The sequence below is a fragment of the Mesorhizobium sp. WSM4989 genome, from assembly GCF_029625795.1.
Taxonomy (GTDB): Bacteria; Pseudomonadota; Alphaproteobacteria; order Rhizobiales; family Rhizobiaceae; genus Mesorhizobium.
The window spans coordinates 1,183,160-1,238,637 of the sequence record NZ_JARTVN010000001.1; the positions used below are offsets into that span (position 1 = coordinate 1,183,160).

At 64.9% G+C, this 55,478-nt stretch carries 54 protein-coding genes and 2 pseudogenes (2 of these 56 running past the window's edge); 34 read left to right on the forward strand and 22 right to left on the reverse strand.

What is annotated here, in order from left to right; translation table 11 throughout:
* From P9217_RS05860 to P9217_RS05870, 3 genes and pseudogenes are all read right to left on the reverse strand, one after another.
* A protein-coding gene (locus tag P9217_RS05860; RefSeq protein ID WP_278088274.1) for an SWIM zinc finger family protein crosses the window boundary here: on the reverse strand, window positions 1-614 show its 5' portion. The gene continues 775 nt to the left of window position 1, outside the view; the window shows 614 of its 1,389 coding nt (coding positions 1-614); it begins with the start codon at window positions 612-614; the stop codon falls past the left edge of the window.
* 495 nt (window positions 615-1,109) lie between these two features.
* Window positions 1,110-1,604, reverse strand: coding sequence for a VOC family protein (locus P9217_RS05865; RefSeq protein ID WP_278086435.1), 495 nt, complete (start codon window positions 1,602-1,604; stop codon window positions 1,110-1,112).
* Between the two features lie 52 nt (window positions 1,605-1,656).
* Window positions 1,657-1,926: pseudogene (locus tag P9217_RS05870) on the reverse strand (aldehyde dehydrogenase family protein); the annotation flags it as partial.
* Between P9217_RS05870 and P9217_RS05875 the strand changes: the two are divergent.
* Complete coding sequence (locus P9217_RS05875; RefSeq protein WP_156751111.1) at window positions 1,910-2,065, forward strand: hypothetical protein; 156 nt, start codon at window positions 1,910-1,912, stop codon at window positions 2,063-2,065. The pseudogene P9217_RS05870 and the gene P9217_RS05875 overlap by 17 nt on opposite strands.
* On the opposite strand, the gene hpaR is transcribed toward P9217_RS05875, so the two are convergent.
* Window positions 2,051-2,455 carry a homoprotocatechuate degradation operon regulator HpaR gene (hpaR, locus tag P9217_RS05880; RefSeq protein WP_095800975.1) on the reverse strand — a complete coding sequence of 135 codons (405 nt, stop codon included), beginning with the start codon at window positions 2,453-2,455 and terminating at the stop codon, window positions 2,051-2,053. The genes P9217_RS05875 and hpaR overlap by 15 nt on opposite strands.
* 190 nt (window positions 2,456-2,645) lie before the next feature.
* On the opposite strand from hpaR, the gene P9217_RS05885 reads away from it, so the two are divergent.
* On the forward strand, window positions 2,646-3,449 hold the full coding sequence (locus P9217_RS05885) for a hypothetical protein (RefSeq protein ID WP_336618890.1): 804 nt from the start codon (window positions 2,646-2,648) through the stop codon (window positions 3,447-3,449).
* A 53-nt stretch (window positions 3,450-3,502) separates the two neighbouring features.
* On the opposite strand, the gene P9217_RS05890 is transcribed toward P9217_RS05885, so the two are convergent.
* A complete protein-coding gene (locus P9217_RS05890) occupies window positions 3,503-4,522 on the reverse strand; it encodes an isopenicillin N synthase family oxygenase (protein WP_127240750.1) in 1,020 nt (339 codons plus the stop codon).
* 57 nt (window positions 4,523-4,579) lie between these two features.
* Here P9217_RS05890 and P9217_RS05895 point away from each other — a divergent pair, with 57 nt between their 5' ends.
* Window positions 4,580-4,765: a hypothetical protein gene (locus tag P9217_RS05895; protein ID WP_127240749.1), complete on the forward strand. Its 186-nt coding sequence runs from the start codon at window positions 4,580-4,582 to the stop codon at window positions 4,763-4,765.
* Here P9217_RS05895 and P9217_RS05900 read toward each other — a convergent pair.
* Together P9217_RS05900 and P9217_RS05905 are read right to left on the reverse strand one after the other, a co-directional pair.
* Window positions 4,753-4,860 (reverse strand): annotated as a pseudogene (locus tag P9217_RS05900) (ABC transporter permease); the annotation flags it as partial. The gene P9217_RS05895 and the pseudogene P9217_RS05900 overlap by 13 nt on opposite strands.
* Before the next feature lie 34 nt (window positions 4,861-4,894).
* Complete coding sequence (locus P9217_RS05905) at window positions 4,895-5,584, reverse strand: SDR family NAD(P)-dependent oxidoreductase (RefSeq protein WP_127240748.1); 690 nt, start codon at window positions 5,582-5,584, stop codon at window positions 4,895-4,897.
* Between the two features lie 211 nt (window positions 5,585-5,795).
* On the opposite strand from P9217_RS05905, the gene P9217_RS05910 reads away from it, so the two are divergent.
* Window positions 5,796-6,911, forward strand: coding sequence for an anhydro-N-acetylmuramic acid kinase (locus tag P9217_RS05910; protein WP_278086433.1), 1,116 nt, complete (start codon window positions 5,796-5,798; stop codon window positions 6,909-6,911).
* Here P9217_RS05910 and P9217_RS05915 read toward each other — a convergent pair.
* The gene (locus P9217_RS05915) at window positions 6,908-7,330 is read right to left on the reverse strand and encodes a GNAT family N-acetyltransferase (protein WP_127246493.1); all 423 of its coding nucleotides are present in this window, start codon (window positions 7,328-7,330) and stop codon (window positions 6,908-6,910) included. The genes P9217_RS05910 and P9217_RS05915 overlap by 4 nt on opposite strands.
* 59 nt (window positions 7,331-7,389) lie before the next feature.
* Window positions 7,390-8,571 carry an MFS transporter gene (locus tag P9217_RS05920; protein ID WP_278086432.1) on the reverse strand — a complete coding sequence of 394 codons (1,182 nt, stop codon included), beginning with the start codon at window positions 8,569-8,571 and terminating at the stop codon, window positions 7,390-7,392.
* A gap of 48 nt (window positions 8,572-8,619) precedes the next feature.
* On the opposite strand from P9217_RS05920, the gene P9217_RS05925 reads away from it, so the two are divergent.
* Window positions 8,620-9,159, forward strand: coding sequence for an Lrp/AsnC family transcriptional regulator (locus P9217_RS05925; protein ID WP_278086431.1), 540 nt, complete (start codon window positions 8,620-8,622; stop codon window positions 9,157-9,159).
* Window positions 9,160-9,168: 9 nt separating this feature from the next.
* Here P9217_RS05925 and P9217_RS05930 read toward each other — a convergent pair whose 3' ends face one another.
* Together P9217_RS05930 and P9217_RS05935 are read right to left on the reverse strand one after the other, a co-directional pair.
* The gene (locus P9217_RS05930; protein WP_278086430.1) at window positions 9,169-10,455 is read right to left on the reverse strand and encodes a D-tagatose-bisphosphate aldolase, class II, non-catalytic subunit; all 1,287 of its coding nucleotides are present in this window, start codon (window positions 10,453-10,455) and stop codon (window positions 9,169-9,171) included.
* Window positions 10,452-11,399 (reverse strand): sugar kinase, encoded by a 948-nt coding sequence (locus P9217_RS05935; RefSeq protein ID WP_278086429.1) that lies wholly within the window; start codon window positions 11,397-11,399, stop codon window positions 10,452-10,454. The genes P9217_RS05930 and P9217_RS05935 overlap by 4 nt, the downstream gene beginning before the upstream one ends.
* A gap of 219 nt (window positions 11,400-11,618) precedes the next feature.
* Here P9217_RS05935 and P9217_RS05940 point away from each other — a divergent pair, with 219 nt between their 5' ends.
* Entirely contained in the window at window positions 11,619-12,641 is a 1,023-nt protein-coding gene (locus tag P9217_RS05940) for a LacI family DNA-binding transcriptional regulator (RefSeq protein ID WP_278086428.1), read from the forward strand.
* A 34-nt stretch (window positions 12,642-12,675) separates the two neighbouring features.
* Here P9217_RS05940 and P9217_RS05945 read toward each other — a convergent pair whose 3' ends face one another.
* On the reverse strand, window positions 12,676-13,824 hold the full coding sequence (locus P9217_RS05945; RefSeq protein WP_278086427.1) for a Gfo/Idh/MocA family oxidoreductase: 1,149 nt from the start codon (window positions 13,822-13,824) through the stop codon (window positions 12,676-12,678).
* Window positions 13,825-14,009: 185 nt separating this feature from the next.
* On the opposite strand from P9217_RS05945, the gene P9217_RS05950 reads away from it, so the two are divergent.
* From P9217_RS05950 to P9217_RS06005, 12 genes are all read left to right on the forward strand, one after another.
* Window positions 14,010-14,810, forward strand: a complete 801-nt coding sequence (locus tag P9217_RS05950) for a class I fructose-bisphosphate aldolase (RefSeq protein ID WP_095800983.1) — start codon at window positions 14,010-14,012, stop codon at window positions 14,808-14,810.
* Window positions 14,811-14,813: 3 nt separating this feature from the next.
* Window positions 14,814-15,761 (forward strand): PfkB family carbohydrate kinase, encoded by a 948-nt coding sequence (locus P9217_RS05955; RefSeq protein WP_278086426.1) that lies wholly within the window; start codon window positions 14,814-14,816, stop codon window positions 15,759-15,761.
* 87 nt (window positions 15,762-15,848) lie between these two features.
* Window positions 15,849-16,994 carry an ABC transporter ATP-binding protein gene (locus tag P9217_RS05960; protein WP_278086425.1) on the forward strand — a complete coding sequence of 382 codons (1,146 nt, stop codon included), beginning with the start codon at window positions 15,849-15,851 and terminating at the stop codon, window positions 16,992-16,994.
* A gap of 120 nt (window positions 16,995-17,114) precedes the next feature.
* Window positions 17,115-18,362: a sugar ABC transporter substrate-binding protein gene (locus tag P9217_RS05965; protein WP_095800986.1), complete on the forward strand. Its 1,248-nt coding sequence runs from the start codon at window positions 17,115-17,117 to the stop codon at window positions 18,360-18,362.
* A gap of 129 nt (window positions 18,363-18,491) precedes the next feature.
* Window positions 18,492-19,388, forward strand: coding sequence for a sugar ABC transporter permease (locus tag P9217_RS05970; RefSeq protein ID WP_095776286.1), 897 nt, complete (start codon window positions 18,492-18,494; stop codon window positions 19,386-19,388).
* 3 nt (window positions 19,389-19,391) lie between these two features.
* Window positions 19,392-20,234, forward strand: a complete 843-nt coding sequence (locus P9217_RS05975; RefSeq protein WP_278086424.1) for a carbohydrate ABC transporter permease — start codon at window positions 19,392-19,394, stop codon at window positions 20,232-20,234.
* Window positions 20,235-20,297: 63 nt separating this feature from the next.
* A complete protein-coding gene (locus P9217_RS05980; protein ID WP_095801123.1) occupies window positions 20,298-21,119 on the forward strand; it encodes a sugar phosphate isomerase/epimerase in 822 nt (273 codons plus the stop codon).
* 4 nt (window positions 21,120-21,123) lie between these two features.
* Window positions 21,124-22,200 carry a Gfo/Idh/MocA family oxidoreductase gene (locus P9217_RS05985; protein WP_278086423.1) on the forward strand — a complete coding sequence of 359 codons (1,077 nt, stop codon included), beginning with the start codon at window positions 21,124-21,126 and terminating at the stop codon, window positions 22,198-22,200.
* Window positions 22,200-23,018, forward strand: coding sequence for a sugar phosphate isomerase/epimerase (locus tag P9217_RS05990; RefSeq protein ID WP_278086422.1), 819 nt, complete (start codon window positions 22,200-22,202; stop codon window positions 23,016-23,018). The genes P9217_RS05985 and P9217_RS05990 overlap by 1 nt, the downstream gene beginning before the upstream one ends.
* A complete protein-coding gene (locus P9217_RS05995; RefSeq protein ID WP_278086421.1) occupies window positions 23,018-23,836 on the forward strand; it encodes an alpha/beta hydrolase in 819 nt (272 codons plus the stop codon). Before P9217_RS05990 ends, P9217_RS05995 begins: the two co-directional genes overlap by 1 nt.
* Window positions 23,833-24,555, forward strand: a complete 723-nt coding sequence (locus tag P9217_RS06000) for a ribulose-phosphate 3-epimerase (RefSeq protein WP_278086420.1) — start codon at window positions 23,833-23,835, stop codon at window positions 24,553-24,555. Before P9217_RS05995 ends, P9217_RS06000 begins: the two co-directional genes overlap by 4 nt.
* Entirely contained in the window at window positions 24,555-25,613 is a 1,059-nt protein-coding gene (locus P9217_RS06005) for an ROK family protein (RefSeq protein WP_278086419.1), read from the forward strand. The genes P9217_RS06000 and P9217_RS06005 overlap by 1 nt, the downstream gene beginning before the upstream one ends.
* Here the strand turns inward: P9217_RS06005 and P9217_RS06010 are convergent.
* On the reverse strand, window positions 25,579-26,136 hold the full coding sequence (locus tag P9217_RS06010; RefSeq protein WP_245307625.1) for a hypothetical protein: 558 nt from the start codon (window positions 26,134-26,136) through the stop codon (window positions 25,579-25,581). The two genes, P9217_RS06005 and P9217_RS06010, sit on opposite strands and share 35 nt — an antisense overlap.
* Window positions 26,137-26,357: 221 nt before the next feature.
* Here P9217_RS06010 and P9217_RS06015 point away from each other — a divergent pair, with 221 nt between their 5' ends.
* Window positions 26,358-27,314, forward strand: a complete 957-nt coding sequence (locus tag P9217_RS06015) for a LysR family transcriptional regulator (RefSeq protein WP_278086418.1) — start codon at window positions 26,358-26,360, stop codon at window positions 27,312-27,314.
* Window positions 27,315-27,503: 189 nt separating this feature from the next.
* On the opposite strand, the gene P9217_RS06020 is transcribed toward P9217_RS06015, so the two are convergent.
* The 9 genes from P9217_RS06020 to tssH all read right to left on the reverse strand — a co-directional run bounded on the left by P9217_RS06020 (window position 27,504) and on the right by tssH (window position 37,255).
* Complete coding sequence (locus tag P9217_RS06020; RefSeq protein ID WP_066989406.1) at window positions 27,504-28,211, reverse strand: GntR family transcriptional regulator; 708 nt, start codon at window positions 28,209-28,211, stop codon at window positions 27,504-27,506.
* A gap of 118 nt (window positions 28,212-28,329) precedes the next feature.
* On the reverse strand, window positions 28,330-29,076 hold the full coding sequence (locus P9217_RS06025) for an aspartate/glutamate racemase family protein (RefSeq protein ID WP_095823899.1): 747 nt from the start codon (window positions 29,074-29,076) through the stop codon (window positions 28,330-28,332).
* Window positions 29,077-29,087: 11 nt separating this feature from the next.
* The gene (locus P9217_RS06030; RefSeq protein WP_066989044.1) at window positions 29,088-29,810 is read right to left on the reverse strand and encodes an ABC transporter ATP-binding protein; all 723 of its coding nucleotides are present in this window, start codon (window positions 29,808-29,810) and stop codon (window positions 29,088-29,090) included.
* The gene (locus P9217_RS06035) at window positions 29,807-30,586 is read right to left on the reverse strand and encodes an ABC transporter ATP-binding protein (RefSeq protein ID WP_278086417.1); all 780 of its coding nucleotides are present in this window, start codon (window positions 30,584-30,586) and stop codon (window positions 29,807-29,809) included. Before P9217_RS06035 ends, P9217_RS06030 begins: the two co-directional genes overlap by 4 nt.
* 3 nt (window positions 30,587-30,589) lie before the next feature.
* Entirely contained in the window at window positions 30,590-31,570 is a 981-nt protein-coding gene (locus tag P9217_RS06040; protein ID WP_095776296.1) for a branched-chain amino acid ABC transporter permease, read from the reverse strand.
* Window positions 31,571-31,577: 7 nt separating this feature from the next.
* Window positions 31,578-32,444 (reverse strand): branched-chain amino acid ABC transporter permease, encoded by an 867-nt coding sequence (locus P9217_RS06045; RefSeq protein WP_095800998.1) that lies wholly within the window; start codon window positions 32,442-32,444, stop codon window positions 31,578-31,580.
* An 81-nt stretch (window positions 32,445-32,525) separates the two neighbouring features.
* Window positions 32,526-33,728, reverse strand: coding sequence for an ABC transporter substrate-binding protein (locus P9217_RS06050; RefSeq protein WP_095823900.1), 1,203 nt, complete (start codon window positions 33,726-33,728; stop codon window positions 32,526-32,528).
* Window positions 33,729-34,009: 281 nt separating this feature from the next.
* The gene (locus tag P9217_RS06055; RefSeq protein WP_278086416.1) at window positions 34,010-34,282 is read right to left on the reverse strand and encodes a hypothetical protein; all 273 of its coding nucleotides are present in this window, start codon (window positions 34,280-34,282) and stop codon (window positions 34,010-34,012) included.
* Window positions 34,283-34,414: 132 nt separating this feature from the next.
* Window positions 34,415-37,255: a type VI secretion system ATPase TssH gene (tssH, locus tag P9217_RS06060; RefSeq protein ID WP_278086415.1), complete on the reverse strand. Its 2,841-nt coding sequence runs from the start codon at window positions 37,253-37,255 to the stop codon at window positions 34,415-34,417.
* Between the two features lie 332 nt (window positions 37,256-37,587).
* On the opposite strand from tssH, the gene tssA reads away from it, so the two are divergent.
* The 15 genes in view from tssA to P9217_RS06135 are tightly spaced (at most 59 nt apart) and all read left to right on the forward strand, a layout consistent with a single transcriptional unit that may run on beyond the window.
* On the forward strand, window positions 37,588-38,787 hold the full coding sequence (gene tssA, locus P9217_RS06065) for a type VI secretion system protein TssA (RefSeq protein WP_067327623.1): 1,200 nt from the start codon (window positions 37,588-37,590) through the stop codon (window positions 38,785-38,787).
* 5 nt (window positions 38,788-38,792) lie between these two features.
* Window positions 38,793-39,329 (forward strand): type VI secretion system contractile sheath small subunit, encoded by a 537-nt coding sequence (tssB, locus tag P9217_RS06070; RefSeq protein ID WP_066989057.1) that lies wholly within the window; start codon window positions 38,793-38,795, stop codon window positions 39,327-39,329.
* 3 nt (window positions 39,330-39,332) lie between these two features.
* A complete protein-coding gene (gene tssC, locus P9217_RS06075) occupies window positions 39,333-40,838 on the forward strand; it encodes a type VI secretion system contractile sheath large subunit (protein ID WP_066989059.1) in 1,506 nt (501 codons plus the stop codon).
* Between the two features lie 59 nt (window positions 40,839-40,897).
* Entirely contained in the window at window positions 40,898-41,347 is a 450-nt protein-coding gene (locus P9217_RS06080) for an Hcp family type VI secretion system effector (protein WP_170950255.1), read from the forward strand.
* Window positions 41,334-42,086, forward strand: coding sequence for a type VI secretion system baseplate subunit TssE (tssE, locus tag P9217_RS06085; protein ID WP_067327620.1), 753 nt, complete (start codon window positions 41,334-41,336; stop codon window positions 42,084-42,086). The genes P9217_RS06080 and tssE overlap by 14 nt, the downstream gene beginning before the upstream one ends.
* 1 nt (window position 42,087) lies before the next feature.
* Window positions 42,088-43,962 carry a type VI secretion system baseplate subunit TssF gene (tssF, locus tag P9217_RS06090; RefSeq protein ID WP_127246508.1) on the forward strand — a complete coding sequence of 625 codons (1,875 nt, stop codon included), beginning with the start codon at window positions 42,088-42,090 and terminating at the stop codon, window positions 43,960-43,962.
* Entirely contained in the window at window positions 43,926-45,008 is a 1,083-nt protein-coding gene (gene tssG / locus P9217_RS06095) for a type VI secretion system baseplate subunit TssG (protein ID WP_278086414.1), read from the forward strand. Before tssF ends, tssG begins: the two co-directional genes overlap by 37 nt.
* Entirely contained in the window at window positions 45,005-46,453 is a 1,449-nt protein-coding gene (tagH, locus tag P9217_RS06100; protein ID WP_067327611.1) for a type VI secretion system-associated FHA domain protein TagH, read from the forward strand. The genes tssG and tagH overlap by 4 nt, the downstream gene beginning before the upstream one ends.
* Before the next feature lie 3 nt (window positions 46,454-46,456).
* The gene (gene tssJ, locus P9217_RS06105) at window positions 46,457-46,909 is read left to right on the forward strand and encodes a type VI secretion system lipoprotein TssJ (RefSeq protein ID WP_066989071.1); all 453 of its coding nucleotides are present in this window, start codon (window positions 46,457-46,459) and stop codon (window positions 46,907-46,909) included.
* A gap of 37 nt (window positions 46,910-46,946) precedes the next feature.
* Complete coding sequence (tssK, locus tag P9217_RS06110; protein WP_067327608.1) at window positions 46,947-48,281, forward strand: type VI secretion system baseplate subunit TssK; 1,335 nt, start codon at window positions 46,947-46,949, stop codon at window positions 48,279-48,281.
* Window positions 48,282-48,285: 4 nt separating this feature from the next.
* Entirely contained in the window at window positions 48,286-49,620 is a 1,335-nt protein-coding gene (tssL, locus tag P9217_RS06115; protein ID WP_067327605.1) for a type VI secretion system protein TssL, long form, read from the forward strand.
* Entirely contained in the window at window positions 49,620-53,162 is a 3,543-nt protein-coding gene (gene tssM, locus P9217_RS06120) for a type VI secretion system membrane subunit TssM (RefSeq protein WP_278088275.1), read from the forward strand. The genes tssL and tssM overlap by 1 nt, the downstream gene beginning before the upstream one ends.
* Window positions 53,144-53,683 carry a type VI secretion system-associated protein TagF gene (tagF, locus tag P9217_RS06125; RefSeq protein ID WP_095827000.1) on the forward strand — a complete coding sequence of 180 codons (540 nt, stop codon included), beginning with the start codon at window positions 53,144-53,146 and terminating at the stop codon, window positions 53,681-53,683. Before tssM ends, tagF begins: the two co-directional genes overlap by 19 nt.
* On the forward strand, window positions 53,683-54,783 hold the full coding sequence (locus P9217_RS06130) for a DUF2169 domain-containing protein (protein WP_127215018.1): 1,101 nt from the start codon (window positions 53,683-53,685) through the stop codon (window positions 54,781-54,783). Before tagF ends, P9217_RS06130 begins: the two co-directional genes overlap by 1 nt.
* On the forward strand, window positions 54,780-55,478 hold the 5' portion of the coding sequence (locus P9217_RS06135) for a 3-oxoacyl-ACP synthase (protein ID WP_127215019.1). The gene runs 324 nt beyond the window's last position; 699 of the gene's 1,023 nt are visible here — the first part of the coding sequence; the start codon lies at window positions 54,780-54,782; the stop codon falls past the right edge of the window. Before P9217_RS06130 ends, P9217_RS06135 begins: the two co-directional genes overlap by 4 nt.

A 55,478-nucleotide genomic window follows, 5' to 3' on the forward strand; every position in this document is an offset into this window, starting at 1 on the left:
GCGGTCGCCTTGAGGTCTACAAGCCGCGCCGCGATGCGGCGGCAGCGCTCGCTGCTGGCGTCGACAAAACCGGCAAGGCCGAGCCGAAGCTGGTCGGCAACCCACTGATCCAATTCGTCGAGCGCTGCCGACACGGCACTTCGCGCGTCCTCGGCGCGCTTGCGCTGCGCCGCCTCGCGGCGCTCGGCGGCCGCGGCGTCTTCTACGGCAGCGCTTTGCTCGGGCCGCAACGCCTCGTCGATGCTTTTGCTTTCCGCGCTTGCCGGCGCCGGCGTCGGCGGCTGGCCCGGCTTGCGGCGCCGCCCGAGCCAGTCATTGACCCATTCCGGCGTCTGGTCGACCCGATCGAAGCTGGCGGCCGCGGTGGCGCCGATCCACATCAGCCCCAGTATGTGCTTGCACGGAAATTTTCGCGATGGACAGGTGCATTTGTAGCCGTGGTCGCGGGTATCGAATGCGACGCGGTAGGGATTCGACCCCGAGCCCTGGCATTCGCCCCAGATGAGGCCCACCTGTTCGTTTGTCTCGAGGCGGGGCCAGTTCGACCGCTTGGTCAGCTTGGCGGCGGCGCCGAGTGAAGCCTGGTCGGGCGCGAGCGCCTCGATTGTTTTCAAATCCAGCTGCAAGCCGCTCCCTCATGACCCCCGAAGCATGATATCGCGACGATAGATACCTGTTTGCGGCGCGCTGGTGTAGCTCCAGCCGCTGAAAAGTTGACGCCCTGTCTAACGTTGCGTTGCCCTGTTCATCGTCAGGCGCGCGAACCCACCAGGACGGCGTGCACAGCATAGGCGCGGCGATCCTCGGCGCTGACGGCCAGCCGATCGGCACGCTATCCATCGCCTCCCCTGTCTCGCGCGTAGACGATGCGGTGGCGGCCCCCGGGCGAGGCGGCGATCAGGGCGGCGAGGCTCATCTCGGCGCGGCTGACCGGCGAGGCATGACTCATCTTCCCCGTTGCGGCGAAGATGGTTAGGTGCTGCCGACGCCGTCCCGATGGCAGCTGGCGTCGTGCCCCAGCTTCTCCAAGCCTGACTTCATCATCTGCCTCCTCCACCAGTCGCTTCGCGTTCCGCAACCGGCGGATTTCGCGGCCGAATTCCTCACCGTCAAACAGCGTCCTGGTAAAATTCGATCGGCAGTCCATCGGGATCGGCGATGAAGGTAAACAATCGTCCCGTGTATGGATCTGTTCGGATGGGCTCCACCTCGACGTCTCGCGACCGAAGCAGCTCGGCTGTTGCCTCGACCGAGGCGACCGAGAATGCAATATGCCTTAATCCACAGGCCTCGGGCCTGCTGGGCCGGCTTGGCGGATCAGGGAAACTGAACAGTTCGATCTGGATGGTACCGTGACGCAAATCGCACTTCCAAGACTGCCTTTCGGGGCGCCAGTTTTCGGCCAGAACGACGAAACCGAGCTTGTTCGTGTAGAACAGCTTGGAGGTCTCATAGTCACTGGAGATGATTGCGACATGATGGACAGCCAGCAGCATCAGATTGGCCTCGCGTAAGCGTCGATAACGGCGACCCAGCACAGTCGCATCGGGTATACCTTGGCGCAACCAGGCGCCGACACCGGCCGTGCCGGCTTGGGCGAGCATCTCCACAAGGTCCGGCCACCCTCCCCTCGAGGGGAGCTTATCCGAGCGCTATTCACGCCGTCTTGAGGTCGGTGTACTTCTCGATCGCGTGCAGCGACTTGTCTTTGCCGAAGCGGGACTGCTTGAAGCCGCCGAGCGGTACCGTGATGTCGGCGCCGCCATAGGTGTTGACGTGGACGACGCCGGCATTGATGGCGCGCACCATGCGATGCGCGGTCGAACGCTTCGAGGTGCACACTGCAGAAGCAAGACCATAGACGGTGGCGTTGGCAAGGCGCACCGTCTCTTCCTCGCTTTCGAAGCGCATGACGCCGAGCACCGGCATGCACAATGTGATGTTCGGCCGCGTCGTCGACATCCGCCATGGCAGCGACGAGGCGGCGCTGCTCTATGTCGGGCGCAACTACATGCAGCCCAGCGCACTGGGAGTTTCGGTGGCTAGTCGGTCAGTCTGGCGCTGACTCCGACTCGATCAGGCTTTCCAGCATGTCCAGCAGGCGCTCGTACTGCTCGGCGCCGTAACGCTTCTCGATGGCGTCGTAGATGGCGGTGCGCTCGGGCGCCAGCTCCTCGATCAGCGCCACGCCGGCCGGGCTGATGGCGAGCAGAGCGCGGCGGCCGTCATCCTTGACCTTGTTGCGGGTGATGAATTCGCGCTCGTCCAGTGCTTTGATCATGCGGGTGAGACTGGGCGGCAGGATCGAGGCGCGGTTAGCGAGCTCGGTCGCTTCCAGCGGACCGGTCTCGGCAAGCACGCGCAGCACGCGCCATTGCTGCTCGGTGATGTCGTGGCGAGCAAGCATCGGACGAAAATGCGCCATGATCACTTCGCGGGCGCGAAGCAGAGCCATGGGCAGGGAAGGGCGGGTGCTGGGCGGCAGCAGAGTCAACTCTCCGAAAAGTTCCAGTCCAGTACGACTCGCAACAGAAATTAACGCTCGGATCGCAGCTATATCCGCGATTTCTCCGAGAGCGGCAATCCCGTCCCCGACGACCCCGTCGACATGGAGACCAAGCACTTGACATTCGGTCGCCAAGCCCTTGCCCCACATGGGGATCGAATATTCGGCGAATCTCGACGCGAAGGTCGAGATGAGCGAGCTTTGCGCGCTCGTTTCACGCATCATCCTCGAGACCGGCCTGTTCGAGCCCGGCGCCGAGCGGGTGCGCGCCCTCCGTGCAGATGCCTATGCGGTCGCGGACCGGCTCCCCGAGAACGGCTTCATCGACATGAATTTCCGCATCGGCAGGGGCCGCAGCGCGGAGGAGAAGAAGCGGACCGGCGAGGCGATCATCAAGGGGTTATCGCGCGCGTTCTATGTCGACACGCTCGGCCTGCAGGTGAGCGACGAGACCAGCGACGCGATCTATCTGCGCGCGCTGGAGGAGCGCGGCCACCCCAGCCCGCGCGAGGCAGACCTGCGCTGGATCGGCGCCATCGTGTCGCGCAACGGCGAGGTGGAGGAGACGGGGCTCGGTGCCGGCGTGCTCGATCATCCGGCCAAGGGCATTGTGTGGCTCGCCGACCGGCTGCATCAGTACGGCATGCAAATCGAGGCCGGACAGGTGGTGCTGTCGGGCTCCTTCATCCGGCCGGTCGAATGCCGGCATGGCGATCGGATCGTCTCGGATTTCGGGCCCTTTGGTGCGATCCGCATCGTTGACCGGCCGCGCGAATTTGCAAGCTGCGCGCTGCCCCAAAGAAAAAGGCCGGGCGCGAAAGCGGCCCGGCCAAGAAATGAAGGTCATAACCTTCAGAGGGGAACATCGCCCGGCGCAATGGGAGGAAAACACCGAGCGATGGCCTCTATTTGGGGCGGTTGCGGTATATTTTCCACGAACTGAATTCCAAAAACTGGCCGGAAGGCGAAAAAATATCGCGCGGGCAGCGGCAAAGCTCAGCCGGCCGCCGCTGCCTTTTCCAGAAGATCGGCATAGTGCTGCCGGGCCACGTCGGGATGCGACCTCAGACGGCTCTTCAGCACATTGGTTCCGACGTTGCGGAAGAGCGGATTGTCGGGATCGCTGGCCGGCCCGCGCGCCTCAGCCGCCAGTTCCTGCGGAAGGTCGAGCAGCGGGATGGTCGCGTCGAGCCGGGCGCTGAAGAAGAACGGCACCGAAATCCGCTCGACGCCTGGCGGCGGTGTGACGACGCGGTGCACGGTTGCTCTCAGATACCCGTTCGAAGCGAGTTCGAGCAGTTCGCCGATGTTGACCACGAGCGTTTGCGGAATCGGATCCACATTCACCCAGCTGCCATCATATTCGACCTGCAGCCCCTTGTTCTCGTCCTGCAGCAGAAGGGTGAGGAAACCGCCATCCTTATGCGCGCCGACGCCCTGGTCGTCACCGGTGGCGTCGCGGCCTGGGTAGCGCACGATCTTCATGCGGTGGTTGGGCTCGCTGCCATAGATCGGGTCGAAGGCGTCCTCCGGCTGATCGAGTGACAGCGCGAAGGCCTTGAGCAGCCGGATGGCTACCTCCGTCGCCTTGGTCTGCCAGGCAAGCAGCGCCGGCTTCAGTTCGGGCAACGCAGCCGGCCACTGGTTCGGACCTTGCAGCCGGGTCCAGGCCGGCACGCTCGGCCCTTGCGAAATGGTCGCGCGCTCGACGCCGATGTCGAGCTGCTCGCGCCAGTCGGCCTTGCCCCTGGTCAGCTCGCCGCCGGCACGCGTGTAGCCGCGAAACTGCGGCGACTTCACCATCTCGATGGCCAGCTTGTCGGCCTCCGACAAGGCAAAGAAGCGCCGCGCGGCATCGAGCACCGCGTCGATGTCCGGCTGCGTTATGCCGTGGCTGCTGAGATAGAAGAAGCCGACATCGCGAGCGGCGGTGCGCAGATCAAACAAGAAGGTCCGCAGTTCCGACTCGCCCTGCTCCAGTCGGTCGAGATCGAGCACCGGGATTATTCTGGCCATGGACAGCTTCCTCTTGGCGGCAACTCTCTGTTTTTCGCAAGTCCGGACGGAAAACCGATGCGCACTTTTCCTGGAATTGCTCGAGCAACCCCGCCGCACGATGACATGCGCGTCATTGCAGGTGAAGAAACGCGCCAACCAATCTCGTTGCAAATGGAGCAAGCCGCCGCTCAATTCCCGGGTTTTCGCGGCAAATTGCGTTCATTCGACTCCCGCTTCTCGCGTTTCGCCTATCCGCGATGATCCAGCCACGCGACCAGCCGGTCACACCACTGGATGCCGCAGACCAGCACGATCAGCACCACCACCGCCGCAGCCATGACGCCGGTCTCGCGTCGGGGCGCGTTATTGCACGGTTCGTGGAATGGATCGTCAGAACGTCTCGACCCAGGGCCTCAGCTCGACCTCGAAGCTCCAGGCGCTGCGATGCTGGCGGTGGACTGCGAGATAGGTCTCGGCGATCGCGTCCGGCGAGAGGCGGCGATCCGGCCGGTCTGGCTCGGCCGCCTGCCCGGGCGGCTCGATCTGGCCGTCGATGATGAAATGCGCGACATGGATGTTCTTCGGACCTAGCTCGCGCGCCATCGACTGCGCCAGCCCGCGCAGCCCGAATTTCGGCATGGCGAAGCCGGCCGAGCCGGAGAAGCCCTTGAGACTCGCAGTGGCGCCGGTGAACAGGATCGAGCCGGAGTCGCGCGCAACAAGCCGGCGTGCCGCCTGCTGGCCGACGAGGAAGCCGCCATAGGCGCCGACGAGCAGGGCCTGCTTGACCGCCTCCGGATCGAGCTCGGCGATCGGGCCGCGCGTGCGGCCGCTGGCGTTGAAGACGGCAATTTCGAGGGAGCCGGCCTTGTCGGCCGCCTCGAACAGCCGCTCGACGGAGGCGGCATCCGACACGTCCGTCTCCACCGCCTGCGCACCCGTCTCCTGAACCAGCGCGGAGAGCTTGTCGACATTGCGGGCGGCCAGCACGACGCGAAAACCTTGCTTGCCGAGGAGCCGCGCCAGCGAAGCGCTGAGGCCAGCTCCAGCGCCGGCGATCACTGCGACAGTGGCGGCCATGTCGTTCCTCCTGCGAGTACGCGTTGTTCAGTTGAGGTCGATAATCGCACAAGCTCGCTCCTTCGGCGGCAAGAGGTAAGGACTAGGTTGCTCCGTTTTGGCAGTGCGACACAAAGGCGGTGCACGGTGAGAGGTCCCGGCGCATCCGAAAGACTTGCCTGTCGCGCCGATCCGTCCGACACGTGGTCCAGCGGCGATTCGAGGAACGACCATGGAACCAATCTGGGCCGTCGGCCTGATGACCGGCACGGTGCTTGACGGCAATATCGACGTGGCGCTGATTAAAACCGACGGCGAGCGCATCGCCGACACCGGCACATACACACTGGCCCCCTACCCGCAATCGATCCGCACCCTGCTCGAAGAGGCCCTGCGCCAAGCACGCGTCTGGAATTTCGAGGGGCCGGAGCCGACGATTTTTCGCGAGGCGGAGGAGGCGCTGACGCGCGCGCAGTCGGCGGCGGTCAGGGATTTGGTCGAAAGCCAGGGCATGACGATGGCCGATATCGGCGTCGTCGGCTTCCACGGCCAGACGGTGCTGCATCGCGCCCCGCAGCCGCGACGAACCGGCCGCACGCGCCAGCTCGGCGACGGCGAGCTGATGGCCGCCCTGCTTGGCACCAAAGTCGCCTATGACTTCCGCACGGCCGATGTGGCGGCCGGCGGACAAGGCGCGCCGCTCGCTGCCGCGTATCATGCGGCGCTGCTCAAAGAGGCCGACGCCAGCGGCGACACCGCGGTGCTCAATCTGGGCGGCGTCGGCAACGTCACCTGGTGGGACGGCAAAGACAACATCGTCGCCTTCGACACCGGGCCGGCCAATGCGCCGGTCAATGATTTCATCAAGGCGAAGGGCCTCGGCGAGATGGATCGCGACGGCAGACTGGCTGCCGCGGGTACGGTCGACGAGGCAAGGCTAGAGCGGCTGCTGCAGCATCCGTATCTGACGAAGCCTTACCCAAAATCGCTTGACCGCTTCGACTTCACCGCGGCCATGGCCGACGGGCTCGGCGCGGAGGACGGCGCGGCGACGCTGACGGCTTTCACCGTCTCGGCGGTCGGCAAGGCGCTCGATCTGTTGCCGCGCCGGCCAAGACGACTGGCGGTCAGCGGCGGCGGCCGCCGCAACCCGACCATGATGGCGATGCTCGGCCAGCGCGCCGGCGTCGAAGTGGTGCAAGCCGAGACGCTCGGCTGGAAGGGCGACGCGGTCGAAGCGGAATGCTTCGCGTTCCTCGCGGTGCGCGTGCTGCGCGGCCTGCCGATCAGCTTTCCGAGCACCACCGGGGTGCCGCAGCCGATGCGCGGTGGAAAGCTCGCGGGTTAAGACAACTTCTTCTGCAGGAAGATGCGGCTGCGGCCGACCGGAAAATCGGCGAGCGTGCCGAACGGCTGGTAGCCCTGGCGCTGATAGACCTTGGCCGCGGCCGGATTGAAAGTGTCGATCCACGCGGCCTGGCAGCCGCGCGCCAGCGCTTCCCGTTCGGCTGCGTCCAGCATGCTCGCAGCGATGTGCCGGCCACGCCAGGTTTCGTCGACCCAGAGCCATTGCACATAGAGCCAGCCCCAGGCGGTGTAACCGGAAATGCCGGCGACGATCGCGCCGGCGTCGTCGCGAACGAAGACGGCGAGCGTCTTCCGGCCCGAGGCACCGACATCGCTGTCGTTGAAGGCGGTCAAGCCCTCGCCGACACGGGCGAGATCCTGCGGCAAGGGCTCGGCGGTGATCTCGAGCGTCATCTTCATGGTGGCTCCGGTGCGGTTCGGAAGCCAGCCTTAGCCAAGGAGCGAAGCGACACGCAAGCCTATTGCCGGGCAGAGCGCCACGCCGCGGCCGATGCCGCCACCAGCATCAGCAAGGCGGCGACCAGGGCGCAGTTGGCGATGCCGAGGGCGGTGTAGAGCGGGCCGAAACCGGCGGTGCCGACGGTTACGGCGAAATAGGTGACTGCGCTGTTCAGGCCCATGATCGTGCCGCGTCGCGCGGCGTCGAGCGCGGTGAGCCGCATCACCAGAACGTTCAGCCCGAAATGGTTGGCAAGGCCCCAGACGGCGATCGTCGCCATCAGCAGGCCGAAGGTGCCGCTGGCCGAGGCGATCGCCACATAGACGGCGGCGACCAGCAGATAGGCGAAGGGCATGACACGGCGGGCGCCGAGACGGTCGATGACGCCGTCAAGCAGCGCCGCCGCGCCGAAGCCGAGCCCGTAAGCGATCGCCGCCAGCCCGTTGGCGCTGACCGGCTCGCCGAGACCTTCATGGAGATGATCGCCGAGATAGCCGTAGACGCCATAGAAGGCGGTCATGAAGGCGCCGCAGGCGATCAGCAGCGGCAGGATTCCGGGCACAGCCAGCGCGCCGAGCGGCGACGGTGCCGGACCGCTTTTCCTGGTGTCGCGCAGCGAGCTGACCGACAGGCCGGCAACAGCGGTTGCGGCGAGAAGCGCGACAGCGGCGAAGACGGCCCGCCAATGGATGAGATCGGCAAGCACCGCCGACAGCGACACCCCGGCGACCATGGAGAGCGTCCAGCCGGTCAGCACGACGCCGATCGTTCCGCTCTCGCGGCCGGGCGGCGCGATCGCTGCGGAGCTGGCGTAGATCGCCGGCATGGCGACGCCAGCAGCGATGCCGGCAACGAGCTGGGCCGCGACCAGCGCCGCCACCGTCGGCGCGAGCGCGCTGCCCACCAGCGCCAGCGCAAGCAACAGCAATGCGCCCTGCAGCATGCGGCGGGCGCCGATCCGGTCGATATAGCGGGCAAGAAAAAGCGCGCTGGCCGAGGTGCCGAGGCCGAAGGCAGCGGCGGCCGTCATCACCGCCGGCACGCTTGCCGCGAAGGATGCCGCGACGGCGGGCGCAATCGGCCCTAGAACCAGTGAGTTGGAGCCGATGACGGCGATGCAGCAGGTGAGCAGGTAGGCTGCGGCCGGGATCGGTGCACGGGACGCCGCACTCAGAATCGCTGATTGATCACTGTTCGACATATCTCCATAGTGGCCGAATTGAATTCAGCATCAATGGAGAATTTCCAAATGGACTCAGAAACAGATGACGTTCAGCGGAACAAGCAGCCAACCCGTGAGGTCGACCCGATCGACCGAAAAATATTAGGCGTTCTGGTCGACGATGCGACCATCAGTTATGCCGAGCTCGGCGATCGTGTCGGCCTGTCGCCGCCGGCGGCGCATGAGCGGGTGAAGCGGCTCAGGCGCAGCGGCGCCATCCGCGCCACCTCGGCGATCATCGATCCGAAGGCCGTGAAGAAGCCGCTGCTCGCCTTCGTGCACATCGATACCAGGGGCTGGGGCAAGACGCCGGAATTGATGGCGATCTCGGAATGCCCGGAAGTGGAAGAGATCCATTCAGTCGCCGGCGACACCTGTATGCTGCTCAAGGTACGCACCGAGGATACAAAGGCGCTGGAAGGCCTGCTGTCGCGTATCTACGAGACGCCGGGCGTGGTCTCGACGCGCAGCTATGTGGTGCTTTCGACCTATCTCGAACGGCCGGTGCAGCCAGAGATCACGGCCGAATGGCCGGCACCCAAACATATGGCGACGCCTGTCTACTAATCCGCCGGCTTACGGGATCGTGGCGCTGCGATAGGTATCGAGGACGCGCGTGACGCTGGCAATCAGAAGCTCATGCGCGGTCGGCGTGATCCGACCGGCGCCGACCTCGGCATCGAGATGGCCGAGATACTGGCTGATCAGGGGGCGTGGAATCTCGCGATCGCCGAGCGCCGCCAGCAGCGCTTCGGTCGCATGCTGCGCATCGGGTGATGGCCAGTAGTAGCGGATGCGGTCGCTGAAGGAGAAATGCCGCTGCAGGCGCTGCTCGTCAGGCGTTCCCGGATGATATTTCTGCCAATTGCCGGGCGAGGCAAGCATGATGCGTTCCATCGCGGCCGGCAGGCTTTCGCGCGAGGGATCGGGCGCGAGCGCGTCGGCGATGTGGCTCAGGCCATAGAGCGCCTCGCGCAATGCGAAGGTGAGCCAGGGGCCGACCTTGAGGATGGCGAAGCCGTCGCGCACGAGCGCGGCCAAAGCTTCCGCCGGCTGATAGTCGGTCGAATGCGCCTCGAAGACGAATTGCGGCTGGCTTTCCAGGGCCGCGACCAGCTTCGTCGCCCTCTCGGGCGCATAGGCGATGATGTCGGCATTGCCGAATTCGACGCCGGGCTGAACGACGACGCCGACAGCCCGGGCAAAAGCGGCATCGAGGCCGAGACGGCAGAAGGCCTGGCGATGGAGCTCGACCGTGCGGAGCGCATCGGCCGGCTCGGTCACATGCGTATGGTCGAGCGCTTCCAGCGCGCCGCCCGGAACCGGCACTTCGGTGCCGATGATGTAGACGGGTTTTTCACCGCCCGAGCGGGCGACCGCCGCCTCGGCAACCGCCGCAAGCTCGGCCGCGCGCGCGGCAATCGTCTCGTCGGTGAGTGCCACGGAATCGTCGGCGCAAGCCATGCTGGTGTCGAGATGCAGCTTGGTGAAGCCGGCGGAGGCATAGGCGTCGATCATCGCCGCCGCCTTGTTCATCGCTTCCGCCGCGGGCAGATGCTTCCAAGGATTCGGGCCGAGGTGATCGCCGCCGAGGATCAGCCGGTCGAACGGAAAGCCGGTCCTGCCTGCTTGCGTCTCGACGAAGGCTCGAAAGGCGGCCGGGGTCATGCCGGTATAGCCGCCCTCGTGATTGACCTGGTTGCAGGTCGCCTCGATCAGCACATCGGAGCCATTCCTCGCGCCGTGGCGGAGCGTCGCTTCGATCACCAGCGGGTGCGCCGAACAGATCGAGGCGATGCCGCCCTTCGCGCCTGCCGCTCGGCGAGCGGCGATGCCAGCAAATCTTGCCGTGGCGCCGGTCATGTGCGCGCCGTCGCTTTGGCGATGAAGGCCTCGACGTCGGCGAGCCGGTGAATGCCTTCCATCGGCCCCTTGCGGGTAACGGCGAGCGCGCCGCAGGCATTGGCGATGCGCAGTGCATCGGCGGGCGCGGCACCGCGCAGCCAGAAGGAAACGAAGGCGGCGCCGAAGCAATCGCCGGCGCCGGTCGGATCGACTTCCTCGACGGCAAAGCCGGGCATGGCGAGCGTGCCCTCGCGGTCGTGATAAGCGGCGCCTTCACCGCCTTTCTTCAGCACGATGCAGGAGATGCCCCGCCCCAGCAATTCGCCAACCGCGGCCTGTTCGTCGCTGGCGGAGGAGAAAAGGAACAGTTCGTTGCCGCTCGGCAGGAAGACATCTGTCTGCGCGAGCACATGATCGAGCGCCTGACGCGTGCCGGACGCCTGCATGATCTCGCGACGGATGTTCGGATCGAAGGACACCGTGCCGCTCTTGGCCTTCACGGCCGCGATCGCGGCGAGTGCGACGTCGGTGGCGCGATCGGAAAAAAGCGAAGAGCCCATGACATGGACATGATCGGCTCCGGCCAAGAGCCGCCTCGCCGCATCGTCCATTTCCAAAAGGCCGGCGGCGCTGTTGCGGATATTGAAAACAAAATGCCTGGATGCATCGGTCCGGTAGGCGACGAAGGCGGTGCCGGTTGCATGGCCTTCACGGACGGCGATTGCCGAAACGTCGGCGCCGAGCGCGCTGAGCCGGTCGATGTTCAACTGGCCGAAATCGTCTCCGCCGACGGCGCCGATGAGACCCGCAGGCTGGCCGAGCGCCGCCGCTTGGCCGATGAAGATCGCCGGGGCGCCGGACGGAAAGGGGCCGGCCAGCGGACCGGGCTCGAGGAAGCTCTGGCCGATTGATTCCGCCATGATCTCGACGAGGATCTCGCCGGCTGAGACCAGCTTCTTCATCACGTCCTCCCAGCATTCGCCATGCATGGCTTTAGGGCTTGGAATACGGCCCCCTCTTTTTCACGTCAATTAATAAATTTACGCATGGAATAATTTCTCCGGACGCGTTGAAACTCGCGGAGCTTCCTGTAAAGTTTCAACTTGCAGGCGCACGCCGATGCGCGGTATGAGCGCCGGAGCAGCGCCATGGGAGCGAGGTTCCATGCCGCGAGGGTTTGGATGCCGATGACTCACAAGACGATGGAGGAGTTCGCCCGTTCCTGCGGCGTCTCCAGGCCGACCTTGTCGAAATTCTTCGACGATCCGACCAGCGTCAAGCCGGCGACGCGAAAACGCATCGAGGATGCGCTGCGCTCGTCCGACTATCAGCCCAATCTGTTCGCGCGAAACCTCAACCGCAAGCGCACCCGCAGCATCGGCATCGTCGTGCCGACGGTGACCGACCCGTTCTATTCCGAGATGGTCAGCCGCATCGAACTCAGGCTGCGCGACGAAGGCTATTGGCCGATCGTCATTTCCTCGCATGGATCGAGCGAACTGGAAGCCGAGGCGACGCGGACGATCCTGTCGTTGAAGGTCTCCGGCGCGCTGATAGCACCGCTCGGCCGGCGCTCGGACCAGCGGGCGATCGAGAAGCTGACGCAGGCGATCCCGATTGTCTATTTCGACACCTATCTCGAAGGCGGCACGCCTTTCGTCGGCAACAACAATGTGCAGAGCATGTCGACCATCGTCGACTATCTCTGCCGCTCGGGCGATGCCCCGGTCTATTTCGATATTCCGCATGTCAATCACAATTCGCGCGAGCGGGTGGAGAGTTATGTCGATGCCATGAAGCGGCTCGGGCAGGAGCCGCTCGTCTTCGGCAATACCGACGACTACACATGGGAGTTCGAACGGATCGGCTACGAACAGACGGAAAAGCTGCTCGGCAATGGCGGCCTGCCGGGCAAGACCATATTGTGCGCCAACGATCGTCTCGCCTTCGGCGTGATGGCGGCCGCCTTCTCGAAAGGGCTGAAGGTGGGCCGCAAGGCGGATTGCGACCTGCGGGTGGCTGCGCATGACGATCATCCGCTCAGCCGCTACACCTGCCCGGCGCTCACCACCATGGCGCAGGATTTCGCGGCGATGGCCGGAAGCAGCGTCGAGACGCTGCTTACCCTGCTCGACGAGGACGGCGCGCCCGTCGCGGCGAAGGTCAATCTCGACGCGACGCTGGTGATGCGCCAGTCGGCCTAGGGATACCGAACTCCCGCTGGGCGATCACGGCGCCTCAGGCAAGCAGGCTCGCCGCCTCGTCTTCGCCGAGCAGCGGCGGCTGGTCGACCGAGCCGACGACGGCGACGGAGTTCCGGCTTTCGCCGGAGGCGAGGATCGCTTCCATGACCTCGAGCACGTGCAGCGCCAGTTCGCCGGACGCGCGGGGTCTGCGCCCTTCCGACAGCGACCGCGCCAGGTCGGCGACGCCGAGCATGCGATAGTTGGCGCGGTCCGGTGCGGCATAGGGCCAGTTGCGCGCGCCGTAGAGCTCGCCTTCGCTCTCGAAATCCTTCCAGTCGGCGCCGTGCGCCGATAGCGAGACCGTGCCGCCAAACGTGTCGGGATCGGGTAGCCTGAGCGAGCCTTCCGTCCCGTGCAGCTCGATCGGATGGTTGGAATGCTTGAAGACGTCCCAGGAGGCGCCGAAGGTGACGGTGGCGCCGCAGTGGAATTCGAGCAGCGACAGGATGTTGGTCGGCGTGCCGACCCTGAAGCTGGTGTTTTTGTAAGGGCCTTCGGCGGTGATCAGGCGCTCGTCCTGACCGCGCGTCGTCATCGCCATGACGCGGGCGACCGGGCCGAGCAGGTTGACCAGCATCGTCAGGTAGTATGGCCCCATGTCGAACACTGGACCGCCGCCCGGCTGATAGTAGAATTGCGGATTGGGATGCCAATGCTCCATGCCGCGCCCCATCATGAAGGCGGTGCCGGTCACGGCGCGGCCGATCGCGCCCTCGTCCATTAGGCGGCGGGCACGCCGCCCGGCTGCGCCGAGGAAGGTGTCTGGAGCCGAGCCCAGCAGCAGATCGCGCTTCGCCGCCTCCGCGACCAGCCGGCGGCCCTCGCCGGCCGAGGTCGCCAGAGGCTTTTCCGTGAAGACGTGCTTGCCCGCGGAAAGCGCCGAATGGGTGATGTCGAAATGCGCCGACGGAACGGTGAGGTTGAGGACGAGATCGACCTCGGGATCGGCCAGCAGCGCATCGACCGGCAGCGCGTGGATACCGTATTCCCTGGCCCGTAGCGCGGCCATGTCGGCGGAAATATCGGCGCAGGCGCGCAGTTCCACGCCGGCGAAAAGTGCTGCGTTGCGCAGATAGGTCATCGATATGTTGCCGCAACCGATAACGCCGATACCGAGCTTCGCTCCTGATTTTGCTTGCATTTTCCTTCCGACCTCCCATGACGGCACCGCCGCAGACAACCCGTTGCAACGGCGGCGGACCATGTTCGTGACTCGCTATAGCGCATTTTAAATCTTGACGCGCGTAAAATTTTTATAGAGCATGTGAAAATGCTGGCTCGACATCGGAGGCCGCCAGCTCAAAACGATTGAGGAATTTTGCACTCATGAGCCTAGGAACCAAGGTGCGCCTTGCGCGCCTCTTCTCGCATCCGTCCGGGAAGCTTTTTGGCGGCGCGGTCGACCACTTTGTCGGCTATGGCGACGTGCGCAAAGGCGGGCTTGCCGATCTGCCCGGTGCGCTCGCGCGCGTCATGATGGGCAAACCCGACTACGTCAGCATCCAGCCCGGCACCGCGCGCCATCTGTGGCCGCAATATGCGGGCAAAGCGTCTCTGGTGATCCAGGCGGGCTGCTTCACCCCAGACGATCGCATCAGCGAGCTGATTGCAACGCCGGAGGATGCGGTGCGCGCCGGGGCCGATGCGTTGGCCGTGGCCATTCCGGTGCGCGGCGCGACCGAGGGTAAGTACATACGCTGGCTGACCGACTCGGTGAATGCGGCGGCACGCTACGGCATGCCGGTGGTGGCGCATATCTACCCGCGCGATTTCACCGACGGAGCAAAAATCGTCTTCACCCCCGACGAGATCGCCTATGCGGCGCGCATCGGCTACGAGTCCGGCGTCGACGTGATCAAGATAGGCTACACGGGCGATTTCGAGTCGTTCCGAGAGACCGTCCGGACCTGCCCGGTGCCGGTTGTGATCGCGGGTGGTCCGAAGACCGAGACGCTGCTCGGCGCCCTTCAGCAGACGGCGGACGCCATACGTGCCGGCGCGCGCGGTGCCGTGGTCGGTCGCAATCTCTGGGGGCACGGCGATCCGGAGAAGGCGGCACTTGCCTTTCGGAGCGTCATCCATGACGGCCTTTCGGCAGAAGATGCCCTGGCGAAGGCGGGTGCCTGAACGATGCCCACCGTCCCTTCAATCCTCGGCTTCGGCGCTATTGCGATCGACGACATCGTCTATGTCGATCAGCCGTTGTCGGCGGGCAAGGGGAAGGTTCTGCAAACTGCCCGAACTTTCGGCGGAAATGTCGCGACGGCCCTTGCCGCCGTCGCGCGGCTCGGCGGAACCGCCGGGTTCGTCGGATGGCTGGCCAGTGCCGCTGACGACGCCGTGCTGTGCGATCTCGTTGCGAGCGGAGTTGAAACCGCATTCGCGCCGCGCCACCCGCACGCACGCCCGGTGCGCTCGCGGATCACCGTCGGCTCGGATGGGGAGAGGTTCATCGCGTATGACGACGAAGCGATGCTGGGCACCGCGCCAGACTTTCCGGACGAGGTCCTCAGCCGCGCGGCCGTCCTGATCGTCGATAGTTACGCGATCCGGTCGATGGATGTCGTGGCTCGGGCTCGCGATCTCGGCCTTGCAATCCTCGGCGATATCGAATGGAGCAGCGGCCCAGCCACCGAGAGGCTGATCGGGCTCTGCGACCATCTCATTCTTCCCCTCGGCTTCGCGCGGACTGCCACGGGCGGCCGATCGCCCGCCGAGATGCTCGACGCATTGTGGATGCCGTCGCGGTCCACCGTGGTTCTGACTGACGGCGGCAGGGGCGTCTATTATCGCGGACGCAACGAGGCAGGGCTCTGGCACCTGCCTCCGCACCGGGTTGCCGTCGTTGACTCGACCGGCGCCGGTGACTGCTTTCACGGTGCCTATGCCCATGCATTGACGCGCGGAGCCGAGACCGCAGGCCGGGTCGCATTCGCAGCCGCGGCCGCGGCCCTGTCGATAACGGGGCGTGGCGGGCGCGAGGCGCTGCCGACCGAGGGCCAGGTCACGGAACTCTTGGCATCGACGAAAGCCCCGTCGGCAGTCGAACTGAAATCGCAGCTCGATACCGGAACATAGTTGAAACTATCCGAGGAACATTCGCAGGCGAACATAGGCCGATAATAATCATAAAAACGAGCGGCTTAGCCTTGTGGAGGGAGGAAGATGGCAGAAGTCATTCTTGAGAATATCTGCAAGACCTATGGGAACAACTTTCACGCAATCGACCAATTGAACCTGTCGGTCGAGGATGGCGAATTCTTGATTCTCGTCGGGCCGTCCGGCTGCGGCAAATCCACCGCGCTGCGAATGATCGCGGGGCTGGAGGACGTGACAAGCGGCAGCCTTCGGATCGGCGGAGTCGACGTCGTCGACATGCCGCCCAAGGACCGCGACATCGCGATGGTCTTCCAGAGCTACGCGCTCTACCCGCATATGACGGTGTTCGAAAACATCGCCTTTTCGATGCGGCTGGCAGGCAAACCGAAGGCCGAGCGCAAGAAGCGGGTGGACGAGATCGCCAAAACCCTTCAGCTGACATCTCTGCTCGACAGCAAACCCGCGAACCTTTCAGGCGGACAGCGTCAACGGGTTGCCATGGGCCGCGCCATGGTGCGCGAGCCGGCCGCCTTCCTCATGGACGAACCCCTTTCCAATCTGGACGCGAAGCTGCGTGTTCAAATGCGCGCCGAAATCACCAGCCTGCAAAAGCAGCTCGGCGTCACGACCATATACGTGACCCACGACCAAACCGAGGCGATGACGATGGGGGACAGGGTCGCGGTGTTGAAGGGCGGCGTGCTGCAGCAGGTCGACACTCCCAAGAGACTCTATGAATCGCCGGTGAACGCCTTCGTTGCCGGCTTCATCGGTTCTCCTTCGATGAACCTGTTCGAGGGGACGCTGACGGGCGACGAACTGATGTCCGGCACCTTCGCCATCCGGCTGCAGGACGCAGCCTTCGTGCGCAGGCCGTCCTTGAGGTCGTATGCGGGGCGCAAGGTCGTGTTCGGGATCCGACCGGAGGATCTCTATGACAGCAGTCTCGAAACCGGCCGCAAGTATCAGACGATCCCGGCAAAGGTGACCTCGATCGAAGAACTCGGGTCCGAACACATCGTTCATCTCAGCATCGACGCGGTGCGGGTGGACTCCGGCGATCCGGACGCGGTGCAGGATTTCGGCATGACCTCGAACGCGGTGGCGAAATTCGAACCGGTCAGCACAGTCCTGCCCGGCTCGGAGATCCGCTTGGCCGTAGACGACGCCAAGCTCCATTTCTTCGATCCCGAAACGCATCTGGCGATCTGAAGATTTGTCGCAGAGCCCGCAGGCAGGAGCGATGCGCCTGCGAAAGTACTCGTAAGAAGACTTCTGAATGAAGCAGACGATCGTCCGCATTGTGCGGTCGATCTTAAGAAGGAGGAGAAAATGACGTTTCGGATACGACCCGCGATGCTGAAAATGGCCGCGGCCGCATGGCTGCTCGGCGCAACCGGCGCCATGGCGGACACGACGCTGGAATTCACGCAGTGGTGGGAGCCAGAGCTGCCCGCAGGCTCCTTGCGCAAAATCATGGACGAGTTCGAGGCTGCAAACCCCGGGATCAAGGTGACGCTGGTCAGCGGCCCCTATGCGACCACGCGAGACCAGATCTCGGTCGGTGCTGCGACCGGAACGCTTAGCGACGTTGTCGGTCTCGATGGCGCCTGGGTGAACAATCTGAATGCGCAAGGTGCGCTTTCCGACATGAACCCGATGATGGATGCGAGCAAGTTCGACAAAGCCCAGGTCGCGGACATCATCAAGGTGGACGGCAAGGCCGTGATGTTCCCGGTCGCTTCGTTCGTCTATCCGGTGTTCGTCAATCTGGACCTCGCCGCCCAGGCAGGCGTGACCAAGCTGCCGTCGACCCGCGCGGAGTTCCTCGAAGCCGCCAAGAAGATGACCCATGCCGACAAGAACCAGTATGGCTGGGTGCTGCCCCTGTCGCTGCAAACACCGTCCGGCGTTCAGAACGACATGATGTCGTGGGTTTGGGCTTCGGGCCAGTCGATGATGGCGAATGGCAAGCCCGACCTCGAGGGCAAACCGGTGGTGGATATGCTCAGCTTCGTGAAATCGCTCAACGACGCCGGCACCATCTCGCCCGGCATCGCCACCAAGACGGAACAGGAGAAGGTCGAGGAATTCGTCAACGACCGGGTCGGGATGATGATCGACTCGCTCGCGCATGTGAACCTCATCCGCAAACGCAATCCCAAGCTGAACTTCGACCTCATCCCGGTCCCGGTCGTGGAGAACTACAACGGCAAGCGCGGCCTTCCCTATGCCTCCTGGGGCATCGGTATCTCTGCCGGCTCGAAGCACCAGGAGGAGGCCTGGAAGCTCGTCCAATATCTGATGAGTGAAAAGGTGAACGCCAAGCTCGTGTCGCTTGCAAACGCCTTCCCGGGCAACGTCAACGCCAAGCCCGATTTCGTGACGTCCGACAAGGCATTCGCAAAGGCTTTCGAAATCTTCAAGACCGGTTATCTCGCCAACGAGTTCACGGGTCTGCCGGTGGCGGAAGACCTGATGACCCAGTTCGACGTGGAAGCCCAGAAGATGCTTGCCGGCGAGCAGTCTCCGGAACAAGCCGCAGCCAACGCTCAAAAGGGCTGGATGGCGAAATTCTGATCGGCCTGTTCCCCGTTCACTTTCTCGACCGGGTGGCCTGACTTCGGGCAGGCCACCCGGCCACAACGGATCGGTGGACCCGTGTTCCGAAGCTCACCTTCTCTTGAAGGCGTATTTCAAGGTTGGCACATGACCCCGCAGAAGCGCTCCCATCACAGACTGAAACGAGCGGTCGCACCCTATCTCTATCTGTCGCCCTCGCTCCTCATAATCGGTCTTCTGATGCTGCTGCCGATGGTGACGGTGATTGCCTATTCGTTCCAGAACAGCGCGGTGCTGCGCCGTGACCCATCCTTTGCCGGACTGAAACACTACCAGGCGATCTTTGCCGATCCGGTGTTTTGGGCTTCGCTGTGGCACACGCTCTACTTCACTTGCATGAGTGTCGTTTTCCACATGACCATCGGCATGGTCTTCGCACTCATGCTGAACAGCGACCGCATCAATCCGACGCTGCGCAATATTCTGCGCGTGCTCTACATACTGCCTTGGCTGTTCACTGCGGTGATTATCGCCGTGATCTGGCGCCTCCTGCTTGAGCCGAACGGGGTCGTGAACAGCATTCTCATGCAGATGGGCATCATCGGTTCCAAGGTCGAGTGGTTTTCCTCGCCCGAGACCGCGCTGCACGCCGTCACCTTCGCCAATATCTGGGCGGGGTACCCGCTTTTCATGGTCAGCCTGCTCGCAGGCCTGCAGGGCATTCCCAAGGATTTCTACGAGGCCGCCGATATCGACGGCGCCAAGGCCTACCAGAAGCTGATCTTCATCACGATCCCGCAGTTGATGCCCATCATCATCAGCATCTCGCTGCTCGACTTCATCTGGACCATGCAGGTCTTCCCATTGATCTGGATAACGACGGGCGGTGGTCCGATCTACTCGACCGAGGTCCTCAGCACCTACACCTATAAGCTGGCGTTTTCGAGCTACAACCTGTCTCAGGCGTCGGCGAGCGCTGTGGTCATCCTGCTGATCTCGCTTGGCCTGACGCTGTTCTACATCCGTTATCAAAAGGCTCGGTAGTCCATGAGGAAAAGGCACACGCCGAAAGACAAGCTGATCACCGTCGCGCTCCATGTAGTGCTTGTCGCGGGGCTCTTTTTCGCGGCCTTCCCGATCTACTGGATGCTCAGCAGCTCGTTCAAATCGAATACCGAGATCTTTGCCCTGCCACCAACCATCCTGCCGAAGGCCTTCACGCTGGAAGCGTACGCAGCCATCGTTGGCGACCCGGTAAAGCTGCGCTTCTTCTTCAACAGCTACTTCGTGGCGGCAGCGGTGACCGTGCTGACGGTGCTGATCGCCTTGCTGGCGGCCTACGGGTTCAGCCGCTTCAACTTTCGCGGCAAGGGCAGCCTGAACACACTCATCATCAGCACGCAGACGATTCCGCCGATCACGCTTCTCATCCCCTTCTTCGGGCTTGTCGTCTCATATGGCATCTTTGACACCTATATCGCGCTGATCCTGACTTACCTGGTGTTTACGCTGCCCTACGCGATCCTGCTGATGACGGGATATCTCAACACCTTGCCCCGCGATCTCGATGAAGCGGTGGCTGTCGACGGCGGCACCAGTTGGACAGCGCTTTGGCGGGTGATCGTCCCGATCTCGCTGCCTGGTATCGTGGCGACGTCTGTCTACACCTTCCTGTTATGCTGGAACGAATTTCTCTTTGCGCTGACGCTGACCAAGTCGACGTCCATGCGCACCGTGCCGATCGGCATCCAGCTGTTGATGGGGCAGCACGCCTTCGAATGGAACCAGATGATGGCGATGAGCGTGCTCGGCTCGTTACCGCTTTTGCTCATCTACCTCGTTGCCCAGAGATTCTTCCTCGCAGGCATGACCGCGGGCTCGGTCAAGTAGGACGTCCCTCCCATGAAGACGCAGAGCGACACCAAGGAATGGGCGGTATCAAGGAATGAAAGAATGAACGTGAAAGACCTCAAAGTCGGCTGCCAGACTTTTACCTGGGAGATGCTCGGCGACCGTTTTGGCGGCGGCCCGGACGATCTCATCAAGGCGATTTCCGACGGCGGCTATGCCGGCATCGAGATCACCGACACGATGATCGGTCGCTATGCCGGCAAGCCTGCGGAGTTCGCCGCCGCGTTGAAGGCATCCGGCCTCATGCTGGTCTCGTTCGCCTTCGGCTCGAAGAGCGGCTTCACGCTCAAGGAGAAAATCGGCGAGGACCTCGAAACCGCCGGTCGCTGGATCGACTTCGCCGCCGCCTTTCCGGGAGCGCTGGTGTCGATGGGCTCGGCAACCGTCGTCTCCGACGGCCCGCGCGACCACAAATTCGCCATCGCCGCCGAGGTCTACAACAAGGCCGGCGAACTTGGGCGCAAGGCCGGCGTGCAGGTGGCTGTGCATCCGAGCTCGCATCACAACACGCTGCTCTTCGACCGCGCCGATTATGACCGCATCTTCTCCCTGCTTGACCCATCGCTGGTCGGCTGGGTGCCGGACACCGGACACATCTTGCGCGGCCGTCAGGACATGGCCGATACGCTCACCACCTATCGCGACCGCATTCGCTATGTGCATCTGAAAGACGTCGATGCCAACGGCAGTTGGGCGATGCTCGGCCAGGGTGTCTGCGACACGGCTAAGGTGATCGAGATCGCAAGCGCCGCGCCCAACTTCAACGGCTGGCTGGTGCTGGAGGAGGAATCCGAAACCGCCGCCGCCGATCCGGCTGGCGCGGTGAAGACCAATCGCCAGACCATGCGCGGCTACGGGGCTTGAGGCGATGATCCGCAAACAAGACCGTCGTCTTCGTGTCGGTGTGCTCGGCTGCGGGCCGATCGCGCAGTTCGCGCATCTGGAATCCTGCGTGAAGGCGGCCAATGCCGACCTCTACGCGATCTGCGACGCGGCGCCCGACCTGCTTGCGCGCATGAGCGCCACCTACGAGCCGCAAAAAATGTATGGCGACTATGACGAGATGCTCGCCGACCCCAAGTTGGAGGCGGTGATCGTCGCGACGTCCGACGCCTACCACGTGCCGATGTCGATCAGGGCGCTCGAAGCAGGCAAGCACGTGCTTTGCGAAAAGCCGATCGGCATTTCCGTCGAAGAAGGCGAGAGGCTGGCGGAAGCGGTCAAGCGCTCCGGCAAGGTGCTTCAGGTCGGGCATATGAAGCGCTTCGACCCGGCGCTGGAGGCGGCGCGCGATTTCGTGCGCGACGAGATGGGCGATATCCTGGCGCTGAAGGCCTGGTATTGCGATTCCACCCATCGCTACACCAATACCGACGCCGTGCAGCCGCTGCCCGTCACCAGCAAGCTGGCGAGGAAGCCGGCCGGCAATCCGAAGGCGGACCTGAGACAGTATTTCATGCTGGCGCATGGCTCGCATCTGGTCGACACGGCGCGCTTCCTGTGCGGCGACATCACCGCCGTGCGCGCGCGGCTCAACGAACGCTTCGGCGCTTATTGCTGGTTCGTCGAGACGGAGTTCGCCAATGGCGCGCTCGGCCATCTCGACCTGACCGTTGCGGTGCGCATGGACTGGCACGAGGGCTTCCAGCTCTATGGCGAGAACGGCTCGGTGATCGCGAAGACCTTCAATCCCTGGTATTTCCGCGCCAGCGAGGTCGACATTTTTCATGAGAAGGACGCGACGTCGCGCAAGCCGCTCGGCGCCGACGGCCACTTCTTCCGCCGCCAACTGGAAGGCCTCGCCGACACGGTGCTCAACGGCGCGCCGCAGCGCGGCGCTACCGTGGAGGACGGGCTCGCTTCGATCCGCGCCATGGTGGCGATCGCCCGCTCGGTCGAAAGCGGCCAGCGCGTTGAGCTCGCCGGCGTCACCGGAGCGATCTGATGCAGGTCGGGGTGTTCGCCAAGATTTTTCCAGGCGGCGAGCCGGCCGGCGTGCTCGCCGCCGTTCGCGAAGCGGGCTTCGCAGTCACCCAGTTCAACCTTGGCTGCGCCGGCCTGCCGTCGATGCCGGACGATGTTCCCGACGCGACGATCCGCGCCATCGACGCAGCGGCCAAGGCTAGCGGCGTCGGTCTCGTCGCGCTGTCGGGAACCTACAACATGGCGCATCCGGACAGCCGGGTGCGCGATGACGGGCTGCGGCGGCTCGGGGTGGTCATTGAGGCAGCCGCCAGGCTTTCGATCCCGCTGGTGACACTGTGCACCGGAACGCGCAACGCCGAGGAACAATGGGCGCACCACCCCGACAATGCCGATCCCTCGGCTTGGGCCGACATGGCGCGGGAAATGGAGAAGGCGCTTCAGCTCGCCGAGCACCACGGCGTCGATCTCGGCATCGAGCCGGAGCAAGCCAACATCGTCACCTCCGCCGATGACGCCGCGCGGCTGATTTCCGAAATGGGTTCGAACCGGCTGCGCATCGTGCTCGACCCCGCCAATCTGTTCGAGCGAGCGAATGCCGACGAGGCACGCGGCATCGTTGCCGAAGCGGTCGAGCGCACGGCGGGTCATGTCGCGCTTGCGCACGCCAAGGACCGTTTCGCCGATGGGCGCTTCGCCACGGCCGGACGAGGCGTGGTCGACTTCGACGACTTCGTCGCTCGCCTGAGGGTCACAGGCTTCGACGGACCGCTGGTGACGCACGGGCTTTCGGCCGAGGAAGCGCCGGGCGTCGCCCGCTTCCTCAAGGGGCTTATGTGATGGGCACGCTGCTGCGCGACGGTGCCACGCTGCATATGACCGACACCGGCGAAGGCCTGGCGGTCGTCTTTCAGCATGGGCTCGGCGGCGGCGAGGCGCAGGTCGCGCAGACTTTCCCCGCAGGCTTCCGGCGCATCACGCTGGAATGCCGCGGGCATGGCGGCTCTGGGCTTGGCAAGCGGCGGCCGTTCTCGTTCGAAATCTTCGCTGACGATGTGCTTGCCGCTGCCGATCGTGCCGGCCTCGACCGCTTCGTTGCCGGCGGCGTCTCGATGGGCGCCGCGATCGCGCTTCGCCTCGCCTGCCGTCATCCGCGGCGCGTCGCCGCCCTGGTCCTGGTGCGGCCGGCATGGACGTTTTCGCCGGCACCGCAGAACATGCAGCCGATCACCGAGGCCGCCGAGCTCATCCTGGAACACGGGGCCGACAAAGGGCGGACGATCTTCGCACGATCGGACACGGCCACGCGGCTCTACCGCGAGGCGCCCGACAATCTGTCCTCGCTGCTCGGCTATTTCGACCGGCCCGACGCCAAGGAGTTCGCGCAAGTGCTCGCCGACATCGCCGGCGACGGTCCAGGCGTTTCCGACCGCGACGTCGCGGCGCTCGACATTCCTGCGCTGGTCGTCGGGAACGCGATGGACGCGGTGCATCCGCTGTCGAGCGCCTACACGCTTGCCGCCGCGATGCCCCGCGCGGTCTTCGCCGAAATCACGCCGAAGGCGCGCAACAGCGCCAGACATTTCATCGAACTGCACGAGCAGATCAGTTCCTTCCTCCAGTCCAACTCGAATGCCCGGAGCCTCATTCCGTCATGACCGCCAAACCCGTCTCCGGACCTGCGGCAATAGCCGCACTGCCGCGCAACCGGCTTATCGGCGAATTCTCGCTGTGGTCGGCGGATCTCGCCAATATGGAGCGCGACCTGAAGCGCATCGAAGCCCATGTCGATCTGCACCATATCGACGTGGCGGATGCCCGCTTCACGCCAAGCTTCCTTTTCTTCCCCGACATGGTGGCGCGCATCGCCAGGCTGACGGCGAAGCCGATCCACGTCCATCTGATGGTCGAGGCCGAGATCGTCGAGGCTCAGACGCGCCAGTTCATCGAGGCTGGTGCCGATCTCGTAACCATCCATGCCGAGAATGGCGCGGCAGGCTTGCGCGCCGTGAAGCTGGCGCGTGAGCTCGGCGCGGAGGCCGGCGTGGTGCTGCGGCTGGAGACGCCCCTTGAAGCAATCGAGCCCTTCCTGCCACGCGTGGCCTTCGTGACGCTGCTCGGCACCTCGATCGGGGTCAAGGGACAGAGCCTGTCCGAGCAGGCCTGCCCAAGGCTGACCGAGGCTCGCGCGCTGATGAGGAAGGCCGGCCGCGAGGCCGACATCCGGCTCGCCGCCGATGGCGGCATCCGCCATGAGACGGTGCCGCTGCTGCGCGCCGCCGGCGCCGACACGGTGGTGCTGGGCTCGCTCGCTTTCGGCGATCCCGATCTCGCCCAGCGCATGGCCTGGCTGCATGGACTGAAGGCCGCCGCCTGATGAGCACGATCGCCCTTGCCTTCGATCTCGGCGGCACGGAACTGCGCGGCGCGCTGGTCGAGCGCAGCGGCGAAGTCGTTAAGCGCGTCTCGGCGCCGACGCTTGCCGGCGCCGGATCGGAAGCGGTCATCGGCCAGATCAGCGCGCTTGCGGACAGGCTGCTTAAAGAACACCCGCAGGCAAAGGTCAGCGGCATCGGCATGTGCGCGCCGGGGCCGCTCGACCCCAAGGCAGGCATCGTCATCGGGCCGCCGACGCTCGCCGGCTGGCACAACGTGCCGCTGATCGACATCCTCAGCCGCCAGTTCGGCTTGCCGGTACGGCTGGAGAACGACGCCAATGCCGCGGCGCTCGGCGAGTGGCGTTTCGGCGCCGGCCGCGGCGCGGGCTCGCTGGTGTTCGTCACCGTCTCGACCGGCATCGGCGGCGGCGTGGTTGCTGATGGCCACATCTACCATGGAAGGCGCGGGCTCGCGGCCGAGATCGGCCACATGACGATCACCGGCGAAGGCGACCGCTGTTTCTGCGGCAACGTCGGCTGCTTCGAGGCCGTTGCTTCCGGCACCGCGCTCGGGCGCCGGGCGACGCGGCTTACCAAGCCAGGCGACGGCTCGGTGCTCAGACGTCTTTCCGACGACGGCGACGTCTCGGCCCGGCATGTCGTGGATGCCGCGCGCGCCGGCGACGCGGCCGCCTGCGAACTGGTCGAGACCGAGGCGAAATGGCTGGGCATCGGCTTCACCAATCTCCTGCATCTCTATTCGCCGGACCTGATCGTCATGGGGGGCGGCCTCGCAAACGGGTTCGATCTGCTGGCGCCGGGCATCAGGGCGACGGTCGAGGAACGCGCCATGCAAGCCTATCGCGACGTGCCGATCGTGCCGGCCGAGCTCGGCGATCGCGCCGGGCTGGTCGGCGCGGCAAGCCTGATCCTGTGGGAGGGCGAGCCGGGAACGGCGCTGGCGATGGTGCAGAATGAGCAAACGAAGCTCGGCGAAACGACCGGCGCTTCGGCCCGATCGATCATCGAACGGATGAAGGAGAGCGAAGGGAACTGAGACCGCCCGCCTTCCTATTGTCCGCGCCCGGCTCGGTCTTGGGCTGAGGTCGCGCCAGAAGATAAAGGGCGGCCACGTGCGTAATCATCAGCAGGGGCACATAGATGATCGGGATCGCGTATGCGGCGCCCAGCTGCCCGGCCTGCTCGGGCAGATGAAGCACGGTGCCGTGATAGTAGTCGCCGACGAGGTCGACTATTCCCACCAGATTGAAGGCCGCGACGGACGGCCAGAAGATCGAGGACCGCTTCACGCCAAGCAGCGCCAGCATGGCCAGCAGCCCGGTCGCGAAATCGCCATAGGCGGCAAAGACCGCGAAGTCCGCCGGGAGATTCGGGCCAACCACGCCCGGAACCAGGAAGACCAGCCCGAAGAAGCGGAAGCTGTGCAGCGTCGCGATAGCGCGCTGCGCCTCGACGCGGTCCATGAGCCTGAGCCTCGGCCAGATATAGGCGCCGAAGCAGAGCAGCCACGGGACGTAGCCCAGGACGAGATGGATGTTGAAGATCGTCGCCGGCGTCATACTTGCCTCCCGTTAGAGATTGGCTGGAACGGCTTCGAATACCGCCTTCAGGATACCGAGACGGCCTTCCAACAGAGATTTAGCGAAGGCGGCGGCCCCGACGCCCGCAACCGCACGCGATCCAAATCGTCCGTCATTGCCACTTCCCTCCAGCCTTCCAATCGACAACACAGATACGACCGCTTTGTGCCGGGAACTATCCGCGATAATCTCAATGGGTCATGAAGCAAAACTTCACAGTCCGGCATGGCGCCCTCGACGGCGTCGAGGCGTTCCTGAGCGTCGCCAGGCATCGCAATTTCCGCAAGGCGGCGGCGGAGCTCGGCGTCACGCCATCGGCGATCAGCCAGGCGGTGCGGACATTGGAAGCTCGCATCGGCGCCGCGTTGTTCGTCCGCACGACACGCAGCGTCGGCCTGACCGAAGCCGGCGAGCGTTTTTTCTCGCGTGCCCGGCCAGCCTTCGAGGAATTGGTAGCAGCAAGCGAGGTCGCGCGCGAAGTCGGCCAGCGGCCGGCTGGGCTTTTGCGCCTGTCGGTACCGCCTGCGGTGGTGCCGACGCTGCTGGAGCCGATGATCGCGTCCTTCTGCCAGGCCTATCCCGAGATCGAGCTGGAGATCGTCGCTAGCGGCGAGCTGGCGGACCTCGCAGCCGAGGGATTCGACGCCGGTATCCGGCTCGGCGACCTCATCGCGGCCGACATGGTCGCGGTTCGACTGACGCCGTCCTTCCCGATGGTGGTCGTCGGCAGTCCCGACTATCTACGCCAGCGAACAACGCCGGAGCGCATCGAGGATCTGCGCCACCATGCCTGCCTGCGCCTGCGCCGATCGAACGGTTCGGTCGCGCCGTGGCGCTTCGCCAAAGGCAACAAGGCGGTCGAGGCAATCGTTTCCGGGCCGTTCATTGCACACGACTATCCCACGCTGCTTGGCGCTGCGATCCAGGGCGCCGGGCTTGCCCAGGTGCCAAGCCCGATTGCCGCCGCGGCGCTCGCGGACGGGCGCCTCGAGGCGCTGCTTTCGGCCTTCGCTGCGACATCGCCGGGTGTCTTCCTCTACTATCCGGAAAAACATCAGGTCCTGCCCAAACTGCGCGCCTTCATCGATCACATCAGGCATCGAGGCGGCGCCGAGACCTCCCGAAAACGGCCGAGGGAACGGCAGACTCAGGCCTAACGCATCAGCCGACCTGGCAGCGATCAGCGACTGGATGGGGCGGCGATAGCGCAGGCCGGCGTCAAAGTATCGGTGGTGCGGCTTCAGCAGGTGCATGACACGGTGAAGCAAGGCCTGATCACGCCGCGGGTCGCGCTGACCTCGCGCCAGGGGTGTCAGCCTATCTTGGCCTAACCGGGCTCGCTTCCTTCAGGCGCGGAGCAGATCAGCGAGGCTGTCGGACTTCTCGACCTTGTCGGTAAGATCGAGCCCCGAGAGCAGATCGACCAGATGGCTGTTCATCAGCGCCGCGGCGTCGGCGCTGTCGCCGGCTTCAATGGCGTCGACCAACGCGTGATGGGCATGTTTCTCGCAGGTCGCGTCGCGGCGTTTCCAGTAGAGCGCGATGATCAGCGAGGAATGCGAGACGAGGTCGCGCACGAAGTTGGTGAATACCGAATGCGCCGCGATCTCGGCGATGCCGACATGGAAGCGCGCCGACAGCATGATGGCGTCGCTGTCGCGACCGGCATGCAGCGCCTCATGCTCCTTCTCCAGGTGCATTCGCAATTGCGCGATGTCGGAGGGCACCGCCGCCTTGGCGGCGAGCGCCGCCACCTTGGGCTCGATCAGCGCCCTCGCCTCGAACACTTCGCGCGCCTCGATCTTCGAGGGCTGCGCGACGAAGGCGCCGCGGTTGGGCTCCAGCCGCGCCAGCCGGTCATGCGCAAGGGCCTGCAAGGCGGCGCGGACGACGGTGCGGCTCACCGAATAGATCGACGCCAGTTCGTCCTCCGGCAGCTTGGTGCCCGGGGCGAGACGATGGCTGACGATGGCGTCTCTCAGCCCATAGTAGATCGGCGACCAGCGCGCTGCCGGCTTGTCGTCGCGATCGTCTTCTCTGAGTACCGTCAACATGCTTTCAATGCGCAGGCCCGACGCGGCCCGCTCTGCCCCCAAATCGCCAGCGGCCGGTCCAATCTAATGGCGCTCGCGCCCCGGTCAATCCCGCGGGACCGATCTCCCGGGGCCACGTTTACCCAGGCGAACCGGCGCCCGGGGGAGACGCCGAAGCGAAGATACCCGCGAAACGCTTGCCTCGCGGGGCGGCATAGCCGCCGATCTTCGATGTCTTCAAGCCGACCTTGAACAGGCTCTCGGCCAGGGTGACGGCGCAGACGACGCCGTCAAGCACCGGAACGCCATGCTCTTGCGACAGGCTGTGCGCAAGGTCGGCCATGCCGGCGCAGCCCAGCACGATCGCCTCGGCGTGATCCTCGCGAATGGCGCGCGCGATCTCGTCCGAGATCCGATGCCTGGCGTTCGACCCTGGCCGTTCAAGCTCGAGCACGGCGACTTCCGACGAGCGCACTTTGGCGCAGCGCGAGGAAAGACCGTATTTCGCAAGGTTGTGCTCGATGGCGGGGACTGAGCGGGCGAGCGTGGTGACGACGCTGAACTTGCCGGCGACAAGGCTGGCGAGATGGAAGGCCGCCTCGCCGATGCCGATGACCGGCGCTTCGGTCGCGCAGCGCGCGGCGTCGAGCCCGGTATCGTCGAAGCAGGCGATCACATAGGCATCCGCCGCCGGCGCCTTGCTCATCTCGGCAATGATGCCCGGTACGGCGAACACCTCGTCGAAATAGCCCTCGATGCTCGGCGGACCATCGGCCGGATTGACAGCGACGATCTCGGTTCCTGAGGACGCGACGCTTGTCGCCGCCTTGCCGATCTTGCCGGTCATCGAAGCGGTCGTGTTGGGGTTGATGACGAGTATGCGCATGGAAATCAGCCTCAGATCTCGCCGCCGAGATAAAGACGCTTGACCCGGTCGTCGCTCAGCAGTTCGGCGGAGTTGCCGCTCAGGGCGACGCTGCCGGTGGTCAGCGCATAGGCGCGCTGCGAAATGCGAAGCGCCATGCGGGAATTCTGCTCGACCAACAGAACGCTGACCTTCTCGTCGCGGTTGATGGCGACAATCGAGCGGGCGATGTCCTGGACAAGTTTTGGCGCGACTCCGAGCGACGGCTCGTCGAGCAGCAAAAGCTTCGGCTTGGCCATCAGCGCGCGGCCGATGACCAGCATTTGCTGTTCGCCGCCGCTCATCGTGCCGGCAGCTTGGGAGAAGCGCTCCTTCAGCCGGGGAAAGCGCCCCAGCACCATCTCCAACGTCGCCGCGATCTCGGCCTTGCTCGAGCGCGTGAAGGCACCCATCAAAAGGTTGTCCCTGACCGTCATATAGGGAAAGACGCGGCGCCCTTCCGGCACCATGGCGATGCCCATCTTGACGATCTCGTCTGGAGCGGCACCGTCGATGCGCTTGCCGCTGTAGTGGATCTCTCCGGACCTTATCCGGTTGAGCCCGGTAATGGCGCGCAGGATCGACGACTTGCCGGCGCCGTTGGCGCCGATCAGCGCGACGGTCTCGCCCTCATTGACCTCGAGCGAGACGCCCTTCAGCGCATATACGTGATCGTAATAGAGTTCGACGCCGGCGAAGTTCAGGATCTGGTTCATAGCCCGATCGCCTCGTCTTCGCTGCCGAGATAGGCTTCGATGACCTTCTCGTTGGCCTGGATTTCCGACGGTGTTCCCTCGGCGATCTTCTGCCCGAAATTGAGCACCACGATACGGTCCGAGATCTTCATCACGGCCGGCATGTCGTGCTCGACGAGCAGGATGGTGAGGCCGAGATCGCGCAGGCGCCGCACCATCGCCACCATGCGCATCGTCTCGTCGTGATTCATGCCGGCAAAGGGCTCGTCGAGCAGCAGGATCGAGGGATCGGTGGCAAGGCCGATAGCGATGCCCAGCGCCCGCAAATGGCCATGTGGCAGGTTGCGGGCGATCTCACTGGCAAGCGAAGCCAGGCCGAGCAGCGCCAGGATCTCGTCGGCGGACTGGCCGAAAGCCGCTTCGTCGGCCTTGGCCGTGCCGGTGCCGAGAAAGAAGCCGACGAGGCTCGCCTTCGAGCGCAGATGATGCGCGATAATGACGTTGTCGCGCACGCTCATGTTCTTGAAGATCGTCGTTTCCTGGAAGGTGCGCACGACGCCCTTGCGCGCGGCGATATGCGGCGCCATGCCGGAGATGCGTTCACCCTTCAGGCGGACCTCGCCGGACGTTGGCCTGAGGAACGACGAGATCAGCTTGAACAGCGTCGATTTGCCGGCGCCGTTCGGACCAATGACCGAGAGAATCTCCTGCTCGCGCACCGAGAAGGAGACGTTGTTAACCGCGACGAGACCGCCGAAGCGCTTGGTGATGCCGGAAACTTCGAGCATTTCGGCCATGGCTCAAGCCTTCTTCCGGGTCGGAACCGTGAGGCTGAGCAGGCCGTTTGGCAGCACCAGCATCAAAACGATCATCAGGCCGGAATAGATCAGGAGCTGGAATTGGCCGGTCTGGAACAAGAGGTCCCAGCCGAAATAGAGCACCAGCGTGCCGAGCATCGGACCGAACACGTAGCCGAGGCCGCCGAGGAAGCAGTTCAGCATGAAGTTGACGGAATCGGTGACCGTGAAGCTCGACGGATAGATCGACTGCGAGATGGCGGCGAAGATGGCGCCGGCGAGACCGCCGAAGAAGGAGGACACCGCATAGGCGATGACGCGCAGATAGGCGATGTTGACGCCGATCGAGGAGGCGAGTTCCTCGTTCTGCTGCAGCGACTGGCAGAGCTTGCCGATGCGCGAGTTGACCAGCCGATACATCACCGCGAAGCAGCCCACCATCAGCGTGACCGCCAGCAGGTAGAACGCGAGCCGCGAATTCTGCAGCGTGGCGAAGTCCGGGATGATGGTCAGCCCGAAGACCGAGAGCGCACCGGGCAGCGGGATGCTGACGATGCCCTTGGCGCCGTTGGTGATCGGCAGCGCCAGCGCCAAGAGCCGCACGACCTCGGTCAGAACCAGCGTCACCATGGCGAAATAGACGCCGCGCAACCGCAGGATCGGCAGACCGATCAGCACGCTCGCGCCGGCGCAGAAGAGACCCGCGACAGGCAGCGTCAGCCAGAACGACCAGCCGTGGTTCATCACCAGTATGGCCGAGACATAGCCGCCCATCAGCGCATAGGCGCCCTGGCCGATATTGATGCGACCGATGTAGAAGGTGAGCCACACGCCGGCGCTGGCGATGCTGAGCAGCGCCACCGAAGTCAGCGTGTAGTAGAGGTCGATGCGGCCGCTGGCCGAGATCGCGGCCGGCACGGCGATGAAGACGATCGCCAGGAAGGCTGCGACCGAAGCGATCTTCATGTTGCGATTGCGGGTCATGGCGCGATCAACCCCACGGCTTGCCCATCAGCCCGTTGGGGCGGATCGACAGAAACACCATCAGGGCGGCGAAGATGACGAGGTAGGTGACGTCGCCATATTCGCGCAGCGCGGTCAGGCCGACCGATTCCATCATGCCGAGGATGAAGCCGCCGGCGATCGCGCCGCCGACGACGCCGGCGCCGCCGATCATCACCATCAGGAAGGCCTTGATCGAGATCGGGCCGCCAATGCCGGAATTGACGCCGGTGATGGTGACCAGCAGGCCGCCGACAACGCCCGCCAGCATGGCACCGAGCGCGAAGCCGATCATGGAATAGCGGTCGACCCTGACACCCATCAGCTGGGCCGCGACCCGGTCCTGGGCGAGCGCGCGCATGGCGCGGCCGACCCGGCTGTACTGCATGTAAAGGACAAAGGCGGCGATGAAGACGATGGCCAGAGCGCCAACAACCAGGCGGTCATAAGGCATGATGATGCCGGCTTCGTTGAAGACGCCCTTGACGATCTTGGGAACGCCGCGCTGCTTCTCACCGAACATGAGCAGGATAACGGCGTCGAAGAAGAAGGCCGTGGCCGCGGCGAGCAGCATGGTGCTCTCCTCGCGGTGACTGCGGCGGATGACCGTTCGAAAGAGGAACTTCTCCATCAGCGCGCCGATGACGGCAAGCGTCACACCGGAGGCCAGCAGCGCCACCACGAAAGGCAGGCCGAGTTGGCCGTAGACGGTGTAGGTGATGAACCCGCCCAGAACGTACATCTGCCCGTGGGCGAAATTCAGCACGTTCATCAGGGCGAAGATCAGGGTTAGCCCGAGCGCGATCAGCGCGTACTGGGCGCCGAGATACAATCCGTTGGCGATGACCTGTTCCATGGATCCCTTCGATCTTCCGCGGGGTCCGAGCATCGCCCGGACCCCCGGCATTCGGGAGGAAGTAACCTTAGGAACCCAAACCTAGTCGACGGAGCCGACGAACAGGGTCTGGAAAGCGCCGTCCTTGTATTCGTTGACCACCATCGGCACGGCTAGCTGACGCTTCTGGCCGAAGGAGGTCGCGCCGACATAGCTCAGCTTGGCGTCGCCCTTGAGGAAGGGGTTGGGCGCCGAGAAGGTGTCCATGGTCTTCTTGAATTCGTCGACATTGTTGATGGCGGCCGGATTGGCCTTCATCGTCTCGATGATGTACTCCAAAGCGTAAACCTTGGTATTCGACTCGTCGTTATACTCGCCGAACATCTTGGTGTAGCGGGCGACGAACTCCTTCATCTCGTCGGAAGCGATCTCCGGCGTCGAGGCACCGCCGACGGAGATGAAGCCGTTGGCGTATTCGCCGGCGCCCTCCTCCAGAACCTTGGCGTCCTGCGCCGTCTCGGTCGAGATCAGGCCCTCGAAGCCGAGCTCGCGGGCGGCGCGGATGAGCAGCGGCGCGTTGGCCGGCGCCACGCCGGACAGCACCAGCAGATCGGGCTTCAGCGCGACGATCGGGGTCAGCACCGGCGTGAAGTCGCGGGTGTCGTTCTGGTACGTGTCGTTCTGCGCGACGACGTCGAGCCCGAGCGCCTTGGCCGCCTCGACGCCGCTGTCACGCTGGCTGAGCGGGTCGGATTCGTTCGCGGCGACAAAGGCGATCGTCTTCACGCCCTTGTTTTCCTTGAGGTATTTATAGATCGCCGGGCCCGACTGGTAGTTGGCGATCATGCCGAGCACGGCGTTCGAGGCCGGCTTCTGGTAGAGCGCCTTCGGGAAGGCGTAGGGGAAATAGATGATGCCGTTGGCCTCGGCGACAGGGCGCACCGCAGCAGCGCCGTCATCGACATTGGGTCCGACGACATAGTGGATGCCCTCCTGCGCCATCTTCTCCATGCCGGCGATGGCGCGCTTGGGATCCTTCTGGTCGTCGAAGGTGACGATGTTGATGTTGTAGGTGTCGTCGCCGATCTTGACGCCGCCTTTTTCGTTGAGCCAGGCGGCGCGCGTCTGCATCGAGCGCACATTGGACGTGCCCCAGGCGGCGGCGGGACCGCTGGTGACACCAACAAAGCCGATCTTCAGTTCCTTGTTTTCAGCCTGCGCGGACGGGATGCCTATGGCGGCCATGGCCAGGGTCGAGACGGCGCCAAGCACCAGCGATTTCAAAGTCGAGCGTCGGTTGATCATATCGGTTCCCTTCTGGTTATCGCGCTTTTGTTTTTGCTCATTGGCTGCGCGGATAGCCTATGGGAAGCCGCCTGGGACAGATTGTCAACAGATTTCTTTGTTATTGTATACAATGTTTGGGCTGAATGTGTGCGACGGCAGAGCGGCCCAACCGCGGGGCAGGCTGAGGACTGGCTGTCCGAACGGCCAGCCACCTCGGCGAACGATCAGTTCGCGGCATGATCAATGGGGCGGTCGCGGCTTGCCGACGGCTGGCCCGTACGAATGGCGCGGGGCAGACCTCATTTTCCGCAGTGATGGTCGTTGATTTTGTTCAGCGCGTTCGCGTCCGGCCCCCTCCGGTGGTACGAACATGCGCCCGCCGCCGAAGTGACCAGCATGGCGTCATAGTAGCGCGGTCCGCCGAACAGGATGTCGATGAGGTCGCCTTCGGCCGGAACGTAGCGCTCCTGCTCGACCGGGCGCTTGAGCTGCCGGTCGCCGGCGAACGTCGCGGCGGACACGCCAATGGCCGTGGCCAGAACGAGAGCGGAGATCGCAAGGTTTTTCGTCATCGGCGGCACCCTTCCGGCCATTCGAATCAGCAGCATATCCAAAATCGGCAGCGGAGCAAAAGTTCCCCGACTCCACATTCAAAATAGCTTGGCCCGATTGGGCGCTACACTCCTTCCCCGGAGTTGCTGCGGCTACTCGAAGGAGTAGGTAAAACCTTCCTTGGACGCGCCGACGGTGACCTTCGTCATCTTCGCGCCCTCCAGCGAGCGGTTGAGCACGCCGCGGCTGAGCTCCGGCAGCAGCGTGTTGGTGAGGATGGCGTCGATCATGCGGCCGCCGGACTCGATCTCGGTGCAGCGCGCCTTGACCAGATCCATGACGCCGTCGCCGATGACCAGTTCGGCATCGTTGGTTGCTTTAAGCCGCCGCGCGATCTTGCCGAACTGATGGCGGGCGATCGCCTCGATCATCGAATCCGACAGTGGATAATAGGGTATGGTGACCACCCGACCGAGGAAGGCGGCCGGAAAAACTTTCAGCAGCGGCGTGCGCAGGGCCGCGTCGAGATCGTCAATGCCGGTCCGCACGGTGCCGCTCTTGGTGCGGTCCATGATGACGTCGGAGCCGACATTCGAGGTGAGCAGGATCAGCGTGTTCTTGAAATCGATGCGCCGGCCCTCGCTGTCGTCCATCATGCCCTTGTCGAAGACCTGGAAGAAGATTTCGTGGACGTCCGGATGCGCCTTCTCGACCTCGTCGAGCAGGATCACCGAATAGGGTTTGCGCCGCACCGCCTCGGTCAGGATGCCGCCCTTGCCGTAACCGACATAGCCGGGCGGCGCGCCCTTGAGCGTCGAGACGGTATGCGCTTCCTGGAACTCGGACATGTTGATCGAGATCAGGTTCTGCTCGCCGCCATAAAGCGTCTCGGCAAGCGCCAGCGCGGTCTCGGTCTTGCCGACGCCGGAGGGGCCGCAGAGCAGGAATACGCCGACCGGCTTTTCCGGCGCGCCAAGGCCGGCGCGGCTGGTCTGGACACGTTTGGCGATCATCTCCATCGCGTGATCCTGGCCGACCACGCGTTCCGAAAGGGTCGCGGCCAGCCTGAGCGCTTTCTCGGTCTGGCTGGACAGCATCCGACCGGTCGGGATGCCGGTCCAGTCCTGCACCACGGCGGCGACCGCATTGCGATCGACCGAAGGCAGGATCAGCGGCGTCTCGCCCTGCGCCGCGGCAAGCTCCGCCATCAGCTCGCGCAGCCGCGCGAGATCGGCAGACGAACCGGCCGATCCCTCGGCGATCGTCTCTCCGACGACCGCCTCGGGTTCGACCGCCTCGCCCTTCGCCGCCTTGGCTTTCGAGCCCTTGGATTTCGCGGGCTTGGTTTCAGCCGCCTTGCTCTCGGGCGCCTTTGCTTCGGGAGTTTCGGACGCAGCCGGCTCAGCCGCTACGGTTTCCTCCCCGGCCTCTCCCCCCGCCGCATCGAGCGGCACGCCTTCACCGCGCAGTTTAGCGCGCAGGTCAAGAATCTCGGCGACCAGTGCTTTCTCGCGATCCCAGCGCGCCTGGGCGGCGGCTAAGGTGGTCTCGGTTTCCGCCAGCCCGGCATCGACGCGAGCCTGACGGTCGGCGACCTCGATGCCGATCGCCGCCTCGCGGCCGATGATGCCGCTCTCGACCTCCAGAGCCTGGCGGCGGCGCAGAATGTCTTCGACCTCGGCCGGCGTCGCATGCTGCGAGACCGCGACGCGGGCGCAGGCGGTGTCGAGCAGGCTGACGGCCTTGTCCGGCAGTTGCCTGGCCGGAATGTAGCGGTGCGAGAGCGCGACCGCCGCCTCGATCGCCTCGTCCAGTATCTGGACCTTGTGGTGCTGCTCCAGGACGCCGGCGACGCCGCGCAGCATCAGCACGGCCACAGCTTCCGACGGCTCCTCGATCTTGACCACCTGGAAGCGGCGCGTCAGCGCCGGGTCCTTCTCGATATGCTGCTTGTATTCGGCCCAGGTCGTGGCGGCTATGGTGCGCAGCTCGCCGCGCGCCAGCGCCGGCTTCAAAAGATTTGCGGCGTCGCCGGTGCCCGCGGCACCGCCGGCGCCGATCAGCGTATGCGCCTCGTCGATGAACAGGATGACCGGCATCTCGGAAGCCTGAACCTCGTCGATAACCGCCTTCAGCCGCTTCTCGAACTCGCCCTTTACGCTGGCGCCCGCCTGCATCAGCCCGACATCGAGCATGCGCACGCTGACATTCTCAAGCGTCGGCGGCACGTCGCCCTGGGCGATGCGGAGCGCAAATCCTTCGACCACCGCCGTCTTGCCGACGCCGGCCTCGCCGGTCAGGATCGGGTTGTTTTGGCGGCGACGCATGAGGATGTCGACGATCTGCCGGATTTCCGGGTCGCGGCCGACGACCGGATCGATCTTGCCGTCGCGGGCGCGCAGCGTGAGGTCGGTCGCGTATTTGGCCAGCGCCGAATCTCCGCCCGGACCGCGCTTCATCGGCTGTTCGGCGGCGGCAGAGGCGGGAGGTGTGCCGGCTTCGAGCGAGCCTTCGGTGACATCGGCGAAACGGGAAACGACGCCGTCGGCATCGATTTTGTCGAATTCGGCGCTGATTTTCGACACCAGGCCTTCCAGTACCGGCGTCCTCAGGCAGGCCAGCAGGATATGGGCGCTGCGCACCTCCTCGCCGCCGAACTCCAGCGTCGCCAGGTTCCAGCCTTCCTGGATGGCGTGGAAGATGTGATCGGAGAATTCCTCGACGGAGGTCGCGCCGTAAGGCAGCTTGTCGATGGCCCGGGTCATGTCAGCCGTCAGCCGGCTGACGTCCAACCCGGCATCGGCGATGATCATCTGCACGTCCGAGCGCTCGGACAGCACCAGTTGCTGGATGAAGTGGACGAGCTCCACATAAGGATTGCCGCGCAGCTTGGCCGTGTCGGCCGCGGCCTTGAAGGCGCGCACCCCCGTGGCGTTGAGCTTGGCGACCAGTTCCTTACGCTTGAAGCTCTGCGATGACCGGCGCTGTTCCATTCGAACCTGCTCCCGCAATCTGCCAACCGTACCCTGCCATATAAGCGGCGGCTTGACAAAGCCGTGTGACGGATAAGGCGTTTGGATCCATCCGGGCGGCACTGCCCGGTTACACAAGCTCTGCAATGTCGTGCAAGAAATACCGGATTGCGGTGCGGGCTATGCGAGCCATTTCACATACCCGGCCCGGCAATCGCGCAATGGGTTTTGCTGAAAGAAACGGTCGCGTTTAGCATCCGTTAGTTTTTGAGCAGCTGCTCAATTGTCGTGACGCGAGGCCGGTGGTAACGTTGCGTCACATAGGGTCTCAGGGCCGCTGGCTGGGGGTTAGTGTGATTGATCTCGCACTCTGGCTGAATCCTCTGAACGGTGAAAATCCGTCGGGAGAGGACTTGCGTAACGACCCGGCCTTTCATGAGCTGGAGCGCCTGACCGAACAGCAGAAAAAGGTCGAATACGAAGGAAACAACAAATCGGAAGTCGATGTTCCGGTCGACTGGTCCGTCGTACTCACCAAGGCGGAGGAGTTGCGGTCGCACGGGCGGGACCTGCGCCTACTCGTCCTGGTTGTGCGTGCCCTTGCCAACGAAGAACAGCTGGGCGGGCTCGCCGAAGGCCTGACGCTGATCGCCCAAACCTTCGACAGGCATTGGGAAACGATGCATCCGGCACTGCGCTCTGGCGCCACGCCGCGCGAGGCTGCCTTGCGGCGCATCAATGCGCTGATCGACCTGCAAAACAGCCAGGACGGGCTGCTCAAGGATCTGCGCGGCATGGTCTTCTTTGCGCCGCGCACGGTCGGCCCGATCAAGGGAGAGGACCTGGAGAAGGGCAGCCTCGACGAACACGTCATGCTGCAGGAGGCTGCTTCGGGACTGGGCGCGGCGGAAAAGGCGGCGCTGGTGAGCGGCCACAACCAGCTGGTGAACCGGGTGCGCACCGGGTGCAAGGCGCAAGTCGATCAGGCCGGCGAGGCGATGACCTCGCTGCTCGCCGACGCCCGCGCGGTGATCGCCGCTCTCGACGAGGTCGACGCCGCCCTCAACAAGCGCATCGACGGCAATGGCCCCGCCATTCCGGAATTGAGACGCTTCCTGCAGCGATTGCTGACGACGCTGGAGCGGAATTCCGCCGCCGGTGCCGGGGCGAACGGGGCCGCAAAGCCAATCCCGCAGCCGGCGGAACCGGCAGCGCCCGGCCCAAACGGCCATGGTGCCGAAAGGATGGGCGCCGAAGCGAGGGGAGCCGAATCGATGGCAAGTGTCGCAAGCTATGCGGAACCGGGCGCCGGGCTGCCCGACCGGATCACCTCGCGCGACGACGTCGTCAAATGCCTGGATCTCGTCGTCGCCTTTTATGACCGCACCGAGCCGTCGAGCCCGATCCCGCATCTCGCCCGCCGCGTGCGCCGCATGGTGCACATGGATTTCGTGGAATTGATGGAAGATCTCGCCCCATCGGGGCTGAAGGAGTTCCGGCTGCTTGCCGGTGTCCCCGATCCGAAGAAGCCGGCCCAGAAGGATGAAAGGTAACAAGCATGCCAGCAGAGAGCAAAGCGAAGGTCATCGAAAGAAACCGCGCCCCGCGCGTGCAGATCGCCTATGACGTCGAGACCTACGGCAGCCCGACAACGATCGAACTGCCGTTCGTCATGGCCGTGATGGCCGATCTTTCCGGCGCTTCACAGACCAAGGAAGCGGTGAAGTCAGTGCTCGACCGCAACTTCGTCGAGACCGACGCCAATCGGTTCCCGAAGTTCATGGAGGCCATGGGGCCGCGGGTGAAGGCACGAGTAAAGAACACACTCCCGCAAGCCGAGGGCGCCGAGCGGGACGAAGAGCTCGCGATCGATCTCACCTTCTCCAAGATGGGCGATTTCGCGCCGGACAAGATCGCTGAGCAGGTCCCGCAACTGGCCGAGATCCTCAAGATGCGCCGGCAGCTCGAAGAGCTGCTCGGCTTCATGGACGGCCGCGTCGACGCCGAAAAGCGCATCGCGCAGCTTCTGAACAACGAACCGCTGCTGAGCAAGATCGCCGGCCAGGCGATTTCTGAGGGCAAGGGCGAGGAGTAAGTCATGGCTGAACAGCAAAAAACCGCAGCCGCCACCGCCGAGGCGGAAGCGATTGACCTCGGCGAATTCAGCGGCCTCCTGGAAAAGGATTTCAAGGTCAAGAAGGACGACAGCGAGAAGCTCCAGCAGCTGGTGCGCAACCTGGCGCTGGCGGCGCAGTCGCGCTCCGAAACCACCACCATCTCGTCCAATGCGATCAAGTCGATCAAGTCGCTGATCGCCGGCATCGACAAGATGCTGACGACGCAGGTCAACGAGATCCTGCACGCGCCGGAAGTGCGCGAGATGGAAGGCACCTGGCGCGGCCTCTGGTATCTCGTCAACAACACCGAGACGGATACGAAGCTCAAGATCCGGGTGATGAACATCTCCAAGGAACAGTTGGCCGACACGCTGGAAGACTATGAAGGCCAGATGTGGGACCAGAGCCCGATCTTCAAGAAGGTCTATACGGACGAGTATTCGATGCTGGGCGGCGAGCCGATCGGCTGCATTCTCGGCGCCTACGAATTCTCGAACCATCCGCGCGACGTCGGCCTGCTGCGCAACATCTCCGGCGTCTGCGCCTCGGCGCACACGCCCTTCATCGCCGCCGCCTCGCCGCGCCTGTTCCGCATGGACAGCTGGCAGGAACTGCCCAACCCGCAGGACCTGCAGATGATCGTCAACAACCCGGCCTATGCCTCGTGGCAGTCGCTGCGCGAGAGCGAGGACGCCCGCTATATCGGCCTCACCATGCCGCGGGTGCTGGCGCGCCTGCCTTACGGCTCGGAAACCGTTCCGGTGAAGGGTTTCACCTTCGAGGAAGAGGTGGGAGGCGACCACAACAAATATGTCTGGATGAACGCCGCCTTCCCGATGGGCGTCAACATCAACCGCAGCCACAAGCTTTTTGGCTGGGGCACACAGATCCGCGGCGTCGAAAACGGCGGCACGGTGCTCAACCTGCCGGTGCACGCGTTTCCGACCGACGACGGATCGATCGCGATGAAATGCCCGACGGAAGTCGCCATCGACGACCGGCGCGAAGCGGAGCTCGCCAAACTCGGCCTGATGCCGATCCTGCACCGGAAGAACACCGACCTTGCGGCCTTCATCGGCGCCCATTCGCTGCAGGACGACGAGACCCGAGCCGGGCGTCTGGTCGATCCCGACGCGCAGGCCAACGAGCGGCTCAGCGCCAACCTGCCCTACCTGTTCCCGGTCTCGCGCTTCGCCCACTACCTCAAGGCGATCGCGCGCGACAAGATCGGCTCGTTCAAGGAACGCACCGACATGCAGATCTGGTTGACCGAATGGATCAACCGGTACGTGCTGGCCAATCCAGCCTTTGCCGACGACAAGGCGCGCGCCAAGCGCCCGCTCGCCGCGGCCGAGGTCCAGGTCGACAGTGTCGAAGGCCGGCCCGGTTACTACAACGCCCGTTTCTATCTGCGTCCGCACTACCAGCTGGAAGGCATCAATGCCTCGCTCCGGCTGGTGTCCGAACTGCCGTCAGTGAAGGGGTGAAATCGCAAGCATAGTCATCTTGTTTGGTTTGAGAGCGGTGGAGAAAGACAATGCCTTCAATGAAGATCGATGGTTTTCTGAAAGTTCCGGACATCAAGGGTCCCAGCGTGCGCGACGGCCACGAAGATGAGATCGAAGTCCATGGCGTCGACTACAAGATGATCGCGCCTTACGATCCCAATTCGCTCTCGCGCCGCGGGCGCGTATCCTTGGGGATGATCAAGTTCACCAAGCATTACGACAAGGCGTCGCCTTACCTGAAGAAGGCGCTGTTCGACAACAAGGCGCTCGACGAAGTGGTGTTTTCGGCGCGCCGCACCATCGACGGCGAGACCAGCGATTATCTGGTGGTGACGCTCACCGACGCTTCGATCATGGAATACGACATGAAGCAGGCCGATGACGAGGCCGACCTGATCGAGGAAGAAGTGAGCTTCGCCTACAAGAAGATCAAATTCGTCTACGACAAGGACGACGAGATCGAAATGGATGTCTATGTCGGCAAGTGAGGCCAAAAGGCCCGGCGCAAGGGCGCAGCTCGCCGGCAGTTCGCGAGCAAAGCGCGAGGCGGTCCAGCCCTCCCTCTGGGACCGCCTCATCAACGACCTGCCCGGGCTGACGTCGGAGATCGAGGGGCTGCGTCGCCTGCTGGAAGAAGAACTCGGCGCCGAGCGCGTCGAGGCTCTTCTTGCCGGCAGCGCACGCACCATCGATGCCGATGCGGAACTCACCCCCGACCAAAAGCGGCGCCTGCACCGTCTGGTGTTCCAGGCCGAACATCGCGCCGAGATCGAAAGCCGCGGCGTGGTGGTGTCGGCGCGGGTGCTCAGGGAAGCCGTCCGGCGCGACATCGAAGCCTTGTTCAACACCGAGCGCTTCGAGTCCGTTCCGATGCTTTCCGATGCCGAGCACGAACAGCCCCTGGACGAGCTGCCGTCGCTTGCCGACTTTCCGGAGGTGCGCCGCAGCGTCGTGAACTACGGCGTGCCGTCCTTCTCCGGCCGCTCCTCGCGGGACTTCGACCGCGATACCCTGGCGCGCGAGATCCGCGCGGTGCTCGCCACCTTCGAGCCGCGGCTCAAGGAAAGCGCCACGACGGTCAATGTCACCCTTGGCGACAAGAGCGTCGGCCTGAAGATCGAGATCGACGCCGTGCTGATCATGACGCCGACGCCGGAGCGCATGCGGCTGCGCACCACGATCAATCTCGACAACGGCCTGGCGCGAACCGAATTCCGGGAGACCTGAGATGGATCGGGTCTTCGTCGAATATTACGAAGAAGAACTGACCCATATCCGGGCGCTCGCGGCCGAATTCGCCGATATGCATCCGGCAGTCGCCCGCAATCTTTCCCTCGACACCGTTCCCTGCCCGGACCCCTATGTCGAACGGCTGCTCGACGGCGTGGCCTTCCTTGCCGCGCGCACGCGGCTGAAGGTCGACGCCGAGCGCTCGCGCTTCTCGCGCGCCGTGCTCGACGTGCTTTACCCGGACCTGGTCACCCCGGCGCCGGCAACGGCGATGGCGGTGCTGAAACCCGGCCAGCAAGTGCAGTCGATGATCGCCGGTCATACAGTCGCGCGCGGCACACGACTGGTCTCCAGCCTGCATCCGGGGCTGTCGACGCGGTCAACCTTCAGCACCGCGCAAGAGATCACGCTATGGCCGATCGCGATCACCTCCGTCAGCTATTTCCAGGATCGCAGCGCGCTGGCTGCCGCCGGCATCGGCCCAGTCGCCGGCGCGCGCGGCGAGGCAGCGCTGCGCGTCGCGCTTGCGCGCACCGGAAAGGGCAAGCTCAGCGAGCTGTCGCTCGACCGTCTCGATCTCTATTTCGCCGGTCGCACCAAGGCGCCGCTCCTGTTCGACGCGATCTTCGGGGCCTGCTCGGCCGTCGGCGCGCGGGCGGAAGGAAAGACCAATCCGCTATCGGCGCTGCCCGAGCCCGAGATGGTCGGCATCCGCGACGACGAGGCGCTGATGCCGCGCACCCGCCCGACCTTCGAGGGCTACCGCCTGCTGCGCGAATATTTCATGGTCCCCGAACGCTTCCACTATGTGCGGGTCGCCGGCCTGCAGCCGGTGGTGCGCAGATGCGAGGCGGGGATGGAGATCATCTTCCTGTTCCGCCGCCCGGTGCCCGAGCTCGCCGACGTTGCGCCGGCCGATTTCGAGCTCTTCGTGACGCCGCTGATCAATCTCTTCGAGCGCGAATGCAACGTCATCGAGATCGATCCGCGCAGGACAAGGCAAGTGCTGCATGCCGATCGAACCAGAGCGCGCGATTTCGAGATCTTCCGCGTCACCCGAGTGGAGAATGCCGACGCGGAGGGCAGCGAGGCCGAGATTCCCGAGCTTTTCAGCCTGGGGCAGAACCGCGGCAGCGGCTGGGTGTATTCGACCGAGCGGCGCCCTCGCAGGGCCACCGAAGATGAGCGTCGCGACGGCCTGACCCGCACCTCCTACACGGGAGACGACGTTTTCCTCTCGGTGTCGCGCCCGGCCGGCAGCCCGGCCAACCGGCCGCTCAAGCGCCTCGACATCATGGCGCTTTGCACCAATCGCGACCTGCCGATCCTCGACGACACACCGACACTGACGCTAGAGACGGCGGACCCGGTGGAGGCCGTCAGGCTGCTCGGCGCGCTGCGGCCGCCCCAGCCGTCGATCCCGGCGTCGCTGCCGGCGGGCGCCGAAGGCGAATCCCGCGCCGACAATCTTGCCTGGCGGCTGGTGGCGCAGCTCTCGCTCAACTTCTTGAGTCTCGCCAAGGAAGGCCGCGGCGTCGATCCGCTGCACGCGCTGCTCGATCTTTATGCCGACCGCGGCGACCCGAGCCTCGCCCGCAACGTGCATTCGATCACCCGCATCGACTCGCGCCCGGTGATCGAGCGGCTCAAGATCGACGGGCCGATGTGCTTCGGGCGGGGCACGGAAGTGACGCTGCATGTCGACCAGTCGGTGCTGGCGGGCCAAAGCACGCTTTTGCTTTCGGCCCTGCTGGCGCGGCTGTTTGCCCGCCATGCCGGGATAAACGGTTTCGTGCGGACACGCACGCGGCTGCTGCAGAAGCAGGAGGATGTGCCATGGCCGATGACGCCCGGCAATCGCTACCTGATCTAGCACGACCCGCCCCGAGCGAAGCCGCCCCAGACGGAATCGGGGCGTTGTCGGAAAGCTTCGACTTCTTCGAGCTTCTGCGCCGGCTGGAGCAGAGGGGCGGGCTGTTCGGCTATTCCGGCCAGGCCAATCGCGAGCCGGCGCGGCTCGGCCAGCATGTCCGCCTGAGCTTCTCGGCCAGGGACGTGATGAAATTCCAGGAGGCGGGCGAAAAGGCTCCGGCGCGGGTGACCGTCGCCAATCTCGGACTGCTCGGGCCCGAAGGGCCGATGCCGCTGCATCTGACGCGCTGGGTGCTCGACCGGCTGTCGCAGCGCTGGTTCACCGGCACGCAAGCGGAGCAGACCAGCGACACAACCTTCGTCGACTTCGTCAACATCCTGCAGCACCGGATGATCGCGCTTTACTACCGCGCCTGGGCCGACGCACATCCGGCGGTGCAGGTCGAGCGCTCGATCGGCGGACGCGTCCGCGCCATGCTGGAAGCAATGTCGGGGATCGGCCTTCCCGGCACCCAGGATGCCGAACTCGACGCTGTGCGGCTGCGCCAGGCCGGATCGCTGGCCAGCCAGGTCGACGGTCCGGAACGGCTCACCTTGTTTCTTGCCACGGCCTTCAAGGTGCCGGTCGAGATCAAGGAATTCGTCGCTTCCTGGATCACCATACCGGCGGCACTGCAGAGCCGCGTCGGCAAGGCCTATGCGGCGCTCGGGCGCGGGGCGACGATCGGCCCGCGCGTCTTCAGCCGCCAGAGCCGGATCGAGTTGCGCGTCGGCCCGCTCGATCTCGACGACTTCAAGTCCTTCCTGCCTGGAGAGCGGCGCCTCGCCCTCTTCAAGAAAGCGGTGCGCGACATGATCGGCGAAGCGCTGGATGTCGATTTGCGCATCGTGCTTGCGCGCGACGCCGTGCCGCCGCCGAAGATCGGCACCGTCCAGCTCGGCCGAACCTCCTGGCTTGCTCGCCCCGCCGAGAAGGGAGACGCCGACGATCTCAAGCTCCGCACTGTCGTCGGCTGGCGGCCGGAAATGGCGGAGGCGGCCGCATGAGCCTGCTGCTGACGCTGGAACAAGGCCCGCGCTCCCAGGTGGTCAGGCAGACCCGGCTGGACGAAGGCGAGCTGGTGATCGGGCGCAGCGCCGATGCCGGCTGGCAGATCGACGATCCGGACATGTTCGTGTCGCGCGCCCATTGCAAGATCAGCGGCGGCCGCGACGGCTACTTCGTCACCGATACATCGAGCAGCGGGCTTTTCATCGACGATTCCGACAGCCCGCTCGGCACCGGCAGGTCGGCACGGCTGCAAAGCGGCATGCGTTTGAGACTGGGCGACTACGTGCTCTATGTCGAGGTCCAGCCAAGCGCGAGCCAGACTTCGGTCGGTGAGGCCGCCAACCATTCCGCCGCCGCCTGGTCGGCGCCTCAGCAGCGATCTTCGCCCAGCATCGGCGGCGACGATTTCTTTTCGGCCAAGGTCGAGGAGGAGCCGCGGCGGCCGCGGCCGGCCGATCTGCCGGACCCGTTCGAGCAGCCTGTGCCCGGCGCGTATGACCGCGCCTCGAACCAGCGCAGTTCGCCCGCCTTCGACGACCCATTCAGCCTCGACCCGGTAGCGACACCGGCCTCGGACGACGACTCGGCAACTGGCCGGTCCGATCCGTTCGGCTTCGGCGACATGCCCGCGCGCGGCGATACGGCGCAGCCGGCGCCGAAACCGACCGGCTTCGACGACTTCGGCTTCGGCCCAGCCGCGACGCCTGCCTCCGCCAACGGCGCGCATACGGCCCGTCGCAGCGAGCAGCCAGCCGAAAAGCCGCAGGTCGCTCCTCCGCGGGACTTGCCGGCGCGCACGCCCGAGCCGCCTCCTCCGCCGCGCCCGGCTCCCGCGCCCAGGCCGTCCCGTGCAGTTCAGCCTGTGCCCGGCGATATGGCGCTGCGCGCCGCCTTCCTGCGCGGCATGGGGGTCGAGGAGGCCGATTTTCTCGGGCGCGACGCGATCGCCGAGATGGAAAAATTCGGGCGCGAGTACCGGCTGATGCTGGACGGCCTGATGCAGCTTCTGCGCAAGCGCGCCGAGGAAAAGGGCAGCGCGCGCGTTGCCCAGACGGTGGTCGGCGCCTCCGAGGTCAACCCGCTCAAATTCCTGCCGACGGTCGAGGATGTCATCGTCACCATAATCTCGGAGCGCAGCCCCGGCTTCCTCTCCGGCGAGGCGGCGATCGGCGATGCGGTGAAGGATCTCGCGCAGCATCACGTGCGCGCCTGGCGCGGCGTTCAGGCAGCGCTGCGGCGCATGATCGACCGGTTCGATCCGGCGACGATCGAGGAAGAGCTGAAATCCAATTCCGCGATCGGCAACCTGCTTGCGGGCGGCCGCAACGCCAAGCTGTGGGAGCTTTACCAGAAACGCCATCGCGACATCGCCCAAAGCGCGGAATCGAGTTTCCTGGGCGAGATCGGCGCAGACTTCAGGGATGCATACGAAGAGGAGTAGGACATGATCGATCGACGCGAATTCATCGTTGCCCTCGGCGCGACGGGGCTGCTTGCGGCTTGCCAGAGCGGCCCGCCGAAACCATCGGTTATCTCGGTCAACGTGACCGGTGGCGCCGGCATGAATCCGGGACCCGGCGGCGGCGATCGACCGGTGACTGTGCTGGTGATGCGGCTTGCCAGCACCGGCAAGTTCAATTCGGCCGATTATTTTGCGCTGCAGGGCGATGCGGGGTCCGCACTTGGAGCCGACCTTATCGGATCCGATTCGATCTCCGTCGCACCGGGCAAGACGGCGGCCAAGACCATCACGGTCGAACCGAACGCGACGGCGCTCGGCTTCGTCGCGCTGATCCGCGAACCCGGCGGACGCAACTGGCGCACGACCAAGTCGGTGTCGGCGGGATCGAAATTCACCATCAACGTCACGCTAGGCGGCGGCGGTATTTCCGCCTGACGGCGAGACAGAAGTTGGCAGTGCAGAGAGCAGCGGCATGAGCGACGCAAACAGGGTGCTATGGTCCGAGGGGCTCTTCCTGAGAACCCAGCATTTCCAGCAGCAGGACCGGTTCTTCGAGGCGATGGTGCGGGGCGCGCTGCAGGCCGGCCAGCTCCATACGTTCGGCTTCCAGCAGCTAACGCTCGATCAATCGCTGCTCGATGCAGGCCAGGTTTCTATCGTGTCCGCCCGGGGTATTTTCCCCGACGGCACGCCCTTCTCCATCCCGGAAATGATGGACGCGCCGAAACCGCTGCCGGTCACGGCGGATACCGGCGCCGGGCCGGTGCTGGTCGCGCTGCCGCTCGAGCCGCCCGGCGGCGTCGGTTTCGACCCGGCGCATGCCGCGTCGACCGGCGCGCGCTATCACGGCAGGATCGTGTCGGTGCGCGATTCCGTGCAGGGCGGCGCCGACCCGGAAGAGATCGAGATCGCCCGCCCGCAGGCGGTGCTGCTTGCGCCCGGCAAATCGGTCGGCGGCTATACCGCGCTGCCGGTCGCCGACATCAAGGGCGTGCGGGCCGACGGCGGCGTCTCGCTCGACGAGAGCTTCCTGCCGCCGACGCTGATCACGGGCGCGGTCGCCTGGTATCGGCAACTGCTGCAGGAGGTCGTCACCGGTCTCGACCAGATCGCCGAAGCGCATGGCAAGATGGTGATGGGAGGCCCCGGCCGCAGCGTCGAGGACCTGCTGATGCTTCATCTTGCCAATGCGGCCAAGCCGCGGCTCGCCCACATGCTGGCGCAAGATGTCTTCCATCCGGCCGAGCTCTACCTCGAGCTCGCCGGCCTCGCCGGCGAAATGGCGACTTATGGCTCCAGCTCGCGCCGGCTCGGCGAGCTGCCGGCCTATGACCACATGGCGCCCGGCCCTGCCTATATGGCCCTGGCGGACGCCTTGCGCTCGCTGATCCTCAGCCTGCGGTATATCGAGCCGAAATCGCGCGCGCTGCCGGTCATGCGGCATGCCACCAATGTCTGGAAGGTGCGCATCGACAACCCGAAACTTCTGGTGGCCAGCCGCATCGTCATCCGCGTCGGCTCCGAACTGTCGGAAGACGCGCTGCGCAAGATCTTCGTCAACCAGGCCACCGTCGGGTCCGCCGACCAGTTCGAGGGGCTGTGGAAGTCGCGCCTGCCCGGCATTCCGCTGAAGCCGCTGCATTCGCAGCCGCGCGAGATCCCCTATGACGGCGACCGGCTGTGCCTGGAGCTGGACCAGAAGAGCGAGCATTGGGCCTCGCTGCTCGACGCCCCCGGTTTCGTCATCGGCGTTTCCGGCGTGCTGCCAAGCGAGCCGCAGGTCGACTGCTATTCGGTGAACAGGTGAGGCCATGAGCCGGGATGATCCTTTCGGACTGTCGGAGGATCGCGAACGCACGCGCATCAGGCTGACGGGCGCTTCGCCCCGGCCGATGGCGCCGCTGGCGCCGGGCGCGCCGGTGAAGCGCGCGCGCGCCCATCCCAATGTGCTGATCAATAGCTTCGCGCCGCTGCTCGAATTCGCGCCGGAGCTGGAAAGCGCGCTGGCGCCAGAGAACCCGGAAGTGCTGCGCACGCGCCTGCTCGAGGAGCTCGTGCGCGCACGCGACGCCGCGATGGCCGCGGGCTCGTCGCTGGAGCGGGCCGATCAGGCCGCCTGGGCGGTGGCGGCCTTGCTCGACGACCTCGCGCTCAACACGCCCTGGGGCGGCGCCAGCGCCTGGCCACGCCAGCCGTTGGTGGTGATGCTGCGCGGCGACGTCGATGCCGGCACGCAGTTCTTCTCGCGGCTCGACGAACTGGAGAGGCATCCGAACCGCGACCGCGAAATGCTGGAGTTGCAATATTATTGCCTGGCGCTCGGCTTCCGCGGCAAATATCGCGTGCCTGGCCGCGCCGGCGACCGCTCGCTCAATGCCGTTCGCGTGGCGGCGGCGCGCTTCCTGCGCAATGCCGACGCCGAAGATGCGCCGCTGTCGCCGAACTGGAAGGGCGTGATCGCCTCGGACGAGCCGCAGCGCTTCATCGTACCGATCTGGGTGATGGCGCTGGCGGCCGTGGTCATCGCCGCCGCTGCTTATGTCGGCCTGTCGATGGGGCTGAGCAGCCAGGCGGTCGAGCTCTCCGCCCTGGTCCGCGCTTTGCCGCCGCCCTCGCGGGGCGACGTCACCCGCGCCGCGCCCAAGGTCGACGCGCCCGAACCCGAGGCGCCGCAGCCGGAACCGGTCGATTTTGCGCTGCTGCCTGAATTCAAGGCCGAGGCACCGGATGGTCTCAAGCGGGCGCTGAGCGGGACCGAGAGCGTGTCGCTGGCCAAGCTCGTCATCCAGTCTTCCAATCCCGAACTGTTCCAGTCGGCGCGGCCAACACTCACGCAGGGCTATGAGCCTCTAATCGAATCGATCGCCAAGGTGATCCTCGCCAATCAGGAACTGATCGGGAACGTCACGGTGGTCGGCCACACCGACAATGTGCGCCTGCAGAAATCGAACCCGCTTTCGTCGAACCAGCGGCTGTCGGAAGCGCGCGCCGAGACCATAGCCAACCTTCTGGTGCAGGCCGGCGTCCCGCAGGAGCGCATTCATTCGGAAGGCCGCGCCGAGACCGATCCGGTGGCCGACAACTCGACGCGCGAGGGCCGCGCGCTCAACCGCCGCGTCGAGGTCCTGGTCGAGAAGAGGCTCTGATGTTCATCCTGCGCTTCCTCTGGGCGGTTCTCACTTCGCGCTTCCTTTGGACGCTGATCGGCATCGCGCTGCTTTCCCTGCTGATCTGGGTGTTCGGCCCGATCGTCCAGGTCGGCCCGTATGCGCCGTTCGATTCCGACAATGTGCGCATCGCCATCATCGCCGGGCTGATCATCCTGTGGCTGATCTGGCTGATCATCGCGCAGCGCCGCGCGATCCGCGCCAACCGCATGTTCGTCGCCGAGATCGCCGCGCCCGTGACGGAAAAGCAGCTCACTCCTGGCGAGGAAAGCGTTGCCGCGGTCGGCGCCAAATTCGGCGAGGTGATGGCGGAGCTCAAGCGACGCAAGCTCGGCGGCCGCAAATTCCTGCGCGAGATGCCTTGGTATGTCATCGTCGGACCGCCGGCCACGGGCAAGACCACGGCGCTGCGACAGTCAGGCCTCAACTTCCCGATCGATCTCACCGACGATCTGCAGGGCGTCGGCGGCACGCGCAACTGCGACTGGTTCTTCTCGGAGAATGCGGTGCTGATCGACACCGCCGGCCGTTATGTCCAACAGGAGAGCCAGCCGGATGTCGACGCGACGGAATGGCTGGGTTTCCTCGATCTTCTCAAGAAGCATCGTGGCCGCCGCGCGCTCAACGGCGTCATCGTCGCGCTGTCGATCGATGCGCTTTCGGAAGGGGACGAAGCCATCAAGGCGCATGGCCGCAAGATCCGCCGCCGGCTGGCGGAGCTGAACGACCGCCTCGAAATCCGCCTTCCCGTCTACCTGATGCTGACCAAGGCCGACCTGATCAAGGGGTTCGAGGCCTTCTTCGGCGGTCTCTCGACCGCCGCCCGCGAGCAGGTATGGGGGACGACCTTTCCGCTCGATGCCCGGATCGATGCCAAGACCGTCGAAAGAGAGCTCGCCGCGCTTGCCACGGAGCTGGAGCGGCGGCTGGTGCCGCGTCTGGAGGACGAGGACAAGCTCGGATCGCGCGCGGAAATCTTCCGTTTCCCGGCCCAGCTCGCCAGCCTCTCCGAGCCGATCCAGGTGCTGATCGAGGCAATGTTCGGCGAAAGCCGCTACGAGGAAGCCGCCTGGCTGCGCGGCCTCTATCTGACCTCGGCGACACAGGAAGGCGCGCCGATCGACCGGCTGACGGCGGCGCTGTCCTCCTCCTTCGGGCTGCCGCCGCGTCGCGCGATGCTGGCGCCGCGCGTCGAGAAGCGCAGCTTCTTCCTGCGCAATCTCCTGACCGAGGTCATCTTCAAGGAAGCGGGTCTCGGCACCTTCGATCCGTTAGCGCAGCGCCGCCGCGCCTGGATCTGGCGCGGCGCGGCTGCGGCTTGCGCGCTTGCCGCCCTTCTGGCGGGCGGACTGTTCACCTGGTCCTATCTCGACAATCGCAACGCGATCACCGAGCAGGCTGGCCAGTTCGAGGCGCTGCAGGCGCCGCTGACCGACGTCTCCGCCACGCCGGCTTCGGTGGAGCAGCCGACGATGGATGGGGCGCTGGCCGCGATGGATGCGGTAGCGACGGCGCGCACCGCACCGCCGGATGCTGTCCACAATTTGCTCGGCCCGACCGCTTCGGCCGAGCTCGTGCGCGCCCAGACCGACACTTACGACCACGCGCTGCGCAATGTGCTCGAGCCACACATGGTGGCGCTGCTCGAGGCCACGATGTGGCGACAGATCCGCGATCCGGATTTCATGCTCGGCGCGCTGAAGACCTATCGCATGATGACCGGCCTGTCGCAGATGGACACCGACTTCGTGCAGAACTGGTGGGTGAACAGTCTGCCGGAATTCGCGCCCGCCCCGCCCTTCCCGACCGCCGACGCCGAACAGCACCAGCTTGCCGCGATCCGCCGCATGGCGGTCGACGACAGCTACATCGCCCCGGACAAGGAGCTGGTGGCCGAGGCGCTGAAGACGGTGTGCACCATCTCGCTGCCGGAGCGCGCCTACAAGCAGTTGCTCGCGGATCCGGAAGTGGCAGCCGTCAAGGAATGGGTGCCGGCCAATTTCGCCGGCCCGAACGGCGCCAAAGTGTTCGCGCGCCGCTCCGCCAAGACGCTGCGCGTCGGCGTTCCCGGCGCCTACACCTATGCCGGCTTCCACGACGCCGTTCTCGATCGCGTCGAGGACGTGGCGGCGCAGGCGGCGCTTGATCGCGCGGTGTTTGCCGGCGGCTGCTCGGAGAATGCCGAGACCTCGGTCTCGGCGCTGTCCGAGGACATTCTGAAGCTCTACTACGACGACTACATTTCGCAGTGGGACAGCTTCCTGCGCGACATGCGGCTGGCGCCGCTGACCGACCTCAATGTCGCAAGCGAAAATCTCAAGGACCTTTCGAGCGCCGATTCCGCGCTGAAACGCCTCCTCACCGCCGTCGTGCAGGAACTCGATCTCACCCGTTCCGACGAAGCGCCGGCTGACAACAAGAACGGCGCCGCCGCCAAGAGCGGCTCGAAGCTGCTCTCCAAGCTCGGCAAACTCGGCAAGGTCGTGAAGACGGGGGCGAAATTACTGCCGCGCGCGGGCTCGGCCGAGCAGGTCGACATGACCGGCAGCCTGGTGGCCGAACACTTCAAGCCGCTCAAAGGCACGATCGCCGAGGTAGACGGCCAGCCGCCGGCGCTCGACGCAGCCGTGGTGGCGCTGACGGCGCTGTCCAATGTGCTGCAGACCGTGTCGGCCAACCCCGACCCGCAGGACGCCATCAAGAAGCAGGGCGGCCTGGCCGAGCTGACGGGGGCGGTCGCAAGACAGGCGCAGATCCTGCCTTCGCCGATCAACGACTGGCTGGGCGGGATTGCCGGCGACACCAGCGGCCTGTCGCAGAAGGCGGTCACCAACGAGCTCAATGCCATCTGGCGCGCCGACATCCTGCCCTTCTGCCAGGCTGCGCTCAACAACCGCTATCCGTTCAGCCCGGACAGCGCGGTCGACGTCAATGTGCGCGACTTCCAGCGCCTCTTCGGCCCCGCCGGCCTGATCGACGCCTTCATCAACGACCATCTGATCAACTATGTCGACACCGCCAGCCAGCCGTGGAAATGGCGCGCCGATTTCGGCCTCGACGCGGCCGCGCTGGCGGCGTTCGAGCAGGCACGGCACATCCGCGACGACCTGTTTCCCGGCGGCACCGGCCCGGTGATGAACTTCACGCTGGAGCCAAAGGACCTGTCGCCCAACGTGGCGCGGGTGACGCTCAACCTCGATGGCCAGAACCTCGTCTACTACAACAACGCGACCCGGCCGCAGCCGATGACATGGCCCGGCAAGGACGGCACCGGCGTGATCTCGCTTGCGTTCCAGCCGGTCGACGGCTCACCCGAGGTGATGCTCAACGAGACCGGCAGCTGGGCGTGGCTGAGGATGCTGCGCAGCGGCAAGTTCGCCGGAACCAACCTTTCCGACGTCTATAGCCTGCGCCTCGGCACGAAAGGCATGTATGCCGATTTCGAGCTCAAGGCGGCCAGCGTCGAGAACCCCTACACACTCGAGATGTTCAAGAAGTTCACATGTCCGCCGCAGATATGAGCACCGGCTTCTACGGCAAGATACCCGCCACCGGCGATTTCGTGACGCGGCGGCTGCCGGGCGATTTCGTGCGCGTCTGGGATCGCTGGCTGGCGCAGCAGATCGTCCCGCTGTTTGGCCACGATGCGTGGCAGACGGACACTGCGTTGCGCTTTCTCGCCGGCCCCGCCTCGTTCGGCGCCTCGGCCGGCGTCATCGTGCAGAGCGCCGACAAGGTCGGCCGACAGTTCCCGCTCAGCGTCGTCGCACGGCTTGCCGAGGCGCCGCTCAGGCTGGCCTATTCGGATGCCTGGTTCGACCGCATCGAGGAAGCGGCCTTCGCCGCGCAACGGGGCGAACTGACGCCCGACGAACTGGATGCCGCGCTGGGCGCCCTGCCCGCGCCGGCGGTCGATGAGGATGGCGATGTCATCGACGACCTCGTCATGTGGACCGCGCGCACGGATATCTTCGACGTCGACCCGCAGGCGCCGCAAAAGACGGTGGAGCGGATCTTCGCCGCTAGCTGGGAGACCAGCTGATGCAGATCTGGAACCAGCTGGGTTTTCCGCATCAGTTCACCATGGGCATGGACAAGGCCGGACATGAGTGGATCGTGGTCGTGGTGAAGGGCACGTTCGATTTTCCGGAGAAGCCCGGCGGCCTCGTGCAGAAATCTGCGGAGCAAGTTCCGCTGGTCATGGCTGACACGCATACCGGCGCGCCCGGTTACTCAGCGACGCTGTGGGAGACCGACTTTGCTTTCCGCAAGCCGCGCTGCGACGTGATTGCCAATGGCTGCGCCTATGCACCGGGTGGACGCCCGGCGGAACGGGTGCCAGTCGGCATCAAGGTCGGCAACTGGTCAAAGCTTTTCGAAGTGGTCGGCCACCGGGAGTGGCGGGCCATAGGTCCGGTCTTCACCGCAACCGCACCGCAGCCCTTCCTGAAACTACCGATCTCCTACGATTTCGCTTGGGGTGGCGTCGACCGGTTGGACCCCGAGGATCAGCTTCCCGCCAGCTACAAATACAACCCGGTCGGCACCGGCTGGTCTCGCGCCAAGAACCAGCGTTTCATTCCAGGCCTGCGGCTGCCCAACACGCAGGCGGTCGATGAAGAAATCCGCTCCCCCTTCGGCGACTACCAGCCGATGAGCTTCGGGCCGATGGGGCGAGGCTGGCCCGGCCGCATCGAGTATGGCGGCACTTATGACCAGAACTGGATCGACAATGTGTTCCCATTCCTGCCGCAGGATTTCGACGAACGGTACTTCCAGATGGCGCCGCCTGACCAGCAAATCGATCATCCGCGTGGTGGCGAAGAGGTGGTGTTAGTGAACCTGACGCCGGAAGGGCGCGTAAGCTTCCGGCTGCCCTCGACCGCGCTGCCGATGACGCTGTTCAAGGGCGGCGAGAAGTCATTGGAGGAGAGCGTCCATCCGGACACTGTCCTGCTCGACCCAGAGAACAGTCGCTTCTCGCTCGTATGGCGCGTTTCGCAGCGCATTCACAAGACGATTCTCGATTTTTCGGAATGCTGGGTTGGGCCGCCCACGGAGTCGATGCTGCGTGCGCGTGCGACCGGTAGGGACTATGTCCGTAGTGAGGGGACCGCTCCCGAGGAGGTGGAAGACGCATGAGCATAAGGCTCGACATTGCCTCGGTCGGCATGGTGACAGCGGTCGGTCTCGATGCGCCGTCGGCCTGTGCGGCAATGCGCGCGCGCCTGGATGGCTTCCAAGAGACAAGGTTCGTCGGATCCGGGACTGACTTTCAGATCGGCGCGCCCGTGCCGTTGCCGCGAGACTGGATTGGCGAAAAGCGCATGGCGCACTTGGCCGCGGCCGCGATTTGCGAGGCGTTCGACGCTGTCCCGCAGGCGCGAGGCCAGACCGCACTTATCCTTTGCCTCGCCGAGGAAGATCGCCCGGGCCGTCCGGTCGGCGACAGCTTCAGCTTGCTCCGCAGCGTTTCGGAGATCACGGAAATCGAACCCAGCATTCGCTCGCGCATCGTCGCGCATGGCCGGCCTGCCGGACATATCGCACTTGATCAGGCGCGGAGGATGATTTCGTCCGGTGACGTGCCCTATGTGATGATCGCAGGCGTTGACAGCTACCTGACTGCGCCTACGATCGCTTATTATCTCGGCGAAAATCGTCTGCTTGCCGCCGATAATCCTAATGGCTTCATTCCGGGTGAAGCTGCCGCCGCCGTCCTGTGCACGCGCTCGCGTAGCGATGGGCTTTGCCTCTTCGGACTGGGTTTGGCGCGTGAACCCGCACCGATCTACAATGCCGAGGATCTGCCGTTGCGTGCCGACGGCATGACTTCG

What these genes read in the sequence shown, in the direction of transcription:
- P9217_RS05955 (WP_278086426.1), top strand. Translation starts at nt 14,814, where the DNA reads ATGCCCACCGTCCCTTCAATCCTCGGCTTCGGCGCTATTGCGATCGAC.
- tssF (WP_127246508.1), top strand. Translation starts at nt 42,088, where the DNA reads ATGGATCGGGTCTTCGTCGAATATTACGAAGAAGAACTGACCCATATC.
- P9217_RS05930 (WP_278086430.1), bottom strand. Translation starts at nt 10,455, where the DNA reads ATGACCGGCGCCACGGCAAGATTTGCTGGCATCGCCGCTCGCCGAGCG.
- tssC (WP_066989059.1), top strand. Translation starts at nt 39,333, where the DNA reads ATGGCTGAACAGCAAAAAACCGCAGCCGCCACCGCCGAGGCGGAAGCG.
- tssK (WP_067327608.1), top strand. Translation starts at nt 46,947, where the DNA reads ATGAGCGACGCAAACAGGGTGCTATGGTCCGAGGGGCTCTTCCTGAGA.
- P9217_RS05975 (WP_278086424.1), top strand. Translation starts at nt 19,392, where the DNA reads ATGAGGAAAAGGCACACGCCGAAAGACAAGCTGATCACCGTCGCGCTC.
- P9217_RS05890 (WP_127240750.1), bottom strand. Translation starts at nt 4,522, where the DNA reads ATGGCCAGAATAATCCCGGTGCTCGATCTCGACCGACTGGAGCAGGGC.
- P9217_RS05945 (WP_278086427.1), bottom strand. Translation starts at nt 13,824, where the DNA reads ATGCAAGCAAAATCAGGAGCGAAGCTCGGTATCGGCGTTATCGGTTGC.
- tagH (WP_067327611.1), top strand. Translation starts at nt 45,005, where the DNA reads ATGAGCCTGCTGCTGACGCTGGAACAAGGCCCGCGCTCCCAGGTGGTC.
- P9217_RS06025 (WP_095823899.1), bottom strand. Translation starts at nt 29,076, where the DNA reads ATGCGCATACTCGTCATCAACCCCAACACGACCGCTTCGATGACCGGC.
- tssL (WP_067327605.1), top strand. Translation starts at nt 48,286, where the DNA reads ATGAGCCGGGATGATCCTTTCGGACTGTCGGAGGATCGCGAACGCACG.
- P9217_RS05960 (WP_278086425.1), top strand. Translation starts at nt 15,849, where the DNA reads ATGGCAGAAGTCATTCTTGAGAATATCTGCAAGACCTATGGGAACAAC.
- P9217_RS05915 (WP_127246493.1), bottom strand. Translation starts at nt 7,330, where the DNA reads ATGAAGATGACGCTCGAGATCACCGCCGAGCCCTTGCCGCAGGATCTC.
- P9217_RS05905 (WP_127240748.1), bottom strand. Translation starts at nt 5,584, where the DNA reads ATGGCCGCCACTGTCGCAGTGATCGCCGGCGCTGGAGCTGGCCTCAGC.
- P9217_RS05950 (WP_095800983.1), top strand. Translation starts at nt 14,010, where the DNA reads ATGAGCCTAGGAACCAAGGTGCGCCTTGCGCGCCTCTTCTCGCATCCG.
- P9217_RS05970 (WP_095776286.1), top strand. Translation starts at nt 18,492, where the DNA reads ATGACCCCGCAGAAGCGCTCCCATCACAGACTGAAACGAGCGGTCGCA.
- P9217_RS06020 (WP_066989406.1), bottom strand. Translation starts at nt 28,211, where the DNA reads ATGTTGACGGTACTCAGAGAAGACGATCGCGACGACAAGCCGGCAGCG.
- tagF (WP_095827000.1), top strand. Translation starts at nt 53,144, where the DNA reads ATGTCCGCCGCAGATATGAGCACCGGCTTCTACGGCAAGATACCCGCC.
- P9217_RS05895 (WP_127240749.1), top strand. Translation starts at nt 4,580, where the DNA reads ATGCGCACTTTTCCTGGAATTGCTCGAGCAACCCCGCCGCACGATGAC.
- P9217_RS05965 (WP_095800986.1), top strand. Translation starts at nt 17,115, where the DNA reads ATGACGTTTCGGATACGACCCGCGATGCTGAAAATGGCCGCGGCCGCA.
- P9217_RS06035 (WP_278086417.1), bottom strand. Translation starts at nt 30,586, where the DNA reads ATGGCCGAAATGCTCGAAGTTTCCGGCATCACCAAGCGCTTCGGCGGT.
- P9217_RS05920 (WP_278086432.1), bottom strand. Translation starts at nt 8,571, where the DNA reads ATGTCGAACAGTGATCAATCAGCGATTCTGAGTGCGGCGTCCCGTGCA.
- P9217_RS06010 (WP_245307625.1), bottom strand. Translation starts at nt 26,136, where the DNA reads ATGACGCCGGCGACGATCTTCAACATCCATCTCGTCCTGGGCTACGTC.
- tssG (WP_278086414.1), top strand. Translation starts at nt 43,926, where the DNA reads ATGGCCGATGACGCCCGGCAATCGCTACCTGATCTAGCACGACCCGCC.
- P9217_RS06015 (WP_278086418.1), top strand. Translation starts at nt 26,358, where the DNA reads ATGAAGCAAAACTTCACAGTCCGGCATGGCGCCCTCGACGGCGTCGAG.
- P9217_RS05865 (WP_278086435.1), bottom strand. Translation starts at nt 1,604, where the DNA reads ATGCTCGCCCAAGCCGGCACGGCCGGTGTCGGCGCCTGGTTGCGCCAA.
- P9217_RS06050 (WP_095823900.1), bottom strand. Translation starts at nt 33,728, where the DNA reads ATGATCAACCGACGCTCGACTTTGAAATCGCTGGTGCTTGGCGCCGTC.
- P9217_RS06055 (WP_278086416.1), bottom strand. Translation starts at nt 34,282, where the DNA reads ATGACGAAAAACCTTGCGATCTCCGCTCTCGTTCTGGCCACGGCCATT.
- P9217_RS06040 (WP_095776296.1), bottom strand. Translation starts at nt 31,570, where the DNA reads ATGACCCGCAATCGCAACATGAAGATCGCTTCGGTCGCAGCCTTCCTG.
- hpaR (WP_095800975.1), bottom strand. Translation starts at nt 2,455, where the DNA reads ATGGCTCTGCTTCGCGCCCGCGAAGTGATCATGGCGCATTTTCGTCCG.
- P9217_RS05995 (WP_278086421.1), top strand. Translation starts at nt 23,018, where the DNA reads ATGGGCACGCTGCTGCGCGACGGTGCCACGCTGCATATGACCGACACC.
- tssB (WP_066989057.1), top strand. Translation starts at nt 38,793, where the DNA reads ATGCCAGCAGAGAGCAAAGCGAAGGTCATCGAAAGAAACCGCGCCCCG.
- P9217_RS06130 (WP_127215018.1), top strand. Translation starts at nt 53,683, where the DNA reads ATGCAGATCTGGAACCAGCTGGGTTTTCCGCATCAGTTCACCATGGGC.
- tssJ (WP_066989071.1), top strand. Translation starts at nt 46,457, where the DNA reads ATGATCGATCGACGCGAATTCATCGTTGCCCTCGGCGCGACGGGGCTG.
- P9217_RS06000 (WP_278086420.1), top strand. Translation starts at nt 23,833, where the DNA reads ATGACCGCCAAACCCGTCTCCGGACCTGCGGCAATAGCCGCACTGCCG.
- tssH (WP_278086415.1), bottom strand. Translation starts at nt 37,255, where the DNA reads ATGGAACAGCGCCGGTCATCGCAGAGCTTCAAGCGTAAGGAACTGGTC.
- P9217_RS06005 (WP_278086419.1), top strand. Translation starts at nt 24,555, where the DNA reads ATGAGCACGATCGCCCTTGCCTTCGATCTCGGCGGCACGGAACTGCGC.
- P9217_RS05875 (WP_156751111.1), top strand. Translation starts at nt 1,910, where the DNA reads ATGACGCCGAGCACCGGCATGCACAATGTGATGTTCGGCCGCGTCGTC.
- P9217_RS05935 (WP_278086429.1), bottom strand. Translation starts at nt 11,399, where the DNA reads ATGAAGAAGCTGGTCTCAGCCGGCGAGATCCTCGTCGAGATCATGGCG.
- P9217_RS05925 (WP_278086431.1), top strand. Translation starts at nt 8,620, where the DNA reads ATGGACTCAGAAACAGATGACGTTCAGCGGAACAAGCAGCCAACCCGT.
- P9217_RS05980 (WP_095801123.1), top strand. Translation starts at nt 20,298, where the DNA reads ATGAACGTGAAAGACCTCAAAGTCGGCTGCCAGACTTTTACCTGGGAG.
- tssM (WP_278088275.1), top strand. Translation starts at nt 49,620, where the DNA reads ATGTTCATCCTGCGCTTCCTCTGGGCGGTTCTCACTTCGCGCTTCCTT.
- P9217_RS06080 (WP_170950255.1), top strand. Translation starts at nt 40,898, where the DNA reads ATGAAGATCGATGGTTTTCTGAAAGTTCCGGACATCAAGGGTCCCAGC.
- P9217_RS05985 (WP_278086423.1), top strand. Translation starts at nt 21,124, where the DNA reads ATGATCCGCAAACAAGACCGTCGTCTTCGTGTCGGTGTGCTCGGCTGC.
- P9217_RS06030 (WP_066989044.1), bottom strand. Translation starts at nt 29,810, where the DNA reads ATGAACCAGATCCTGAACTTCGCCGGCGTCGAACTCTATTACGATCAC.
- P9217_RS06045 (WP_095800998.1), bottom strand. Translation starts at nt 32,444, where the DNA reads ATGGAACAGGTCATCGCCAACGGATTGTATCTCGGCGCCCAGTACGCG.
- P9217_RS05910 (WP_278086433.1), top strand. Translation starts at nt 5,796, where the DNA reads ATGGAACCAATCTGGGCCGTCGGCCTGATGACCGGCACGGTGCTTGAC.
- P9217_RS05990 (WP_278086422.1), top strand. Translation starts at nt 22,200, where the DNA reads ATGCAGGTCGGGGTGTTCGCCAAGATTTTTCCAGGCGGCGAGCCGGCC.
- tssE (WP_067327620.1), top strand. Translation starts at nt 41,334, where the DNA reads ATGTCGGCAAGTGAGGCCAAAAGGCCCGGCGCAAGGGCGCAGCTCGCC.
- P9217_RS05940 (WP_278086428.1), top strand. Translation starts at nt 11,619, where the DNA reads ATGCCGATGACTCACAAGACGATGGAGGAGTTCGCCCGTTCCTGCGGC.